Genomic DNA, 56642 nt, shown 5'->3' on the forward strand with positions numbered 1-56642 from the left:
GTGGGCACGCAGTCCGAGGCCCTCAAGGAGTCCATGTCCCAACTGGACAGGCAGACCGAGGATATCGGGGCGATCATGCAGGTCATCGACGACATCGCGGACCAGACCAATCTGCTGGCCCTGAACGCGGCCATCGAGGCGGCCCGCGCGGGCGAGGCCGGGCGCGGCTTCGCCGTGGTCGCGGACGAGGTCCGCAAGCTGGCCGAAAAGACCATGACCGCCACCAAGGAGGTGGACGCGGCCATCCAGTCCATCCGCACCGGCACCCGCGACAACGTGGCCGCCACCGAACGGGCCGTGGCCTCCATCCGGGAATCCACCGAACTGGCGGGCCGGGCCGGGCAGTCCATCGAGACCATCCAGCAGTCCGTGATCCAGACCGCCGACCAGGTCCGCTCCATCGCCACGGCCGCCGAGGAGCAGTCGGCCACCAGCGAGCAGGTCACCCGGGCCACCGAGGAGATCACCGCCATCTCCAGCGAGACCGCCCAGGCCATGGGCGAGGCCCGCACCGACCTGGACCGCCTGGCCACCCTGGCGGGCTCCCTCAAGGAACTCATCGGCCGCATGCAGTCCTGACCGGGACGTTTTTCAATGCGAGAAAGGAAGCCCCCGCCGGACATGGCGGGGGCTTTTCGCTTGCGGTGACCGCAAACGGAGAAGCGACGAAAACGAGTGGGAGATCAGCCCAGCACGGCCCGGACCAGCTCCGGGGTGCGCGTCCCGGCCTTGCCTTCCAGAAAGTAGTCGGTGGTGTTGTAGGTGTACGCGGTGTCCCGCAGGTTGATCTCGATGATCGTGCCGCCGTGGTTCTTGACCACATGGGGGATGCGCCCGGCCGGGACGACCTCGCCGCCCGTGCCGATGACCAGGCAGACGTCCGCCTGTTTGGCCAGGTCCGTGGCCGCCCGGTGCACGTCATCGGGGATGCCCTCGCCGAAGAAGACGAAGTCCGGCTTGAGCAGCCCGCCGCAGGCCGGGCAGGGAGGGGGCAGGATGTCCAGCGAGACGGCCTCGGTGGCGAAGAAGGCCCGGCAGGACAGGCACTGCATGCGCCGGGTCGAGCCGTGGTATTCGTGGACCACCCGGCTGCCCGCGTCCTGGTGCAGGGAGTCGATGTTCTGGGTGACGATCCCCGCGAGCTTCCCGGCGGCCTCCAGCTCGGCCAGGGCCAGGTGCGCCGGGTTGGGCTTGGCCCGGCCGTACATGTCGTAGAAGATTTCCTTGAGCAGGGGCCAGACCTCTTCGGGGTGGCGCTTGAAATACCCCTTCTCGAACTTGTCCGGGTCGTACCTGGCCCACACGCCGCCCGGCCCCCTAAACGGCGGGATGCCCGATTCCACGGAGATGCCCGCGCCGGTGAAGGCCATGGCGCAGCGCGCCTTTTTCAGGGCCTCGGCCGCGTTGTGCAGGGCGTGGTTCGACATGATCTAATGTCCTGCGAAAGCCAGGTGGAGTTTACCCTGCCCGTCCCGGTTCAGAGTGAAGATGGCGGCCCAGCGGTCGATGCAGCCGTCCGTCTGCCCGGTGGACGGTTCGAGCACGGCCGGGTCCACGGTGATCTCCGCAGTGACCGTCCCCTCCTTGAGAAAGACCAGGCTCCAGCCGCCCTCCTTCCGGGGGGCGAGCTTGTAGTCGCGGCCGAACAGGGTGGAGAAGTCGTGCTCCGCGCCCGGCAGGACCACGCAGACCGAATCCCAGTCGTAGTATTCCATGAAGGCGTCCAGAGAATAGGCCCGGTCGGTCCCGATCGGGGCCTCCTTCAAGGCCTTGAAGAAGCGGTCGCTGACGTAGCGGTCCGTGTAGTCGAAGGAGAACAGCACGGCAAAGAGCAGGAGCAGGCCGATGGTCACGACCAGCGCGCTTTTGGTCCTCATGTTCATGCCTCACCTTCCTCCGGGCACGGGTTCATAACAATTCCCTCAATAAACCCTACTGGTTTGGCCCGCCACGGTCAAACCCGGTTCCGGTCCGTTGGCCCCGCATGCGAATCGACAAATACCGTTATGCAGTTTAACAAAATTGATAAAAATTTACTAAATTTGCCACTTTTGTAAAGACAAAAAAATACTTTTGTGTAGATAGTGCCCAAATACCGTGTTTTTTTATTGGCCTCAGTCTTGCATACCCCGCCGCTGGAGGTTTGAACAATGAATTACACCGACAACGCTTTTATCCTGGTCTGCGCTGCCCTGGTCATGTTCATGACCCCCGGCCTGGCGCTGTTTTACGGCGGGCTGGTCCGCTCGAAAAACGTTCTCGCAACCATCATGCAGTCCTTCATCATGCTCGGGCTCATGTCCGTGCTCTGGGCCGTCATCGGCTACACCCTGTCCTTCGGTTCGGACATCGGCGGGCTCATCGGCGGGCTCGACTTCATTTTTCTCAAGGGCGTGGGCATGACCACGGCCGGGTCCCCGGCGGACAACCTGCCCCACCTGACCTTCATGATCTTCCAGTGCATGTTCGCGGTCATCACCCCGGCGCTGATCACCGGCGCCTTTGCCGAGCGCATGAAGTTCGGCGGGTTCATGGTCTTTTCCGCCCTGTGGCTGATCCTGGTCTACGCCCCCATGTGCCACTGGGTCTGGGGCGGCGGCTGGATGGGCCAGATGGGCGCGCTGGACTTCGCGGGCGGCGCGGTGGTCCACATGAGCTCGGGCGCGGCCGCCCTGTGCTGCGCCATCCTCATCGGCAAGCGCAAGGGCCACGGCAGCACGGCCTTCATCCCGCACAACCTGCCCATGACCATCCTGGGCGCGGCCATCCTGTGGTTCGGCTGGTTCGGCTTCAACGCCGGGTCCGCCCTGGCCGCGGACGGCGTGGCCGCCAACGCCTTCGTGACCACGCACATGGCCACGGCCGCCGCGGCCCTGTCCTGGATCATCGCCGAGTGGATGCACGGCGGCAAGGCCACCACCCTGGGCGCGGCCTCGGGCGCGGTGGCCGGGCTGGTCGCCATCACGCCGGCCGCCGGATTCGTCACCCCCATGTGGGCCATCGTGCTCGGCCTGGGCGCGGGCGTGCTCTGTTACGGCGGGATCATGCTCAAGAACAAATTCGGCTACGACGACGCCCTGGACGTGGTCGGCATCCACGGCCTGGGCGGCACCTACGGAGCCCTGGCCACCGGCCTGCTGGCCACGGTGGGCGCGGACGGACTCATCGCGGGCAACGCGCACCAGTTGTGGGTCCAGTTCGTCTCCGTGGTGGCCACCTGGGGCTTCTGCTTCGCCATGACCTTCATCCTCTTCAAGGTGGTGGACGCCACCATCGGCCTGCGCGCCACAGACGAGGAGCAGGACAAGGGCATGGACATTGCCGAGCATTCCGAGACCGGTTATCAGTGGTAGTCAAGGAGACAGCGACATGAAGAAAATCGAGATCATCACCCGGACGTTCAAGCTCGACGAGGTCAAGACCGCCCTTTCCGGCATCGGCGTGAAAGGCATGACCGTCAGCGAAGTCAAGGGGTTCGGCCGCCAGGGCGGCCACAAGGAAGTCTATCGCGGCGCCGAATACCAGGTGGACTTCGTGCCCAAGATCAAGATCGAGGCCGTGGTCGAGGACGACTTCGCCTCCGAGGTGGTCGAGGCGGCCCGCGCGGCCGCGCGCACCGGCGAGGTGGGCGACGGCAAGATCTTCGTCTCCACCGTGGACGAGGTCGTGCGCATCCGTACGGGCGAGACCGGCGAAGAGGCTATCTAGCCTCAACAAGACGAGAACACCTCCGGGCCGGGCCAGCAGGAAAGAGAGTCCCAGCGCTCGCCCGGGCATATCCCAGCCCGCCGGGCTGGCGGCGGCCGGGAGAGGAGAGGCTCCCGGCCGTCCCTTTTCCGCCAGGCCGGACAACATCCAGGAACGCCCATGCAGCCGGACAGCCATCTCCCCGAATCCGCCCGCAGGCTGAAACAGGCCAGGGCGGACCTGTGGACGCGGGCCGAGGCCGGGGCCGTGGGCGGCTTCGCCTGGGAGTACACCCACCTGGTTGACCGCTATTTCGAACGCCGCGTCCGGGAGGCCGGGCCGCAGCGCTTCGCCTTCACCCTCGTCGCCGTGGGCGGCTACGGCCGCGGGCGTCTGTGCCCCGGCTCGGACGTGGACGTGTTCCTGCTCTTCAAGCGGCGCATCCCGTCCGGGGCCGAACCATTCATCAAGACCCTGCTCTTTCCCCTGTGGGACCTCGGCCTGGACCTGGGCCACGGCGTGCGCACCGTGGCCGACTGCGTGTCCCTGGCCCGGAAGGACTTCCAGGTCCTGGCCTCGCTCATGGACGCTCGCCCCCTGGCCGGGGATGCCGAAGTCTTCGAGACCTTCAAGGCCGCCTTCGCCGCCAGGGTCCTGAACCGGTCCGGCGAGACCTTCGCCGCCTCCCTGCGCGAGCACAACGAGGCACGGGCCACCCAGTACGGCGACGCCTCGGCCCTGCTCGAACCCGAGATCAAGAACGGGTTGGGCGGACTGCGCGACGGCCAGCAGGTGGCCTGGCTGACGCGGGTGCTCAAGGCGCTCGGCCGCAACCCCATCTTCCTGCCCGAGGAGCTCGCCCGGCTGCGCGAGGACCAGGCCTTCCTCAACCGCGTGCGCACGGCCCTGCACCTGGCCGCGAAGCGCAAGACCGACCGCCTCTTCTTCGATCTCCAGCCGCCCACGGCGCGGCTCATGGGCTTCACCTCACGGACCGCCTCGCCCGAGGACACCGGCCTGGCCGTGGAGTTCTTCCTGTCCCGGTTGCACCAGGCCATGACCCGAATCAAGGCCATGCGCGAGGCCCTGTTCCAGGAAGCCTTCCCGGTGCGCACCGCGCCCCTGCCCGAACTGTCCATCCGCAATCTGGCCGCCGGACCCGAAGGCATCCGCTTCAGGCGACAGGTCGAGGCCACCCCGGACAACGTGCTCGGCGCATTCCTGGAGTCCGCGCGCACCGGCCTGCCCCTGACCTGGGGAGCACGGCGCATCGTCCGCAGAGACCCGGCCCGGTTCGCCGCCGGACTGGCCGGACGGAGCGAGACCCTGTCCATCCTGGTGGAGATATTCCTGGCCCCGCACTGCCGCACGGCCCTGGACGGGCTGCTCGAAACCCGGCTGCTGCCCGCCCTGTTCCCGGAATTCGCCGAGGTGGAGCACCTCATCCAGTTCAATGACTACCACGTGCACCCGGTCGGGCGGCACACCCTGGCCACTGTGGCCCTGCTCTCGGACTTCCTGCGCGGCGACGGCGGGTGGACCGGGGAGTTGGCCGCCGGGGTGGCCGACCCTGCCCGGCTCGTCCTGGCCGGATTCTTCCACGACCTGGGCAAGGGCGCGCCCGACCACTCCGGAGCCGGGGCGGCCATGGCCCGCGAGGTCCTGGCCCGCTACGGCCGCACGCCCGAGGTGATCGAGGATGTGGCCTTTCTGGTGGAGCACCACCTACTCCTGCCCAAGACCGCCACCCGACGCGACCTGTCCGACGAACGCACGGTCGCGGATGTGGCCGCCGTGGTCGGGGACACGGCCCGGCTGGACATGCTCCACCTGCTGTCCACGGCCGACTCCATGGCCACCGGCCCGCGCGCCTGGAACAGTTGGACCCGCTCCCTGCTGGGCGAGTTGTACTTCAAGGTCCGCAACCTGCTGCGCCACGGTCCCCTGGCCGAACCGGACGCGGCCCGCAGGCTGGCCGACGCCAAGCTGGCCGTGCTCGCCGCGGCCCACGACCAGGACCCGGAGTTCGTGGATGCGGCCATGCGGGCCATGCCCTCGCGCGCCTTCCTGGCCTTAACGCCCGAGGCCATCGCCGGGCACGTCCGGCTGGTCAGGAAGCTGTGGGCCGCCGTGGCCGAGGACCGCATGCGCAAGCCGTCATCCATCGGCGGCAAGGGGGTCAACCTGATCGAGGCCGCGCCGGGCCGGGCCGAGAACACCTACAAGCTGACCATCGCCGCCGTGGACCAGCCCCGCCTGTTCGCGACCATCGCCGGGGCCTTGTCCCTGCACGGATTGAACATCCTGGCCGCGGACATCTTCAGTTGGAAGGACGGCACGGCCGTGGACGTCTTCACCGTGGGCGAACCGCCCGAAAACCTCTACGCCGAAGAGGTCTGGGCCCGGGTCGTCCGGTCCGTGAGCTACGCCATGGTCGGCAAGCTGGACCTGGCCGCCCGCCTGGAGGAGCGCGGCCGCTCGCCCCTGACCCGAGGGCGCGGCCGCCCCAGGCTGGGGCCCCTGGTAACCATCGACAACCAGGCCAGCGACTTCTACACCGTGATCGAGGTGGCGGCCACGGACCGCACCGGCTTCCTGTTCGACATGGCCCGCACCCTTGCCGCTCACGAGCTGTCCATCCACGTGGCCATGATCACGACCATCAAGGGCCGCGCGGCCGACGTCTTCCACGTGCGCACCCAGGACGGGCAGCGGCTCCTGGACGAGGCCCGCCAGGACGCCCTGCGGAGGGACCTGCTGGCCGCGTCCACGGCCCGGTAAAACCGCTTTACTTTTCGAAAACGGGCCGTAGAGTGTGGGCATACGCAAGCCCCAAGAGCCTCAAGGACCATCCATGCCCCTCAACGTGACCATTTTCTCCGATTTCGTCTGCCCCTTCTGCTTCGTCGGCTCGGGCATCATCGACCGCCTCAGACGGGACTTCGACCTCCGCGATACCTGGGTGCCCCACGAACTGCACCCGGAGACACCGCCACAGGGACGCCCCCTGGACGATCTGGTGGACCGCTTCGACCTGGACCAGGTGATCATGACCTGCAACCAGCGGGGCGAGCCGTACGGCATTCACTTTGCCCGCGCCGAACGGCTGTACAACTCCCGCCTCGCCCTGGAGGCCGCCGAGTTCGCGCGCGACGCGGGGCGCTACCACGATTTCCACGGGCGCATGTTCCGGGCCGGGTTTAGTGATGGAAGGGATATCGGCGACCTCGAAGTGGTCCTGGATGTGGCCGCCCGGACCGGCCTCGACACGGGGCCGCTGAAGGCGGCCCTGGCCGACCACCGCTTCGCCGCCCGCGTGGCGGACGGCTCCAGGCAGGCCAAGGAGGCCGGAGTGACCGCCCTGCCCACGTTCATTGTCGAGGGGCAGCCGCGCATCACCGGAGCTGTGGACGAGGCCGTGCTGCGCCGGGCCTTTGAGGCGGCCCTGAAGACGGCCTGAACCACAACCGACCGCAACAAACCGCAACAAAAAGAAACAACATGACGCAACAGGCTGAAATAGTGATTTTCTTCACCGGTGGAACCATCGGTATGTCCCCGGTCGAAGGCAAGGAAGGCGTGGCTCCCGGCGGCAACTTCGACGGGCTGCTCAGCCAGCTCTCGCCCCAGGAGGCGGACGTGACCCTGCGCCCCGTGCTCTGGTCCGACAAGCCGAGCCCGCACATGACCCCGGAGGATATGTTCCGGCTGGCCCGCGACGTGGAGGCGGTGCTCAAGGAGGAGTCCGTGCTCGGGGCCGTGGTCCTGCACGGCACGGACACCCTGGTGGAGACCGCCTACATGTGCGACCTGGTCATCCACTCGGACAAGCCGGTCATCCTGACCGGGTCCATGCGCTACTACTCCGAGGCGGGCTACGACGGGATCCGCAACCTGGCCAACACCGTGCGCGCCTGCCTGCTCCCCCTGCCTCCCGGCGTGGGGGCGTGCATCCTGATGACCGACCGCATCTTCGCCGCCCGTGAGGCGGTCAAGGTCAACTCGCTGAACGTGGACGCCTTCGAATCCCGCGAGGCCGGGATCGTCGGTTACGTGGCCGGGGAGTCCGTGCTCCTGGCGAGGCCCCGGTCCACCCCCACCCCCCGGCGCAAGTTCGCGCCCTCGGGCATCGAGACCAACGTCCCGCTCATCACCGCGTATACGGGAATTGACCGGAAACCTCTCGATCATGCAATAAGCGAGGGAGCAAAGGGGGTTGTCATCGAAGGGTTCGGCGCCGGAAACGTGCCTCCGGCCATGGTCGAAGGGATCGAGGCGTGCCTGGAGAAGGGGCTGCCCGTGGTCCTGGCCACCCGCTGCATCGAGGGCGGGGTCTGGCCCGTGTACGGCTATCCCGGCGGCGGGGCCGACCTGCACGCCAGGGGCGTCATCCTGTGCGGCAGGCTGGGCGGACCCAAGGCCCGCATCCGACTCATGTGCGCCCTGGGGCTGACCGCGGACCCGGACGAAATCCGGAAAATATTCGAAGAGGCGTAGGCCCGGCGGCTAGCCGTTGGCTTCGGTAAAGCGCCGGAATTCGGACAGGGCGCGGCTCTGGACTATGGTCCGGACCGCGTCCAGGCGGTCGTGGTTCTCGATGACCAGGTTGACGATGTCCGCGTCCAGGAAGCCGTTGTCCGCCATGGAGCGGAGCACGGCCACGGTCCGCTCGCGGGTCATGCCCTTGCGGTAGGGACGGTCCTCGGTGATGGCCGTGTGCACGTCCGCCACCTGCATGATCCGGGAGCCCAGCGAAAGCTCCTTTCCCGTCAATCCCAGGGGATACCCCTTGCCGTTCAGGCGCTCGTGATGCTGGGCGGCCCAGTCGGCCACCTCGCCCAGGCCCGGTATGGAACGCAGGACCTCGGCGCTGACCGTGGCGTGGTCCTTGACCTTGACGTACTCGTCCTCGTCCAGGGCGCCCTGCTTGTCGAGCAGGGAGGTGGGCACGGCCAGCTTGCCGATGTCGTGCAGGTTGCCGGCCAACCGCATGGCCTTCTGTTCCCGCTCGTCCATGCCCGCCAGCCGGGCCAGTTGGACCGCGCTCTCGGCCACGCCCGCCGAGTGGGTGGCCGTGTGGCGGCTCCGGAAGTCGATGATCCTGGTGAAGAAGCCCGAAAAATCTATGAGCTGATCCGGGGAGATGCGCACGTCCAGGAGGTCCTTGGAGAGCATCTCCCGCACCGGCTGGTCCAACTCCTCCACCAGGGGCCAGAACACGCCGCCCTGGGCGAGTTCCCGAAAGGCCACGGGCAGCTCCTGGGCGTAGAGGTCCGAGGTGAACCCGGCCACAGCCTGTTCCACCTCCTCGCGCTGCCTCCCCTCGGTGCCCACCCGGCGCAGAATATCCACCCGGTCGGCCAGGTTGACGATGTTGGCCAACAGCAGGGTCTCGCGGTCGCCCTCCTGGCGGATGACCCGCAGGTCCTTCCAACTGGTGTGGTGGTACAGGACAATGCGCGAGGCGCGCTCCAGGAAGGGATGGTCCCGGAGCAGCCGGTAACCGACCACGGCGTGCTCCTCCAGGTCGGCGTCGAAGCTCAACCCGTCCAGGGCCAGGTCCATGGAAAAGGCCCCGATGTCGTGAAGCAGCCCGGCCAGAAGCAGGTCCACCAGGGAAGAGGGCCGAATGCCCACGTGGCTGCCCAGGACGGTGGAAGCCAGCCCCACACGCCGGTGATGCCCGGTCACCGTGGGAGAGATGTAGTCCAAGGCGGACGAGATGCCGCAGGCGATGTCGATAAGGGAAACGTCTTCCATGTGGAATCACACCATTGTAAGCGAACTGCGTTGCGATGTTGCCGCGGGGCCCGGAAAAGCATCCATCGTTGCCCGGGCATTGCCAATTATTTTCCGCGCGCGGTCAGGGAAAACATACCGGTAATATGTTGTCAACAACAGGCCCCGCGATTTCCCCGCCGGCGGGTCCAGACAGGCAACCGTGTCAAGTTGATTTTTCCTGCCGATCAAACGCTTTTCCTTGTCATTCGTTCCCGGAGGAGGGGTGCCCGGAAAACCCGTGGTACGCTGTGCCCGCCGGGATGCCCGCAACCCTAGCAAAGCGAGGAACACGCATATGGCAACGAGTGTGATCGAAATCTGCAACAACGCCCTGCTGGATCTGGGAGAGGACGCGATCATGTCCCTGGGCGACGTCTCCAAGGCCGCCGGACTGTGCAATCACCGCTGGCCCGCGGTGCGCGACGCGGTCCTGCGCGCGCACCCCTGGAACTGCGCCATGGCCCAGGCCGAACTGGCCGCCGGAGCCTCGGCCCCCCTGTGGAAATGGGCCTGCCGCTACGTGCTGCCCACGGACTTTCTGCGGATCATCGCCGTCACCGGCGCGGACGGCGGGGAGGTCGCGGACTGGGAGATCCAGTCCGGGGTCATCCTGTGCGACGAAGAGGCCCCCCTCTTCATCGCCTACGTGCGCCGCGAGACCGACCCCAAAAAGTACGACGCCCTGTTGTCCGAGGCATTGTCCGCGCGGCTGGCCGCGACCCTGGCCTACCCCTTGTCCGGGTCCACATCCCTGGCCCAGGCCTGCTGGAAGACCTACCAGGAAAAACTGGCCGAGGCGCGCGGCGTGGACGCCCGCGAGGGCGTGCCCGAGTCCGTGGACCCGGCCTCGTGGCTGGGGGCCAAGCTCGGCGGCTGACGAAATGGGAAAAAAGGCGCGCGGCCCACGATCGGGCCGCGCGCCGGGAATTACTTCACGGTGAGGGAGGCGGCGTAGAAGAACTCGTTCAGCGGCGAGTCGGACGGCGTGGTCCACTCGCGCTCCACGGACACCCGATCGTTGTCCTCGGCAAACCGGGCGACCAGCCCCTGGTTCTCCTCGGGATTCAGGGTGCAGGTGATGACCGCGATGCGTCCGCCGGGCTTCACCTGGGCCAGGGCGTTGTCCAGAATCTCCCGCTGAAGCAGGGTCAGGTCGCCCAGGTCGGCTGGTTTGCGCTTCCACTTGGTGTCGGGGCGGCGCGAGAGCACGCCCAGGCCGGAGCACGGCATGTCCAGGAGGATGGAGCCGGGTACGCGCGGCGGCTCGGCCGTGGCCGCGTTGGCCTCGAAGACCTCCACCCCGTGCAGCTCGCGCTCAAGGGCCGCCAACCGGCCACGGTGCGGGTCCGAGGCGAACACGTCGAGCCCCTTTTCCAACAGGATGCGGGTCTTGCCCCCGCGTCCGGCGCAGGCGTCCCAGACCGGGCCGTCCCATATCTCCGGGTCCAGGGCCTCAACCGCCTGGCGCGCGGCGAACGACTGCCGGGCCAGGGGCGGGTCAGGCTCGCCCTCGAAAGCGGTGCCCGCGGGCAGGGCGAAGCTCATGCCTTCGATGTCGATCAGCTCGGACCAGCCCGCGATCTCGGCGTACAGGGCGTCCGCCTCGGGGTGGCCGAAGAGGTTGAAGCCGAGCGCCGGGGGCCTGATCTGGGCCTCAAGGTAGTCCGTGGCCGTCTTCTCCCCGTACTCGCGCCACCACAGGTCCACCAGCCACTGGGGGCAGGAGTACCAGCGCGACAGGAACTCGGGCAGGGAGGCGTCCTTGCGGAAAAAATCGGGGTCGTGGGCGTCTTCGCCCAGTTCGGACACCCGGCGGAGCACGGCGTTGAACAGCCCGGCCAGGCGCGCGCCCGGCTTGGATTTGGAGAACTCCACGGCCCAGTCCACCGAGGCGTAGGCCGGGACCTTGTCCAGGAAGAGGATCTCGTAGGCGGCCACGCCCATGGCCAACCGCATCTTGGGGTTGAGCTTGCCGGGGTCCTGGAGGAACCGGGACAGGACGTATTCGATGCGTCCCTTGAGCCGGAGGTAGCCGTAACCGAGTTCCGTGGCCAACCCCACGTCGCGCGGGTCGTCCACGCCGGAGGACAGGGACGCGTCCAGGGCGGCCTGGATGTCCTGCCGGTTCATGAGACAGCGGAACAGGGCTTCGAGCGCCACCCGCCGCGCCGCGGGCAAGGGCTTGGATGAACGTGCTTGCATATATGCCTAATTACCCTCCCGGTCACGGGTTGGCAAGTGGCACGAAACGACATCGGCGTGACAAACTCCGCACTGCCCGCTTCCGGGAGCGGCCGGGCCGCTACTCGAAGACCTTCTTGGCGGCGTTGCCCGCGTCCTCGGCGGCCTTGTCCATCTGCTGGCCCGCTTCCTGGGCGGCCTTGTCGATCTTCTTGCCCGCCTTTTCCATGGGTCCTTCCTCGCTGCACCCGAAGGCCACGGTCAAAACGGCGAGCAGGCAGGCGACGGTCAGTATTTTCTTCAACATTTTCATTTGGGTATCCTTTCCTGTTAGCGGTTTTCCAGGCGACACGTCTGGCTGTAGTAGGCCGTGCCGAAGGCCATGTCCGTATTCATCGGACGGATGATGGCGTTGGCCCCGTGGCCGTACTTCATCCATCCGCCCCGGCGCATGATCACGGCCCGGGGGTGCAGGCCGTCCACGGTCTCCACCCGGACCTGCAAGGCCCCGAGGTCGGTGGCCAGATATACGTCCATGGCCGGATCAAGGACACCATACGCCGGATTGGCCTTGGAAATCCAGACCGTGGGCACGCCGCGCTGCTCTTTTTCGGGAATCTGCGTGTGCTCGTATTCGCCGCGCACCAGGGTCAGCAGTTGCAGGGGGTAGTCCGGGTCCCGTTGGGGCTCGGCATGCAGCGCCTCCGGGAAGCGGTACAGCCCGTCCGGGTGGCCGAAGACCAAATCCTCGAAGGCCACGAAGGGATGGTTGACCTTGGCGAAACCGTTCTCGCGCAGTTCGTCCAGGGACACGGCCGAGCGCCTCAGCCCCTCGCGCAGGCAGGCCTCCTCGTCCGGGAGGCGGACGGGCTCGCGCAGCCGGGAGCCCAGGTCGGCCAGGATGTCGAAGTCCGGCCGCGCCAGGCCGCGCGGGGCCAGCGCCGGGGCGCAGAGGTTGACGTAGTTGTGCACGAAGGAGCCGAGCACGTCGAGGCGCTCGAACATGAACGCGGGCGGCAGGACGACGTCGGCCCGCATGGCCGTGTCGTTCATGACCCCGTCCACCACCACGGTGAACGGCGCGGCCAGCGCGTCGGCCACGGCCAGGCTGTCCGGCACCTGATTAACCACGTTGTGGCCGTCGATCCAGACGAATTCCACCGGCGGATCGGCCCGGCGCAGCTCCGCGCCCAGGTCCTGGAGGAGCAGTTCGCGCCGCTTGCCGGGCTTGGCACCGCCCTCGATCAGGTGGGCCCAGGAGCCGAAGTTGCGGGCCGAGGAGATGTTGAAATAGGAGCCGCCGCCGCTGACCCCGACGTTGCCGGAGACCATGGCCACGGCGTTGATGAAGCGGACGTTCTCCCCGCCGAACAGGTGGCGCTGCAACCCCCAGCCGATGACCGTGGCCACGTTGCCCCGGTCCGCGTACCACTCATAGACCATCTCCGCGTCCGGGGGCGGGACCTCGCAGGCCGCGCACAGCTCCCGGAACCGCAGGCCGTCCACCAGCCCGCGCAGGGCGGGCCAGTTGGCGGTCCGGGTCAGGACCCACGGGTTGAGGTCGCCCGCCTCGAGAAAGAGCTTGAGCACGGCGGCGGCCAGGAAGCGGTCCGTACCCGGCCGGATCACGACGTTGACGTCCGAAAAATCGGGCGTGCCGTCCCCGCCGGGGGAGATGGTCAGGACCTCGGTGCCGTTCCTGCGGGCCCGCTTCAGGAGGGCCAACTGGTGCACGGAGCAGCGGGTCATGTCGCGGCCCCAGTTGACCACCCGGTCGCTGTTCAGGATGTCCTCGGGGTCGTTGTGATCGAGCACGCCGAAGTCGCGCAGGCAGGCCTCGATGCCGGTGTCGTCGCACACGCAGCCGTAGGTCGTGGACGCACCCAGCCGCTCGAAGAAATTGGTGCTGGCCGCGCCGAGGATGCCCCGGTAGCCGTGGCCGTGGACGTGCAGGATGGACTCGGGCACCCCCCTGGCCGCGTCGAGCTTTTCGGCGATCAGGCCGAGGGCCTCGTCCCAGGTCGCGGGCGCAAAGCCGCCCCCGCGCCGGACGAGCGGCTCGGTGATGCGCTCGTCCGAATCCAACCGCTCGAAGTAGCGGCTGCCCTTCTTGCAGCAGAACCCCTTGGTGAACGGGTGCTTCGGGTTGCCCCGGACGGTTCTCTTGGCGGCGTCGACCAGCAGCGAACAGGCGTCGCCGCAATCCATGGTGCAGGCCGTGACGGTCTTCATGCGTATTCCCCCTGGCCCGGAGAGTGGAGAATTCGACGGGCGAGGTCAAATCAAAAGAACCGAAGGGGGGCCAGCGCCGCTCTCCTGCCCGGCCGCGCCGCGCCCACACTCTTTTTGACAATCATACGCGTTTGGTCTAACCAGATTCGGTTCCAGCGACCCTACATCTATTTAAGGATATTGAACGCGACATGGCGAAAGTACAAAAAATAAAGGGATTCGCGGACCTCTTCTCCGATGAGGCCGCCAAGTACACCTTCATGGAAAGCTGCGCCCGCGAGGTCTTTTCGCGTTACGGTTTCGGCGAATTGCGCACGCCCATCCTGGAAAAGACCGAGCTGTTCCAGAAGTCCATCGGCGAGGACACCGACGTGGTCGGCAAGGAGATGTTCACCTTCCCGGACCGCAAGGACCGGTCCCTGACCATGCGCCCCGAGGCCACGGCGGGCGTTGTCCGTGCGTTCATCGAGTCCAAGCTTCACCAGCCGGGCAACATCTCGAAATTCTTCACCTTCGGTCCCATGTTCCGGTATGAGCGCCCGCAGAAGGGCCGCCAGCGCCAGTTCCACCAGATCGACGCCGAGATTTTCGGGGCGGACGAGCCCCAGGCCGACGCCGAGCTGATCCTCATGCTCAAGGCGTTCCTCAACGCCATCGGGCTGACCAAGCTGACCATCGAGATCAACTCCTTGGGCTGCCACGACTGCCGCCCGGCCTACAAGCAGGCTCTGGTGGACTACTACCACTCCAAGGACAAGTCGAATTTCTGCGAGGACTGCCGGCGGCGCATGGAGACCAACCCGTTGCGCGTGCTCGACTGCAAGGTGCCCACCTGCAAGGCGCTGGTCGAGGACGCCCCGGTCATCACCGACCACCTCTGCCCGGACTGCCAGGCCCACTTCGCCGACGTGCGGGCGGTCCTGGACGGCGCGAACGTGGACTACGTGCTCAATCCCCGCATGGTGCGCGGCCTGGACTACTACGTGCGCACCTGCTTCGAGGTGACCAGCAATGACATCGGCTCCCAGACCGCGGTGGCGGGCGGCGGCCGGTACGACGGCCTGGTCAGGAACCTCGGCGGCCCGGATTGCCCCGGCACCGGCTTCGCCTGCGGCATGGAGCGGCTCGCCCTGCTCCTGGGCGACGTGCCGGTCGATGCTCCGGACTTCTACCTGGCCGTGGTCGACCAGGAGGCCGCGGTCGATGCCATGCTCTTTGCCCAGGCCCTGCGCGACAAGGGGCTGACCGGCGAGGTCAGCTTCTCGGGCGGGTCCATGAAGTCCCGCATGCGCGCGGCCAACAAGTCCGGCGCCAAGACCTGCCTGATCCTGGGCGGGAGCGAATTGGCCAACCAGACCGTCACGGTCAAGGACATGGTCGGCGACCGGGAACAGGAAACCCTGGACCGCAAGCTGTACCTGGCGAGTTTGTAGAGAAAGAGATTTGAATGCCGCTGCGCGGCGGGGTCGGGTGACTTCGCCTCCGGCGGCCAAAGGCCGAGGGCCTTTGGAATCCCGTGCGCGGCTCCGCCGCAGGGTTGTGCCCGAGCCTTCAGACGGCGAACACCGCCCGCCGAAGGCGCGACAAAAAGTTTTGGAAGATTCTTAAGAAACCTTTTTCAAAAGGTTTCTTAAGCCGCCGGAGGCAAGCCCCCCGCAAGGGGTGCCGGAGGCACTAAATACGAGATACCGGAGAGAGAATGTCCGAACAAGAGAGAGATTACGACGAGTTCCGCGTCATAGAGGACCTCGCTGGCTGGCGGCGCACGCACCATAACAACGAGCTGACCGCGGCCAACATGGACGAGGACGTCTGCCTCATGGGCTGGGTCCAGTTCCGCCGGGACCACGGCGGGCTGATCTTCCTGGATCTGCGCGACCGCGAGGGGCTGACCCAGGTGGTCTTCAACCCCGAGGACAACGCCGAGGTACACGAGCGCGCCCACGCCATCCGCCCCGAATACGTGGTCGCGGTCAAGGGCAAGGTCCGTCCGCGCCCCGAGGGCATGGCCAACCCGAACATGGTCACCGGCGAGGTGGAGATCGAGGTCACGGATTACAAGCTCCTGAACACCTCCGAGACCCCGCCGTTCCCCATCGAGGACCGCGTGGAGGTGGGCGAGAACCTGCGCCTCAAGTACCGCTTTCTGGACCTCCGGCGTCCTTCCCTGGCCCGCAATTTCGTCATCCGCAACAAGGCCGCGCAGTCGGTTCGCCGCTACCTGGACGGCCTGGGCTTCCTTGAGGTGGAGACCCCGGTGCTGACCAAGTCCACCCCCGAGGGCGCGCGCGACTTTCTGGTGCCCAGCCGCGTCAACCAGGGCGAGTTCTACGCCCTGCCCCAGTCCCCGCAGCTATTCAAGCAGATGCTCATGGTCTCGGGCATGGACCGCTATTTCCAGATCGTCAAATGCTTCCGCGACGAGGATCTGCGCGCCGACCGCCAGCCCGAGTTCACCCAGATCGACATCGAGATGTCCTTTGTGGACGAGGCGCTGATCCAGGACATGGCTGAGGGCATGGTCAAGCGGCTCTTCAAGGAGACCATCGGTGTGGACCTGCCCGCCGAGTTCCCGCGCATGACCTTTGCCGACGCCATGCGCGACTACGGCGTTGACAAGCCGGACCTGCGCTTCGAGCTTAAGCACATCGACATCACCGACGTGTTCAAGAATTCCGGGTTCAAGGTCTTCGCCTCCAGCGAGCTGGTCAAAGTCATGGTTGTGCCCGGCGGAGCCGAGCTGTCCCGCAAGGAGATCGACGAGTACACCAAGTTCGTCGAGATCTACGGCTCCAAGGGTCTGGCCTGGATCAAGGTCAAGGAAGACGGCGAGTGGCAGTCCCCCATCGTCAAGTTCTTCTCTGAAGAGGAAATCGCCACCCTGCGCGAGCGCTCCGGCTGCCAGCCCGGGGACATCCTGTTCTTCCAGGCCGGTCCGGCGGACATCGCCAACGCGGCGCTCGGCAACCTGCGCTGCGAACTGGGCAAACGGTTCGGCCTGATCAGGGAGGGCGAGTTCAAGCCCGTCTGGATCACCGACTTCCCGCTGCTCGAATGGGACCCGGACGAGAAGCGCTTCGTGGCCCGGCACCATCCGTTCACCTCGGCTCGGCCCGAGCAGATGCAGGTCCTCAAGGACGACCCGGGCCAGGCCATCGCCCGCGCCTACGACCTGGTCATGAACGGCTACGAGGTCGGCGGCGGCTCCATCCGCATCCACACCGAGGACCAGCAGAAGGCCATGTTCGCCGCCCTGGGCATCCAGGAGGACGAGGCGCGCGAGAAGTTCGGCTTCCTCATGGACGCGCTCAAGTTCGGCGCGCCGCCCCACGGCGGCATCGCGTTCGGCCTGGACCGGCTGATCATGATCCTGACCGGCTCCAAGTCCATCCGCGACGTCATCGCCTTCCCCAAGACCCAGAAGGCCACCTGCCTGATGACCGAGGCCCCGTCCGAAGTCCCCAGCAAGCAGCTGCGCGAACTGGGCATCCGGCTGCGCGAGAAGAAGAAAGAAGAGTAAAAGCGAAGATGCGAGAGGGAAACTTTTGAAAAAGTTTCCCTCTCGCGCTCTCCCTTCAAAACTTTTTAGCGCCGCTTCGCGGGAAATGTCGGCCGCGAAAAGCCTACCGATTACGGCTGGTTTCACACTGAAACTGGCCTTTTGAATTTCAGTAGTTATTGAGTTAATAGACAAGACCGATTCCGCCGCAAACGGGACCAAACGCTCCCCTCCATACTCCCTGCGGCGCGATAAAAAGTTCAGGAAAAGAGGGATGGGGTTCGAGGAAGGGAGGAAACCCTTTTCTCAAAGGGGTTTCCTCCCCTTCCCCGACCGCCGGAGGCAACCACAATGCGATTAGAGATATGTACCTGGCCTGACGAGGTGCTCGAGGCCAAGGCCGAACCCATTACCGAGATCACCCCCGAGCTCGAGGAACTCATCGAGAACATGGTCGAGACCATGTACGAGTCCGACGGCGTGGGGCTGGCCGCGCCGCAGGTGAACCAGTCCATCCGGCTGATCTGCGTGGACCAGACCGGACCTAAGGAGCGCGGCGACCTGCGCGTGCTGATCAACCCGGAGATCGTCGAGTGCGACGGCGAGGTGGAATCCGAGGAAGGCTGCCTGAGCTGCCCGGAGTTGAACCTCAAGGTCAAGCGCAAGGAGCGGGTCAAGGTCAATGCCCTGAACCGCGTGGGCGAAAAGATCTGCGTGGAGACGGACGGGTTCCTGGCCATCATCCTGCAACATGAGATCGACCACCTGGACGGCGTGACCCTGGCCGACCGCGCGGGCCGCCTGAAAAAAGCCATGTACCGAAAGAAGGCCCTGCGATGGAAGAAGTAACCAACGGCGCGAGCACGCCCGAATCCTGGGGCGCGGTGGCCCTCAAGCCGCTGCGCGTGGTCTTCATGGGCACCCCGGACTTCGCGGCCGAAGCGCTCTCGATACTGCTCAAGTTCGACGCCGCCCACGTGGTCGGCGTGTACACCCAGCCGGACCGGCCCTGCGGGCGCGGGCGGCAGTGCGCGCCGTCCGCGGTCAAACGGGTGGCGCTGGAAAACGACATCCCGGTCCATCAGCCGGTGAATTTCAAGGAACAGGCCGACATCGACCAGTTGGCCGCGCTGGAGCCGGACGTGCTGGTGGTGGCGGCCTACGGGCTGATCCTGCCCCAGGCCGTGCTCGACATCCCGGCCCTCCTGCCGCTGAATATCCACGCTTCGCTCCTGCCCCACTGGCGCGGCGCGGCCCCGATCCAGCGGTCCATCGAGAACGGCGACGTGGTCACCGGCATCTCGATCATGAAGATGGAGGCCGGGCTGGACACCGGCCCGGTCATGGTCCAGCGAGCCCTGCGCATCGGCCACAACGACCACGCGGGCACCATCCACGACGAGCTGGCCCGGCTTGGCGGCATCTGCATCTGCGAGGCCCTGGCCCGCCTGCAGACCGGGGCCTACGACCTCAAGCCCCAGGACGATTCGCTGGCCACCTACGCCAAGAAGCTGGAAAAGAAGGAAGGCGAGATCGACTGGCACCAGCCCGCCGAGTTGATCCACAACCGCATCCGGGCCATGTACCCCTGGCCCGGCGCGTTCTTCGACTGGACCAACCCCGAGGGCAAGGTCCTGCGGCTGCACGTGACTCCGGGCGAGGTCTCCGAGGAGTCGACGCCCCAAATCGCCCCCGGCACGGTGCTGGGCGAGATGGACGGCAGACTGGCCATCACCACGGCGGACAAGATATACCTGACCCCGGAGATCAAGCCCGAGGGCAAAAAAAGCATGGACGCCACGGCCTTCACCTGCGGGTACATGAAGGAATGCAAGTAGGAACCCCCCTGGACCAGCCCCGGTCCGTCCACCGGGCGCGCAAGCGCCTGTTCGTCGGCCTGATCAGCATCGCCTGCCTGGTCATGTGCGTGCTGCTCGGCCTGCTCTGGCTGGTGCCGTACGTGGGGTTGGACAACATCCACCCGGCGACCAAGTGGGTGCTCGGCGCACTGGTCCTGGGCCTGGTCGGCCTGGTCTGCGTGGCCTACTGGGGGCTGTTCCTGAACATCATCACCAAGAAGCCCCTGCTCGGCGCGCGCCGGTTCCGGGGGCTGACCATCAAGCTGTTCCTGCCGCTCATGGTCCTGCTCGGCCGGGCCTTCGGCATCCCCAAGGAACACATTATGCTGTCGTTCATCTCGGTCAACAACGACATGGTCCTGGCCGAGGCCGGGCGGTACGCGCCGGGGGACATCCTCCTGCTCATGCCGCACTGCCTGCAGAACTCCAAATGCGACCGGCGGCTGACCTACGACATCAACAACTGCGTGCGCTGCGGCAAGTGCCCCATGGCCGGTCTGCTCGAACTGCACGACAAATACGGCGTGAACCTGGCCATTGCCACGGGCGGGACCGTCGCCCGGCGCATCGTGGTCCAGTTGCGGCCCCGGCTGATCATCGCCGTGGCCTGCTACCGCGACCTCTCCTCCGGCATCCAGGACACCTACCCTCTGCCCGTCTACGGCGTGCTCAACGAGCGGCCCCACGGCCCCTGCCTCGACACTACGGTCTCCCTGCCCATCGTCGAGAAAATGCTCGACCGCTTCATCGACCCGGACAAGGCCAAGGACGGCCGGACCATTTCCACGGGCCAGGCCGCCCGGGCGTGACCCCGTTTCCGCTCCGGCCGTCGGTGCGCGGCCGGGGAACGGCCTTCCTTTGCCTTTCCCTCCTTCAAGTGATACGAGGACTCACGCCCGCCGCCCCCCGGCGGGGATAAAGGGACCAAGACCCCCCTGGAGAACCACCATGCAACAAGACGAGACCAAGGAATTTCTGGACTCCCTTCCGGAACTGGAAGCGGGCAAGACATACTGTTTCAAGTGCTATCCCGGCATCGAGTGCTTCAACGCCTGCTGCTCGGACCTGGACATGGTCCTGACCCCGTACGACATCCTGCGCATGCGGGCCGCACTCGACATGCCGTCCGTGGACTTCCTGCGTGTGCACACCACGGCCTTCCACGCGCCGGACACCAACTTCCCGGTGTTCAAGTTCAAGATGCTCGACAACGCCCGGCGGTCATGCGCCTTCGTCACCCCCGAAGGGTGCCGCATCTACGCCGACCGGCCCGGCGCCTGCCGCATGTACCCGCTCGGCCGGGCCACCCGGCCCGACGGCAAGGGCGGCGTGCTCGAACAGTTCTTCATAGTCAGGGAGGACCACTGCAAGGGCTTCCTCGAAAAGGACGAATGGACCGGGGAATCCTGGAAGCAGGACCAGGGCTTCAAGGACTACACCGCGTTCAACGACCGGTACATGAACATCCTCTCGCGCACCCGCCAGCTCGGCCACCCCATCTCCGACAAGCTCAACCAGATGGCCATCCTCGCTCTGTACCGCATCGACGACTTCCAGGGCTTCATCCAGAAGATGCAGCTCTTCGAACGCGTGGACGTGGACGAGAAACGCCAGAAGGCCATCCTGTCCAACGAAAACGTGGCCCTGTCCTTTGCCATGGATTGGTTCGAGCTCGTGCTCTTCCAGGATACCTCCAAGCTCAAGCCCAAAAACGTCCCCATGCGACGCAAGGGCGTCCGGCCCGAAGGAAAATAACATGCCCCTGCCCGACAATCCCAAACTGATGTCCATCCGCACCTTCCTCAAACGGAAGAGCGCCTTCGCCCCCGGACACCGGCTCGTCTTCACCAACGGCTGCTTCGACATCCTCCATCCCGGCCACGTGGACCTGCTCCAGCGCTGCCGCGCCCTGGGCGACTCCCTCGTGCTCGGCCTCAACTCCGACGAGTCCGTCAAGATGCTCGGCAAAGGCGACGACCGGCCCCTCAACACCGCCGAGGAACGCGCCTTCGTCCTGGCCGGGCTCGCCTGCGTGGATCACATCATCATCTTCCACGAATCCACCCCGCTTGAGCTCATCAAGGCCTGCCGCCCCCAGATCCTGGTCAAGGGCGGCGACTGGCCCGTCGAACAGATCGTCGGCGCCGACGTCGTCACCAAGGCAGGCGGCGAAGTGCACAGCCTGCCGCTCTTGGAGGGGTACTCCACGACGGCGTTTCTGGAGAAGGTGCGGGGCTAGGGAAAGCCTCCGGCGGGCCCTCGCCGGGCGGGCGTCTCCGACGGGCTGGGCGCTGCCCTGCACCCGCTTAAGGCCGAGTGCCTTAAGAATAGTCACGTTCTTTGTGTGTGACTATTCGGTCTTTCCTTTGGTTTTCAACGGCTTGCAGGTGAGTACCCACAAGCCGTCTTGTCGTTGTGTGTAAACCGCATGTGTGAAATTGTCAGGCGACTTTGTCATCATCCTTGCGGCTTTCCCGTTCGTAGACGTCCATAGCGTCGCGTTCCACGTCGCGGAGCTTTTCCAGATAGATTTCCGTGCTCCGCCGGTCGGCATGGCCAAGGATGTGCTGGATGCCCGGGAGCAGGGCCCCGTTGTTGTCCATCACGGATGCGCCCGATGCCCGGAAGCGGTGGAAGGAGTAGTAATCCACCCCGGCGTCCCGGCAGAGTTTCTGGAGCATGGAATATCGGCCACGCTTGTAGGGACCTTCTTCCATCCTGCCGGTCTCGGCGTTGTAGCTCCGAGTCCAGAACACCCATTCCTTGCCGGGATCACGGTCGGCGTACAGGTTTGAGAGGACTTCGTACAGCTTGTCCGTCATCGGCACCCGGCGCAGCACCGGTTCCCGGTTCTTGTTCTTGCGCGTTTCCAGCTCGACGTACCGTTCCTCGAAGTTGACCCGATTCCAGGTGAGCCGGTGGACCTCGATGCTCCGCGCCAAGGTTTCCCGCAGCACCCACAGGTAGGGACGGTGCTTGGGCTGGGCCGCTTCGATCATCCGGTCCAATTCGTCGCTCTTGGGCGTCTTCTTCCTTTCCTTGGGCTTGTCGCTGGGGAACGTCTCCAGGCCCGCAAAGGGGTTGTCCTGAATGAACCGCTGACCCCGCTTCATGCCCCAGGAGAACGCCGCCCGGAGCACCTTGAGGTCGTTGTTCCCGGCGACCGGGGTCCGTTCCTTTACCACGGCCATCAGGAATTCGTCGGCCTTCAGGCGAGTAATGACGGAACACGGCACCTTGCCGAAGTAGTCCAGCAACCGCTGGGCCGCGAGCTTGGTCTTCTTGTAGTGCGACTCCGAGTACGCACGGTCCAGCAAATAATCCAGCCGCAGGTTCAGGAGATCAAGCAAGGCCATGTCGCCCGTCGCTTCCAGTTCCTGTTTCTTTTCGACTTCCTCCCTTCTTTTGACCTCGGCCGTTTTTGCGGCCTGTTTCCCCTTGAACCACGCCTTGGTGTAGCGTTTGCCCTTTACCATGAAATCGTACCGGTACCCTTTCCCGGCCTTGAAATAGACGGTCATAGATGTCTTCCTCGTTCGGAAAGAACCATGACCCACCACGTTTGATGCCGCCGACGTCTTCGGCATGGTCGTAGACCCAGTCCACGCTTTTGCCCAAGAACGCGGCAACGTCCTTGGCGCATAATACGCGGGTCTTCGGATTGGTGTCAAAAGTCATGTGCCTTCCGGATTGTCTTCGTTCCCCATGAGGCGGCCTCCGAACCGCCCGCCAACTCGGCCAACCCTCAAGTCTGATCACACCGGCACCTTTGACCTCAAGGAATCGGGATAGGGTATTTTCACTTTTTTCGATGAGCCGCTCATTAGGGGGCGAAAGTCCTCCCTGCCCATCGGCCACAAGCCGACGGGCGGGGAGGACGGTTGCCTGGAGATGAATCGCTCAGGCGATACATCTCCAGGCAACCTCGCGCCCAAAAAACCCCGCCGGAAATGGCGGGGCTTCTTCTAACGGGAACTGCCAAGATAGGCATTAGACACGTCCCGGCGGCCAGGGGAATGGCCTGCAGTGACTTCGATGTCGTCACGGGCTTCGGCGTCGAGTCGGGGCCATTCGTCCCCAGCCGTATCCCGCGCGGCCTTTTGGAAGGCTTCCACGGAATCGTGCTGGTTGGGCGGCTGAAAGCCCGTGTGCTCGACATACATGTGGTGAAACCGCTCATGACGATTGCTGTGCAGCGTCCACCCGCTTTCCTTCTTGGTGAAGCCGCAAAGCCTGGCCGCATAGGACAGCTTTTCCTGCCATTTGTCGCCCATCCCGCTCGGCATGAGATTATGAATCCCCGGCCTGTCGGATTGACTGACGTATGGCAGAGCTCGCTTAAGAGCGTCCTGCTGCCGATCGGACAGATTGTGCAACGTCCGGGGGCGACCACCCTTCGGGCCATACTGGATGTTAAGGGTGCGGCCTTCCTTGTCCCAATCGTTGATCAGATCGACTTTCGCCGATTCTTCGCGCCGGAGCCCCAGTTCGTACTGAAGCCGGATCTGAGCGGCACACCGGGGACCGTGCTCATATGAGGATTCAGCTTCCAGTTTGGCGATTGCCCCCAAGACGAATTCAGGGGCAACCGCCTTGCTGTTGGCGTTGGCAATGGTCCCGCGCTTCACGCCGAACACGTCGTTGGTCGGGCTGATGCGGGTGTTGCCGTATGTTTCGCACAGGTGACGGGCTGCCGAAAAGATTTCAGCGATACGCCCGTCACCCACGCCGTGGTCTTTCATTTGCCGCGCAACCGCCGCAAAATGCTTGTTGGAAATGTTGGTCCATTTGCGGACCCCAAATCCGGCTTCGCGCAAACGACCTGCGAAGGCTTTGGCGTTCTGCCGGATTCTGTGTTGTTTCGAGCGCGGGCCGGACAAGGTTGCCCTGTTCGCGCCTAGTACCAGACTGATGGATTTTGTCATGGGATTCTCCTTCCTGAAGTTCGGGGCAGCGCCCCGGGACAAAGCGACCCCACGGGTCCGCCTATGGCGCGAACGCGCCACACAACAACCGACACAGGACAAATCAATGTCTGTTTCCCACAGAAGGAAAAATCCTGAGAATCCATTCAATAAGGGGTGCCACCACGCAGGCTCGTTCGTCCTGCGCATAAAGCGGTGGCCGTGGGGGAATTTCGACAACGGCAGATTTCTAGATACCTGTCGTTTGTCCGGCGGGGGTGCTGTGTTCCAGCCTGGTGTTTGGATGTGAAAGCGTGCCGTTTGGAAATGAACGGCAGCGAAGTGTTAGGTGTTACGGCACGTTGGTGCCGATTTAAGCGTTCATCAGTTTAGACTGTCGTCAAAACTTATGAACGCGCCTGATCGCGTTTTACCTCCTTCTGATAACTAATTTATCCGGTGGATATGCCCTACCATATGACGCCACGAAACCTTCGCGCAAGCTCCGGCGGCACGAATTCTTCACCTCCCGCCGATTTCCCCGCGAGCGTGACGCAAGCAGCCGCCACGGCAAGGCCAAGCCCTTCGGGCGGCCGCTTCGCGGTCCGGCCCTGCCCCGACGGCTTTACTTGCGTCGTGATTACCGCAGGCGACGGCGAAAGAGATGGCGGATTCGACTCCGGCTCAAGGGATATCCATTCCCTGAACAGGCCGCCAGTCGCGCCCATTCGAATCCGGGCACCTTTCCGTGGCGGAACGCGCTGCTTGTATTACGAATTTAAATTTAGTAGCAAAACGTAACACAAGATGTTGACTCGTGTTACATCTGCATATATCGTGACGCCTCCACAACTTCGGTTGTGAACGCATCCTGCGGGAAGGGGGTTCTGACCTTAGGGCGAGCGTGTCTCGACGTGTCGCCTTCCCCGTGCATGCGTCGCCGCTCCCCCCCTTCCTCGGGACACCGAGGAGGCACAATGACACATTCTCCGGCTGTTCAAAGAGCCGTTTTCGATGCCGAGGCAATGGCGCGGACGCAGACGGAAGTTTCCTGTCCGGCCAACGCCTTCGTCGCCCGCGTCCGACTGGCGGACGGCGTTGTGGATGAGGCTTGGAGCACGGGCCGCATGGTCCGGAACATGGACGTGCTGCTCAAGGGCGAACTGGACGCCAAGGGACGCCCCGGCTTCGTCCACCAGGCCCACTGCCTGTGCAACGATGGCCATGCCCTGGCCGCCATCCGGGCCGTGGAGGATCTGGCGGGCGTAACCGTGCCGCACGGTGCGGGCCTGGTGCGCAGGCTGGTCCAGTCCCTGCGATGTATGCAGGAGCATCTGCTCCATTTTTATCAATTTCATCTGCCCGACTGGGCGAGCCTGGACAGGGCCTTGCGCGCCGACCCGGCCCGAACCGCGGCCTTGGCCGCCCTGCCCGGCGAGGACGCGACCTATTTCCGTGCGCTCAAGGAGCGGCTGCGCGGGCTGGCCGAAGCGCGGGGGGACGGGGAATCCGACGCGCGGCATGACGATGCGTATCGGGGAACCGACGAACTGCATCTGCTGCTCTACGGACACGCCCTGGACGCCGTGCGGGTCGGCAGATCGCTCCAGGCGGCCCTGGCGCTGCTGGACTGCGGCCCCAAGGGGTTCAAGGCCTACCGCATCGGCGGGTTGCCCGAGGACCTGGATTTGGGCGCGGAAAGCCTGGACCGGTTGCGCGCCATCCTTGACGAATGCCGTGGATTCCTCCGCACCGTCTTTCCCGCCGACCTGACTCGGCTGGCCCGCGTCTACGGTTCTTGGAGCGGCCTGGGCGCGGGCGAGACCCTGCTGACCTGGGACGACGTGACCGGCGCGGTCCTTGTCGATCCCATGGACGGCGAGGCCGCCTGGGCGCACGCCCAACCGGACGCCGCCGCCATCCGCGAGGAGCGCGAGCCGGACTGGCAGGGCGCGGACCGGCATCGCTACCGGCTGTTCGCGGATCGAGGCGAGCCGTTGTTCCGTTGGGGCGGGGGCGTCTACTTCTGGCTGCCCGCGCCGAGGCACGGGGAGACCGCCTGCGAAGTGGGCCCGCTGGCCCGGGTCATGGGCGGCATGCTCGTCGGCGACCGCGACCTGGACCGGACGCTCTCGGACCTGCTCGGCGGCTGCGGCCTGACCATGGCGGCCATGAACTCCACCCTGGGCCGGATCCTGGCGCGGGGCGCGGAGTCCGCCGCCCTGATGCGCTCCCTGCCGGGGGTGCTGGACGAGCTGGAACGGACCCTGCTCGGGGGGGCTCCCCGCTCCGTGGATTTCGCCCTGCCCCGATCCGGCGTCGGCGTGGGCCGGGTGGAGGTGCCGCGCGGCGCCCTGACGCACACCGTCCGCTGGGGCAATGGCCGGATACTCAATCACGACTACCTGATCCCGTCCCTGTGGAACTTCTCCCCGCGCGACACCATGGGCGAGCGCGGCCCGCTTGAGCGCGCCCTCCTGGGCACGCCGGTGGCCGACCCGGACCGCCCCGTGGAAATCCTGCGCACCCTGCACCAGTTGGACCCCTGCAACGCCTGCCACGTGGTCGTCGAGGACCGCGATACCGGCCGGATCAGTCTGACCACGGCCTGATACCCCATGCACAAAGGAAACGGAAAATGAATCGAGAGACGATACTGGACGCCCTTCGGGACGATCTCTGCCAGGAGGCCCTGTTCCGACAGGCCGACCAGGTGCGCCGGGAACAGGTGGGCAGCGAGGTGCAGTTGCGCGGCGTGGTCCATTTTTCCAATTATTGCCGCTGCAACGACCTCTATTGCGGTCTGTTCCGGGACAACGGCCAGTGCAAGCGGTTCCGCATGACCGAGGACGAGATCGTGGACACGGCCCTGGCCGTGGCCGAGGCGGGCCTGCACACCGTAGTCCTGCAATCGGGCGAGGACCCGTTCTTCACCAGGCCCATGCTCTGCTCCGTCATTGAGCGCATTCTGGACAAGGCGGACGTGGCCGTGACCCTGAGCCTCGGGCTACGTTCCCGCGAGGACCTGATCGCCTTCCGGGACGCCGGGGCCGAGCGCTATCTCATGAAGCACGAGACCATGAACCCGGCCCTCTATGCGCGCATGCGCCCCGGGCTGAAGCTCGACGACCGGCTGCGGCTCATCGACCTGCTGCGCGAACTAGGCTTCCAGGTGGGCGTGGGCAACATCGTGGGCCTGCCGGGCCAGACCCTGGAGGACCTGAGCGAGGACATCCTCTTCTTCCAGGCCTTCCAGCCGGACATGATCAACATCGGCCCGTTCATCCCCCACGCCCAGACCCCGCTCAAGGACGATCCCGCGGGCGACATCGAACTGATGCTGCGCGTCTTCGCCCTGACCCGGATCGTCACCGGCAACACGCACATGGCCGCGGCCAACACCGTGGCCACCCTGGACCCGGACAACGGGCAGTACCGGGCCCTGACCCAGGGCGGAGCCAACGTCATCATGCCCAACTGCAACCCCTTCCTGAAGAGCCGGGAGGACAAGGTCGAGTACGAGTTTCAGATCACCACACGCAAGCGCTACGTCTCGGTGGACGAGGCCCGGAGCGTGGTCGGCCGGGCCGGGCGAACCATCGGCGGGAGCAAGGGACATTCATTCAAACTGCAAGGAGGAACAAATTGATCAAGGTAGCGATCTACGGCAAGGGCGGCATCGGCAAGTCCACGGTGACTTCCGGGATTTCCGCAGCCCTGGGCCTTGAAGGATACAATGTCATGCAGGTGGGCTGCGACCCCAAGACGGACTCCACCATCAACCTGCTCGGCGGCACCCCTCCGCCTCCCATCCTGCAATACCTTCAGGAACAGGGCAGGCCCGAGACCCTGGAAGCCATCGTGCGACGCGGCTTCGGCGGCGTGGCCTGCATGGAGGTGGGCGGTCCCACGCCGGGCGTGGGCTGTTTCGGCCGGGGCATGCTCACGGCCTTCGAACTGCTCGACGAGATGGGGGCCTACGAGCGCTTCCAGCCGGACGTGGTCCTGTACGACATCCTGGCCGACATCGTCTGCGGCGGCATTGCCGTGCCCATGCGCGAGGGGTTCGCGGACAAGGTCTGCATCGTCACCTCGGGCGAGAAGATGGCCCTGCTGGCCGCCCAGAACATCATTTTGGCCCTGCGCAACTTCGCAGACCGCAACTACGCCGAGCTGGGCGGCCTGATCCTCAACTGCCGCGACATGGCCGACGAGGTCGAGCGGGTGGAGGAGTTCGCCCGCAAGATGGACACCGAGGTCATCGGCGTGATTCCGCGCGACACGGTCATCCACAAGTTCGAGGAAGAGGGCAGGACCATCGTGGAGGGCGACCGGACCCTGCCGACCTCCGCACGGTTCTTCGACCTGGCCCGAACCATCGTCAATTTCGCCGAAAAACGGAATGCAGCCTAACCGGGAGGAAAACATGGATCTGGATCACGCCCGCGTCCGCATCGAGGACCTGCGGGAAAAAGCGGATTTCCCCTTCGCCCCCCTGGAAGGCGTGGGGCCCAACCTGGCTGGCTGGGGGGTCATCGAGACCTGCCTGCTCCTGCCCGAGTCCGTGGCCATCATGGCCGGGCCTTCGGCCTGCCTGCGCCACTCGGCCTTCATGGCCCACGCGCGCGGCTTCACCGAGCGGTTCCACATGCTCTGCATCGAGGAACTGGACATGACCATGGGCAACCACCTGCCCCTGGTGGAGCAAGGCATGGCCGACATCCTGGCCCGGCGCGACGAAAAGGTCGCCTTCCTCATCGTGGGCTGTCCGGACTACATCCTGGGCACGGACTTCACCGGGGTCATCAACCGGCTGGAGGCGTCCACCGGCAGGCGGATCATCCTCGGGGCCATGGCCCCCATCACCATCGGCCTCAAGGAGTCGCCCTTCACCTCGGCCTACACCTCGTTCTTCGAGTTCCTCAAGCACGAGAAGCGCGAACCCAAGGACGACCGGATCAACCTGCTGGGCACCTTCATGCCCCTGTCCGCTTCCGGCGAATTCTACCGGGTCCTGGCCGACGCCGAGCTGGACGACGTGCTCCAGATCCCCCTCTGCCCGGACCTTGAGACCTTCGCGGGCATGGCCCACGCCCGGGCCTCGGTGGTCATGCATCCCCTGGCCAATGGATTGAGCGGCAAGCTGCAGGGCGAGATGGACATTCCGACCTGCTTTGCGCCCACCGCCTACGGCTTTTCGACCATCCGGGAGCAGTACGGGCTCATCGGCGAGGCCGTGGGCCGCACCCTTGCCGTCGACAAGATCGAGGCAGACGCCCGCGAGGCGGCCCGGCCCATGCTCGACGCCCTGCGCGGAAAGAACGTGGCCGTGGGGTGCAGCATCAACGGCAGCCCCTTCGAGCTGGCCCTGTTCCTGGTGGACCAGGGCGTGAACGTGGAGACCCTGTTCGCGCGCGGGACCATCAAACCCTATGAGTGGAAGCTCATCGAACAACTGCGCGCGGCCAAGCCGGACATCCAGGTGTACAACGTCTCCCATCCGGCCCTGTACGGCCGGACCGAGCCCTTCGACCACGTGGAGGTGGCCTACGGGGTGGACGCGGGCATGTTTTGCGCCCACGCGGCCAACGTGCCCCTGTCCCGTTACCAGGAACAAAAGTACGGCTTCGAAGCCACCCTGTGGATGCTGGACCAGACCCGAGAGGCCATGGAGCACCCTGTGGCCAACTACGACTGGATCTACGCCCACGACTTTCTCATCTAAGGAATTGTCATGAAAGAATATCATCACCTTCTCCCCCTGGCCACGGGCTACTTCGGTGTCAGCTCGGCCCTGTACGATTTCGAGGGGCTCGTTGTGGTCTACGGCCCGGCGGGCGGGGCCTGGCACATCAACATCGAGGACGAGCCGCGCTGGTACCGGGGCCCGGCCACGGTGGTCGGCGCGGGCCTGCTGGAAATGGACGTCATCCTGGGCAACGACGACAAGTTCATCGACAACATCGTCAAGACCGCCGAGGGGTTGAACCGCCGCTTCGTGGCCCTGGCCGGCACGCCCATCTCCGAAATCATCGGCACGGACCTCAAGGGGTTCGCCCGAACCATCGAATCGCGCACCGGCCTGCCGGTCTTCATGGTCCCCACGGCCGGGTCCGAGCCCTATCCCGAGGGGGCGTCCAAGGCCTTCCTAGCCCTGGCCGACAAGTTCATGGACCCGGACGCACCCGGCATCGGCAACGGCGTCAACGTGCTCGGGGCCATCCACCTGTCCACCGGCAAGGAAGCGCACCTCGGCCCGCTATTCGACATCCTCCGCGAGGAGGGCTTCTGGCTGATGAGTACCTTCGCCGGGCCCGTGCTCGGATTGAGCGATCCCCTGGAAGGCGTGCGCAACGCGGCGGGCGCGGGGGTCAACGCCGTCATCTCCACCAGCGGCCTGGCCCTGGCCAAGCGCATGTATACGGACCACGGCATCCCGTTCGTGGTCGGCATGCCAGTCGGGCTGGCGGGCTGCAACGCCTTCCTGGCCATGCTGCGCGGCGAGGAGCCGCCCGCGCCGGACAGGCCGGACCAGGCCGCCCCGCAACGACACGCCCTGGTCATCGGCGAGCCGGTCATGAGCTACGGCCTGAAGCACTGCCTGGTCCACGACTTCGGCATCCCGCGCGTGGACGTGGTCTGCGTGGCCCCGAGCCAGGCGCTCTTTTGCGAGTCGTCGGGCCGAGGCGGCCTGCTGGCCGAACGCGGGCCCCACGACCGGGACACGGACGGCGAGGCCGAGATCGCCGCCCTGATGAACGACCCCTCAGTGGATCTGATCGTGGCCGACCCCTGCTACCGAGCCTTGACCAATGGTCCGGCCGTGTTTGTGGACCTGCCGCACGTGGCCATGAGCGCCCGCATCCACTGGGACCTGGACTACGAATACATCGGCGAGCCGGGGTACGACTACCTTGCCTCACATCTACTGGACGACTGAACCCAAGGAGGAAACCATGTGTCTCGCCGTTCCCGCCGAAGTGCTCTCCATTGACGCCGACGTGGCCGTCTGCCGCGTGGACCGGGGGCAGACCACGGTCAAGGCGTCCCTGATGCTTCTGCCCGCCGCGCCCGAGGTGGGCGAATTCCTGATCATCCACGCCGGGTTCGCCTTGCGCGTCCTGGACCGGGAGGAGGCCGAGGAAAGCCTGCGCGCGCTCAATGAAGCCGTGGGCTGTCCCCTGGGTACGGGTACCGAGGAATAAACTATGAGCTTTGAATTACTGGAAAAGTTCCGTGATCCGGCCCTGTGCCGGAAAATCCTCGACAAGATGGAATCCGAACTGGACCGGGAGCTGCGCTTCATGGAGGTCTGCGGCACCCATACCGTGGCCATCTTCCAGAGCGGGCTGCGCTCCCTCCTGCCGGAAAAGATCGTCCATCTCTCCGGGCCTGGCTGTCCGGTCTGCGTGACCCACGAGTCCGAGGTCAACGCCTTTCTGGACCTGGCGGGGCACGAAAACGTCATCCTGGCCACCTTCGGCGATCTCATGCGCGTTCCCGGCGACAAGGGCCGCAACCTGAAGAAGGCCGTGGCCGACGGGGCGCGGGTCAAGGTGGTCTATTCGCCCTTCGACACCCTTAAGCTGGCCAAGGAGAACCCCGGCGACCTGGTGGTCTTCATCGGCGTGGGCTTCGAGACCACGGCCCCGACCATTGCCGCGACCATGAAGATGGCCCGCGAGCAGGGCATCGACAACCTGCGCATCCTCTGTTTCCACAAGACCGTGCCCACCGCGCTCGACGCGCTGCTGTCGGACGAGGCCATCAACATCGACGGCTTTATCCTGCCCGGCCACGTGTCGGCCATCATCGGCGTGGAGCCGTACGAATTCATCGCCGAGAACTACGCCAAGTCCGCCGTGGTCACCGGGTTCGAGCCCCTGGACATCCTCCAGTCCCTGAACCAGATGATCGAGTGGCGAAACAAGGGCGAGGCCCACGTGGCCAACAACTACACGCGCATCGTCGGCGAGCATGGCAACCCCAAGGCGCTCGAGATCATGTACGAGGTCTTCGAGCCCTGCGACGCCCTGTGGCGCGGCCTGGGCCTGATCCCCGGCTCCGGGCTGGAAATTCGGCCCGAGTGGGAGTCCTTCGACGCCAAGAAGCAGTTCGGCATCGAGATCAAGGAGAGCCCGGCCCTGCCCGGCTGCAAGTGCGGCGACATCCTCAAGGGTGTCAAGCAGCCGGACCAGTGCCCGCTGTTCGGCAAGGCCTGCACCCCGGCCAACCCGGTCGGCCCGTGCATGGTCTCCACCGAAGGCTCCTGTGCCGCCTACTACAAATACAAATTGGATTAGCAGGCTGTTGAAAAATGCGCGATTGCTGCGTTGCTGCGAAAAGTTCAAATCCTTGCGTCCGTTTTGTGCGCGGCGGCCTTGAACTTTTCCTGCGCCTTGCACTCGTCCCTTTTTGAACAGCCTGAAAGGGTGATATCATGTCTGATAAAGTGTTACTCGACTACGGCAGCGGCGGCCGCGCTTCCCAGCGCCTCATTTCCGACCTCTTTCTCAAATACCTCGGCAACGACGAACTCGACCGCCTCAACGACGCGGCGGTCCTGAACCTGTCCGGCAGGATCGCCATGTCCACCGACTCGTTCACCGTGGACCCGATCTTCTTTCCCGGCGGCGACATCGGCTCCCTGGCCGTGCACGGTACGGTCAACGACGTGGCCATGATGGGCGCGGTGCCGCGCTACATCACCTGCGGCTACATCATCGAGGAAGGGCTGCCCATGGCCGACCTGGAGCGCATCGTCCAGTCCATGGGCGAGGCCGCGCGGCACGCCGGGGTCAAGGTCGTCACCGGCGACACCAAGGTCGTGCCCAAGGGCGCCTGCGACAAGATTTTCATCAACACCACCGGCATCGGCGAGATCATCGCCGACCCGACGCCGAGCGGCGACGCGGCCAGGGTTGGCGACGCGGTCCTGGTCTCCGGGACCATGGGCGACCACGGCCTGACCGTGCTCGGCACCCGCGAGGGGCTGGACTTCGAGGCCAAGGTCCAGTCCGACTCGGCCGCCCTGAACCACCTTCTGGTCAAGCTCGTCCGCGAACTGCCCGAGGTCCACGTCCTGCGCGACCCCACGCGCGGCGGCCTGGCCACCACCCTGAACGAGATCACCAAGAGCTCGAACGTCTGCTGTGAACTGACCGAGACCAGCATCCCGGTCCGGCCCGAGGTCAAGGGCGGCTGCTCCATCCTCGGCCTCGACCCGCTCTACCTGGCCAACGAGGGCAAGTTCATCTGCATCCTGCCCGGCGAATACGCGGACAAGGCCCTCGAAATCATGCGCGCCGACCCGCTGGGCCAAGACGCCTGCCGCATCGGCACCATGACCGACGCCAACCCCGGCAAGGTCGTCCTCGTCACCCAGCTCGGCGGCAAACGCCTGCTGGGCATGCTTGAAGGCGAACAACTCCCGCGCATCTGCTAGCGCCACGGATACCAATAAAAAGTTTGGAAGGGGGAGTCCGGAGGCATTCAAACGAAAGGGGGGCCCTGCTTGCGCAGGCCCCCCTTTCGTTTGAATTGCCCCGGTGATGTCGTCTACCGGATGGCGGCGTAGGGATCGGCCCCGCCGTTCCCGATGGCCGTGGCCAGTGAGGCGGGTCCGTGGAATTCCCGCAGGACCTTGATGTAGGCCAGCTTTTCATTCAGGGGCATCTGCGCCAGTTTCCAGGACATCTTGACGCGGGAGATGAAGAAGAGCGGATTGGACTTGCCGCCCTTGGGGCTGCGGTCCGCAGCAGTGACGCCGGTGGCCTTTATTGCATCGCATGTTTCATACCATATTCATCCATAATATTTTATAATTCGTATCTGCTTGAAGTATACGATTTATAAATTGTAACAAGAGTGATTTGGCGGCGGGCCCTATCGAAAGAAGGGAGCGATGATCCGGTCCAGCACCCCCTGGACCTTGGAGATGGCCACCCCATAGTTGGTGATGGACACATCGCGGCGGGCGCATTCGGCCATGCGGCGGAGCATTTCGGTGCGGTTCAGCATGCACGCGCCGCAGTGGACCACAAGGCTGAATTTTTCCAGGTCTTCGGGAAAATCGTGGCCGGAATAGACCTCGAAGTGCAGGTCGCGGCCGGTGTACTGGGACATCCAGCGGGGAATCTTGACCCGGCCGATGTCGTCGGCCACGTCGTGGTGCGAACACGCCTCGCCGATGAGCACGCGGTCGCCGTCCTTGAGCCGGTCGATGGCCGCAGCGCCCTGCACCAGCCGGTTCAGGTCGCCCTTGTAGCGGGCGAACAGGGTGGAGAAGGTGGTCAGGGGGATGTCGTCCGGCACGTCCCCGGCCACGCTCATGATCACCTGGGAGTCGCTGACGACCAGGGCGGGTTTGCGGTTGAAACCATCCAGGGCCGCCTGGATCTCCCGCTCCTTGACGATGGTGCCCATGGCGTCGCAGTCCAGGATTTCGCGCAGTACCTGGACCTGGGGCAGGATCAGCCGCCCCTTGGGTGCGGCCAGATCGATGGGCACCACGCAGAGCACGCAGTCGCCCTCGTCGATAAGGTCGCCCACGATAAGCCGTTCCTGGCGGTACTCGGGCGGGGCCGCGTCGATGATCGCCTGCTTGAGGCGGTCCACGTTGCGACCGTCCGTGGCCGAAACCTCGAGCACGGGCGCGGCCGGATCCGCCGGGATCGGGTTTGCGCCGGGTTCGCGCAGGTCCGCCTTGTTCCAGGCCACGATGTAGGGGATGTCCAGTTCGCGGATGGTCTCGATGAGGGCCTGCTCGTAGCCGGTGAGCCCGTCCTCGCCGAGCACGACCACGGCCACGTCGCTGCGGTAGAGGATCTTGCGCGTGGCCTTGACGCGCAGCTCGCCCAGTTCGCCCTGGTCGTCCAGTCCGGCGGTGTCGTAGAAGGTCACCGGGCCCAGGGGCAGGAGCTCGTAGGACTTGGCCACCGGGTCCGTGGTGGTGCCCGGCATGTCCGAGACGATGGCGATGTCTTGTCCGGTGAGGGCGTTGATCAGGGACGACTTGCCCGCATTGCGCCGCCCCACCAGGGCGATGACCAGCCGGACGCCGCGCGGAGCCTTACCCGACATGGCGGCTCTCCCGGGCGAGTCCCTCGGCCTGTGGCGGGATAGGCATGGCGGGCTGGATCGCGTCGCAGCCCCGTTCCAGGGCGAGCCGACCGCTGCCCGGACGCAGTTCGTCCAGGGACTCCATGGCCGGGATGCAGGCCTCGGGGAGCATGATGCGCAGCAGGGCGGCCATGCGCATGGCCGTATCCACGGACCCGGGGGTCATGCCGTCCATGGGCGTGCCGGATCGGGGCACGAAAGGCTCGATCTCGACCATGGCCGGCCGCAGCTCGGCCAGAAAAAGGAGATCGCGCAGGCTGTCCATGGGGGTGGTGCCGGGCAGTCCGGCCACCACGCCGGTCCCGATCTCGTAGCCGAGTTCACGCAGCCCTTCCAGCAGGCGCAGCTTGGCGGTGAAATCCGTCCCCTGGTCGAGCCGCTTGAAGGCGAACGGCTCCGAGGTCTCCAGGTTGACCTGGCAGCGGTCGGCCCCGCATTCCTTCCAGTGGACATATTCGTCGAATCCGCGTTGACCGAGGGACAGCGTGACCGCCAGGCCGTGCCGGGATTTGAGCTCCCGGACGAGTTCGCCGACAAGCGGCGCGTCGTACCTACGGTCGATGCCGGACCGGAGAATGACCGCATCGGCTCCGTCCCTCGCGGCTTGGGCGGCCATGCCCAGCACCTGGGAGGGGGGCAACCGGTAACGCCGGAGCCGTCCGTTGGCGCTGCGCAAGTCGCAGTGGCGGCACGCCCTGTCGCAGACGTTGGAGATTCGGATCACGGCGTGGACGGGGCGCGCCGCGCCAAGGGACTGCCGACGCACGGCGTCGGCTTGCGCATACAGTCCCGAGTCGTCGGAACGGTTCAAATAATAGAGCAGATCGGTCGGGTTCATGGCGTGTTCAGTTCCTCGAATTCTTCCGGGGTGAATCCCAGCTTGCAGAGTTGACGGGGGGAAAGAAGCCGCTTCAGCGTTTCCGGGTCGGCCACGCCGACGCGGACCGCCTGCTCGGAGACGGTCCTGCCCGCCTTGCGCGCCTCGGCCACCAGTTCGCCGACCGGGTCGTAGCCCAGAAACGGCACCAAAACCGTGGCCAGCGCCGAGCTCTGCTCCACGTGTTCCCGGCAGCGCTCCTCGCACGCCCGGATGCCCGGTACGCAGTGCTCGGCCAAGCCGTTGCAGGCGGCGGTCAGCAGGGTCAGGGTTTCGAGCAGGGAATGGGTGATGAGCGGCAGCAGGTGGTTGAGCTCCAACTGGCCTAGGGCGGCGGCCATGGTCACGGCCTGGTCGTTGGCCATGACCCGGATGGCGGCCTGGGTGACGGCCTCTGGCATGACCGGGTTGATCTTGCCCGCCATGATCGAGGACCCGGCCTGGAGCGGCGGCAGGCGGATTTCCCCGAACCCTGCGTCCGGCCCGCTGGACAACAGCCGCAGGTCCGAGGCGATCTTCAACAGGGTGGCGGCGCAGGCCTTGAGCATGCCCGACACCTCGACGAAGACGTCCATGTTCTGGGTCGCGTCCACAAGGTTCTCCGCCCTGGATACGGGCAGGCCCGTGATGGCCGCCAGATGCCCGGCCGCGGAGAGGATGTAGTCGCGCGGCGCGCCCAGCCCCGTGCCGATGGCCGTGCCGCCGAGATTGACCCGTTTCAGCCGCTCCCGGCACTTGAAGATGCGCCAGCGGTCCCGAGCCACGGCGTCGGCAAAGGCTCCGAAGGTCATGCCTAGGGTCATGGGCACCGCGTCGGTCAGTTCGGTCCGGGCCACTTTGACCACGTTGCGGAAGGCCGCCTCGCGCTCCTGCATGGACTCCTGGAACCGGCCGACGGCTTGCTCCAGCTCGATGAGCAGGGTCAGCGCCGCCACCTTCAGGGCCGTGGGGTACACGTCGTTGGTGGACTGGTGCATGTTGACGTCGCGCAGGGGGGCGACCAGGGCGCGGTCGCCCCGGTCGCCGCCGAGCAGTTCGGCGGCCCGTCCGGCGATGACCTCGTTGAAATTCATGTTGGTGGAGGTGCCCGCCCCGCCCTGGAAGGCGTCGACGACGATCTGGTCGGCCAGCTCACCCGCCGCCATTTCGGCGCAGGCGTCCATGATCGCCCGTCCGCGCTCCTCGGGAAGATACCCGAGGAGCGCGTTGGTCTTGGCGCAAGCCTGTTTGACTTGGGCGAACGAACGGATGAATGCCGGGTGCAACCGATATCCGGAAAAGGGGAAATTGCGCACGGCCCGCAAGGTGTGGATGCCCCAGTAGGCCTCCGCGGGCAGGGCGAGTTCGCCTATTCCGTCCTGCTCGATTCGGTTTTCTTGAGGCTTCCGGTCCCGCATGGTTCGCCTTGGCTAAGGTTACAAGTGCCTGGCTTGCGTTCTCCCGGTCTTCCGCACCGGAACGCTCCGGGGTGTTTGCGGACGGGAGAAAAAAGGCCCGCGCCGACATCCGTGCGGCGCGGGAGTTCCGTTCATCAGACCAGCAACGATTTGACCTGCACGCCGTCGAGCATGCCGAGCTTGCCGGTCAGCGCCCCGACTTCGTCGGTGCTGGCCTCGATAATCAGGTCGATGATGCTCACGCCCCGCTCCCGGAACGGCAATCCCATCCGACCCACGATCATTTCCCCGTGGTCGCTCAAGATGTTGTTGACCGCGCCGGCGGTCCTGTTGCGGTCCTTGATGATGATGCCGATGATGCCCAGCCGTTTCTGCATCCCTTGCTCCTTCAAGTCGTAATACCTCAAGAGAAGAGCCCGGTTTAGCACTCCCGGGCTCTCTGCCGGAGAGGGGACGGAGCTTCCGGCCGCTTTGCCGACTGCGATGTCGGGCGGGGCCGGGCGGCTCCCCCCTTGGGTCAGGCAAGCCCTTCCCGCAGGCGGATGGTCTCCGGTTGGAGGTGTTCTGGCGATCAGTGTTACGGAATACAATATTACTAATCAAGAAAAAATTATATGAAACGCATAACTTTTTAAAAAAAGTATTACGAAAGGCCCACACAGAGGCTGCGAAAGGGAACGGAAGCAACAGGGTATGGGAGAGGGGGTGACGCGTTCGGCCCTTGGATCAGAAGCATCCTTGCCGCAGGTCGAAGCCGTCGGAGTTTAGATGTTGAACTTGTAGCCCTTGGCCTTGAGCGCAGCCACCCGGGCGCTGCGGTCCACATAGTGGGTGTGCAGCAGGTGGTGGGACATATGGCCGCAGGGACCTTCATGCAGGAAGCCGTCCTCATGGTTGTAGAGCTTCTTGATCATGGGGTTGTCCTGGGACTTCCTGACCTTGTAGATGTGGGCGTCGGCGTCGTAGACGGACTTCTGGCGCAGGCCGACGAAGTCCATGGTGGCGGCGACCGCCTCCCTGGTCATGTTCAGGCCGAGGACCGTGTAGCCGGCCATCATGCCGCAGACCTTGATGAATCCGCGTCTGTTCAGTTTCATGGTTTCATTCCTCCTTATGCCCCGACCCTACGGGCCCGGAAGCGCTTGTTGATCTGGGCCACGGTGGACCGGAACAGGGAGGCCCTGATGTCGGGGTCCACGGGCTGGCCGCCGCCGTTCACGCACCCGCCGGGGCAGGTCATGATCTCGATGAAGTGGTACGGGGACTTGCCCGCGCGCACCTCTTCGCACAGTTTGGCCGCGTTCTTCAGGCCGCTGGCCACGGCGACCTTGACCGTGCCGAAGTTGGGCACTTTCACGTCGGCGGTATTGATGCCTTCGTGGGTGCGCACGACCTTGATGTTAGGATTGTTCAGCTTCTCCCCGGACAGCACTTCGTAGGCCAGGCGCAGGGCCGCTTCCATGACGCCGCCGGAGTTGCCGAAGATCGTCGCCGCACCGGTGGAGTCGCCGAGGATCGGGTCCGGCCCCTGGGAAGGCAGGGAATTGAAGTCGATGCCCGCGGTCTTGATCATGTAGGCCAGTTCGCGGGTGTCGATGGTCGCGTCGATGTCCCGGAAGCCGCTGTCGGCCATCTCCGAACGCATCCCTTCGTATTTCTTGGCGATGCAGGGCATGATGGAGACCGTGTAGATCTTCTGGGCCGGAGTGTGGGTCTCTTCGGCGCCGTAGGTCTTGGCCAGCGGGCCGAGCATGCCGATGGGCGACTTGCAGCTCGACATGTTCGGCAGCAGGTCGGGGTAGAAGGTTTCGGCGAACTTGACCCAGCCGGGGCAGCAGGAGGTGAACTGGGGCAGGGGACGGGCGTCCTTCTGGCCTTGTTCCTTGACCCGCTGGATGAGCTCGGTGCCCTCCTCCATGATAGTCACGTCGGCAGTGAACTCGTTGTCCCAGATGTAGTTGAAGCCGAGCTGGCGCAGGGCCGCATGCATCTGGCCGCCAACGTAGGTGCCGGTGGGTTTGCCGAAGCATTCGCCCAGGCCGTAGCGCACGGCGGGCGCGGGCATGGACACCACGATGGTGTTCGGATCTTTCAGTTTTTCAAAGATTTCATCCACGTAGGATACGCCCTCGTAGATGGCGTCGTAGGGACAGTTGACCAGGCACTGGCCGCAGTTCATGCAGGCCGCCGGGTCCACCACCTGGTGGATGCCGTCCTCGTTGATCGACTGGATCGCCCCCGTGGCGCAGTGTTCCTCGCAGGTACCGCAAGCCTGGCACTTGGTGGCGTCGACCTGGACGAAGAACAGGCTGTCCGGGTCAATCCCCTTGGGTGCGTTGGTTTGGGTCATAACGCCTTCAATCTGTTTCATGGTGCCCTCCTTGTTGGGGTGGATTGAAGACAAGTCCACCGGCGTGACTGCCGGTGCCGACTTTGGTGTGCATCCTGACATCGGATACCCTCCTCCGCTAACTTCGATGCCGGTCGGACCGGTTGATGTTAGCACGAATTAAATAATAGTAACACAATAGCGTTACTATTTCACAAAAGATATTCGTGTCAAGCGGTCTTCCATGAATCCTGTTCACATGCTCCGCGCAGCATACCAGCGCCGTCGAAGACGGCTGCTCCGCGCGTGTCAGCCGGCAGTCAACGGCGAGAGGGAGGCTGGAGATGGTACCGGCTCTGGGCGTCAAAGCGTAAACAGCCTGTGTACCTGTCCACCTGAAAACACGCTCAGAGGTCCAACAACGTCGCTCCGCTTCTCCTCAATGTCTTATCGCTCAGTAGCATCTTATAGATTTTATTATCTGTAGATATTGAGTGTTTCAGATTTTAGTGTTACCCAATGCTATCTTTTTTTAATTTCATATCCAACACCCGAGGGGAGAGACTGTAATGCGAAGATGTGCGGACTGCGCCGTGGGGATTCGGCGGACTTTGGTATTGACGGCGTTGCTCGGAGCCCTGTTGTTCACCGCTCTTCCGGGAGCGCTGGCTGCGCCGCCGGAAGGCAAGGATGTCCTGGTCTATTCCTGGAACTCCAACATGGGCGAGTTCAACCCGCACCTGTATTCACCCAACCAGATGTTCTCCCAGAACCTGATCTATGAGCCGCTGGTGCACTATCGGGCCGACGGCACTGTCACCCCATGTCTGGCCGAGTCCTGGGTCATCAGTCCGGACGGCCGCGAATATACCTTCAAGCTGCGCAAGGACGTGCGCTTCTCCGACGGCCAGCCGTTCAACGCCATGGCCGTGAAACGCAATATCGACGCCATCATGTTCAACCACGAGCGCCACCAGTGGCTGGAGCTTATCAACCAACTGTGGAAAGCCAAGGAAGCCGGGAAGGAGCCCGCCACCGTGCTGGATGAATACACGGTCAAGCTGACCCTGCACGACCCCTATTATCCCGCGTTGCAGGAGTTGGCCCTGATCCGCCCTGTCCGGTTCCTGTCTCCGGCCGCCATGCCGGAGAGCGGCAATACTTCCAAGGGCATCAAGGCCCCCATCGGCACCGGCCCATGGAAGATGGTGGAATCGGTCAAGAGCGAATACGTCCTGATGGAACGCAACGAGGATTACTGGGGAGACAAGACGAAGACCAAGTATCTCCTGATCAAGATCATTCCCGACACCAACGCCCGGGTCGTTGCCTTCGAGACCGGCCAGATCGACCTTATCTACGGCGGGGCCGGCCATGGATCGGGCCAGATCGGCCTGGACAGCTTCGAGAACTACCGCCACGTACCGGGCGTGGTCACCAAGATCTCCGGGCCCCTGGCCACCCGTGCCTTGGCGCTGAACACCAACCGGTTCCCGACCAACGACATTGCGGTGCGCAAGGCCATACTGCACGCCGTGGACCGGGACGCCATGGTCAAGCACATCTTCATGGATGTGGAACAGCGGGCCGACACGCTCTTCTCCCCGAGCTTCCCTTATTGCGACCTGAAGCTGAAACCTTACGACTTCAGCCGGGACAAGGCCGAGGCCCTGCTGGACAAGGCGGGCTGGGTCCTGGCCGACGGCGCCAAGTACCGCAGCAAGGACGGCAAGGAACTGGCCCTGGACCTGTGCTTCGCAGGCAACGACACCTTGATGAAATCCGTGGCCGAGGTGGTGCAGGGCGATCTCAAGAAGGTCGGCATCAAGGTCAATCTGGTGGGCGAGGAAAAAGACTCCAACCTGGCCCGGCAGAAGAGCGGTGAATTCGGCATGATCTTCGGCAGCACCTTTGGCGCGCCCTACGACCCGCACTCCTTCGTCAGTTCCATGCGCGTGCCCTCCCACGCCGACTACCAGGCCCAGCTCGGTCTGCCCATGAAGGCGGATATCGACAAGGCCATCGGTCAGGTTCTGGTCAGCGTGGACAAGACCAAGCGCCAGGAACTGTACAGGTACATCCTGGGTACGCTGCACGAAAACGCCGTGTACATGCCGATCACCTACCTGACCAACATCATGGTCTACCGGGACGGCCTCAAGGGCGCGCACTTCGGCCCGACCAAGGACGAAATACCCTTTGAGACCATCTACAAAGACTAGGCCGAAAAGCCCATGACTCGATATATCCTGAAACGACTTCTGTTGTTGATTCCCATTCTCCTGGCCGTGTCCCTGGTGGTGTTCACCATCCTGCGGCTCGGCCATGGGGACCCGGCCATGGCCTACCTGCGGCTTTCCAGCATCCCGCCCACGGACCAGGCCCTGGAAGTGGCCCGGCACGAGCTGGGGCTGGATAAACCGTTTGCCGTGCAATACGTGTCCTGGCTCGGCAAGGCCGTGCGCGGAGACTTCGGCATCTCCTACGTGACCAAGAAACCGGTCCTGGACGAGATCCTCTACTATCTGCCGAACACCCTGATCCTGGCCGGGTACTCCCTGGCCCTGACCCTGCTGCTGAGCCTGCCGCTGGGCATGATCTCGGCGCTGAAAAAGGATCGGCTGCCCGACCACATGACCCGGGGGCTGAGCTTCTTCGGGGTCTCCATCCCCAACTTCTTCCTGGGCTTTGTCCTGATCTGGATCTTCTCCATCAAGCTGCACTGGCTGCCGCCCCTGGGCAAGGGCGGGTTCTCACACATGATCCTGCCCATCCTGACAATGTCCTGCATGAGCCTGTGCATCAACACCCGGCTGATCCGATCGACCATGCTGGACAACATGCACTCGCGCTACGTGCTCTATGCCCGTGCGCGGGGGCTGTCCGAATCCGTGGTGGTGGGACGCCATGTGCTGACCAACTCGCTCATCCCGGTCATAACGGCCATCGGCATGCACGCCGGGGAGCTCTTCGGCGGGGCCGTCATCGCCGAATCCATCTTTGCCTGGCCCGGAGTGGGACGCTACGCCGTCTCGGCCATCTACAACCGCGACTACCCGGTCATGCAGTGCTTCATCCTCATCATGACCACCATCTTCGTGCTCATGAACCTGGCGGTGGACATCGGCTACGCCTGGCTCGATCCGCGCATCCGGATGCAGGGGGATGATCAATGAACATGCAATCCAACCGCTTGTTGCGCCACGGCATCCTGATCCTGGCCGGACTCCTGATTCTGCTGCTGGTCCTGTCCGCGGCGCTGGCCCCGGTGCTTTCGCCCTATGACCCGGACGAGGTGACCCTGGAACTCAAGTTCGCCCCGCCGAGTATGGCCCACCCGCTCGGCTGCGATCATCTGGGCCGGGACGTGGCTTCGCGCTTGATCTACGGCGCCCGGACCTCGCTCGGCTGCGTGGCCGTCATCGCAGGCCTCATCCTGGTGCTCGGCTTCACCGTCGGCGCCACCGCGGGGTATATGGGCGGTACGGTGGACTCGATCTTGATGCGCATCTGCGACGTGTTCCTGACCTTCCCCACGTTCATCCTGGCCATGTTCATGATCGGGGTGTTGGGGACAGGGATCGTCAACGTCATTCTGGCCATCTCCCTGACCCATTGGGCATGGTACGCCCGCATTATCCGCAGCTTCGTGCTGTCGCTCAAAAACCGGGAATACGTCCTGGCCGCGCGGGTGGCGGGCACGGGACGGTTCATGACCGTGTTGCGCCACGTGCTGCCCCCGGTCTTCGCCCAGCTGGCCATCCTGGCCACTTTGGACATCGGCCACATGATGATGCACGTTTCCGGCCTCTCCTTCCTCGGCCTGGGCATCACCCCGCCCACGCCCGAATGGGGGGTGATGATCGCCGACGGCCGCCAATTCGTCTGGACCCATCCCGAACTGATCCTGTACCCGGGGCTGGCCATCTTCCTGACGGTCATGGCCTTCAACATCCTGGGCGACGGGCTGCGCGATGCGCTCGACCCGCACACCCAGACATCCTCGTCGCCAGAGGACACCCTGGCCGAACCGGCCCGGATGGCCGCCATCACGGAGGGATTGTAATGTCCTGCACCGGCGAAACCAATCCCGACGCCTACTTGTCCGTACGCCGACTGTGTATCGCATCCGGGGCCAAGCTCCTGGTCCAGGGCGTGGATTTCGACGCCCACAAGGGACGGGTTACCGGTCTGGTGGGCGAAAGCGGCAGCGGCAAATCCCTGACCTGTCAGGCGGTCATGGGTCTGCTCCCCCACGAGCTGGCCTCGGACGGAGTCATCGCCCTGGACAGGGAGCACATGCCGCTCAAAGGCCCCTCCTCGCGCATCCGCAAGGCCCGTTTCGGACATGCGGCCATGATCCTGCAAAACCCCATGAGCTGCTTTGACCCGGTCTTTACCATAAAGAGCCACTTCCGCGAGACCCTGGCCGCGCACGGCGTGCCCAATCGGGAGAACACCCCGGACCGTTGGCAGGCCGAACTGGCCGAGGTGGGATTCCCGGCCCCCGAGACCATTCTCCCGCTCTATCCATTTCAGATGAGCGGCGGCATGCTGCAACGGGTGATGATCGCCCTGGCTCTGGCCCTGGACGTGAACTTTCTCATTGCGGACGAGGCCACCACGGACCTGGACGCGGTTTCCCAGTCGCGCATCCTGGACCTGGTGGAAACCCTGGTGCGGCAACGCGACATCGGCGTGCTCCTGGTGACGCACGACCTGTCGGTCATCGCCCGGCTGGCCACGGACATGCTGGTCATGCACGACGGCGTCATCGTGGAACGCGGCCCGGTCAGGGACATTTTCCAGGCCCCGGCGCACGAGTACACCACCGCCCTGCTGGCGGCCCATTACCGCCTCTACGGCATGACGCCCCCCGAGCGGCGGCCCGATCCGGCCCTGCAACCAACCGTTCCCCCAAGGAGCCTGCAATGAGCATCAAGTCCGACACGGCGCCCCGCCCCATTGTACGGGACCAGACCGCCGAATGCGTCCTGGAGGCGCGGAGCATAACCAAGACCTATTCCCGTGGCGGCTTTTTCAAAAAAGCTGAAGAGGTGGCCGTGCTCCATGGCGTGGACCTGGCCATCCGGGCCGGAGAATGTGTGGGGCTGATCGGCCGGAGCGGCTCGGGCAAAAGCACGCTCGGCCGCATTCTGCTGGCTCTGGAAACGCCCACCAGCGGCGAAGCCTGTATCCTCGGCCGCAGGACCACTGACGAAAAGGGCCGCGTGCGCCTGGACCGGGATCAACGGCGGGCCGTACAGGTGGTGTTTCAGGACGCCCTGGGTTCGGTCAACCCCAGGCTGACCGCGGGCGACATCATCGCCGAGCCCCTGCGCAATTTTGAAAACCTCAAGGGCGCTCCGCTCACCGAGCGCGTGGCCGAGTTGCTGGTCCACGTGGGCCTGTCCCCGGAGGACGCAGCCAAACACCCCGCCCGTTTCAGCGGCGGCCAGCTCCAACGTATCTCCATCGCCCGCGCCCTGGCCCCTCGCCCGCGCTGCATCATTCTGGACGAAGCGCTGTCCAGCCTGGACATGCTCGTCCAGGCCAAAATCCTGGACCTCTTGGATCGCCTGCGCCGGGAAGATAAGGTCGCCTACCTGTTCGTCACCCACGACCTTCGCTTGGTCAAACTTTTCTGCGACCGCTCCGTAACCATGGAGCAAGGCCGCTTAGTTCCCTTTGACATAGAAGACCTGGCAAACGACCAAGGAAAACAAACTCTCCCGGGGGATATTCGAGAACTCGCCTCCGCCATGCTTCCCGCCGTGCCGGCGTAAAGAGAAGAGAAGTGGGGCCACATTGTGACCGAGAGTTCAATGCCCCAACAATCGAGTCTTCCGGCATGAATAAATGACTGCTTAAACCAACAAACGAAAGAGATTAAGAGGGCTCACTCCCGACTATCCCCCTCAAGGTCACCCTCCATCCTAACGATTCCATTTGTATTATTTTACATACCCCACAAAAAAAGGCTTGGAAGGAAAACCTTCTAAGCCTTTAAATTCATATTGGTGGAGCTGGAGGGAATCGAACCCACGCCCTCTTGAATGCCCTTAAGGGATTGTGAAGATTAAATTGGCTCAACTTGTCTGCCCTCAGTAAGAATTTACGTGTCGCCCAAGTGTCATTTGCAACGGCAACTATGATTTTTGTGGTGAATATGAAGTTTTTAACCCCTTAAAACAACGTAGATAAGCGACCTTTCGGTTGATTGTTTCCGGCCTTTCACGCCGTTAACGACTGCCCAAGATCGAGATGATCTGCGCCACATAAACAGGACAAGGCCGTACGGAGTTGACATGGGTTGAAATGACCACTATAATTATTTGAAATTAAAGTGTATTTTTTATTCTGCGTGTGTGAAGAAATGTGTTAAATCATTTCCGAAATCATCGAAGAACATCTGGTATCACCATAAATCGCCCAAAAGTAACCCTCTGCCATGATTGAAAAACACGGCAGGGGGCGGCTTTTCAGAAACGTGGTGGGTACTTTTAAGAATCCCGTATTCGCTTCGCTCAGGGGCGTCGGACGCTGAAGGGCGAGACCGAACGCCTTCCGCCGTGCCGGTTGGCGATTTCGGGTAGAAAAACGGATTTTACGGCGTGCTTCTTTGCAGAAAGGGGCACGCCGTTTTTTCTACCCGAACTAGCTGGTTTTTTGGGGGAAAGGCGTAACGCCTTAAGAGTTTTTATTTCATCCACAGGAACAAAACGTCGCCAGGGCGTCATGATGGGGTATGTCCACGCTTGCCAGCGGCGTTAGTTACCGTCCAACCAAGCTCCTCCCTCCCCACGCGCAACACTCCGCCACCCCGCGCCCACACCTTCGCCGCAGGCGACACAAAAAGTTTTGGAGATTCCAACGAACCTTTTTCAAAAGGTTCGTTGGCGGGGTCTGGGGCAGCGTCCCAGCCGCCGAAGGCATCTTCTAAGCGGCCACGTGGTCGCCGAATATCTCCCAGGTCTTCAAAAAGGTGGCGTCGAAGGTCCGGTTCTCCACGTGGGAGCGGGCCTTGCGGCGCATGTACTGGATGCGTTCCGGGGTATCGACCATGTGGAGGATGGCGCGGAGCAGGGAGTCGGGGTCGCCCGCGGGCACGATAAGGCCGGTTTCGTTGGGCAGGACGTTTTCGGCCGGGCCGCCCTTGTCAGTGACGATGACGGGCAGTCCCGAGGCCTGGGCTTCGAGGACCACGTTGCCGAAGGTGTCGGTGGCCGAGGGAAAGACGAACAGGTCGGCGCTGGCGTAGGCCTGGGCCAGGGCTTCGCCTTTGAGCACGCCGGTGAAGGTGGCCGGGGTGGAGCGCAGGGCGCGCTGCATCTCGGCCAGGTAGGGACCGTCGCCGACCACGATGAGCTGGATGGCGTCGCGCATGCGTGCGGCCTTGCGGAAGGCCTCGGTCAGGGTGTCCAGCCCCTTTTCCTTGGACACGCGGCCCACGTAGAGGAGCTTGGTGCCCCCGCCGATGTCGAACTTGTTGAAGAAGCCGTTGCGCTTGGCTGGGTGGAACCGTTCGGTGTCCACGCCGCGCGGGTAGGTGACGATCTTGCCGGGGTCGATGCCGCGGTCGATGAGTTCGAACTTGGTCGCCTCGCTGGGCGCGTAGATAACCTGCATCTGGTTGTAGAACCAGGACATGTAGCGCCAGCAGCCGTCTTCCAGGCCCGCGTCTTCGGTGAAGGCCCCGACGTATTCGGGGAAGGCGGTATGGTAGGTGCCGTGGAAGGGAAGTTTCAGAATCTTGGAGATGGCCAGGGCGGCCAGGCCGACCGGGCCGGGGGTGGCGGCCAGGATGCAGTCGTATTCCTGTTCGAAGCAGTGGGTGAGCATGTCGAGAAACGGCGGGTAGGCCAGCGAGATTTCTGGATATTCCGGGATGTCGAAGCGGCCCACGGGCTCGAAGGAGACCGCCCCGGGCACGTCGGCCCTGGCGCCGCAGGTGATCACGGTCATGTCCTTGCCGTGGCGGGCGACCATCTTGAGCTGCTGGCGAATGGTCCGGGCCACGCCGTTGATCTCGTCGAAGGTGTCGGTGAAGTGGGCGATCTTGAGGTCGTCGCTGGTGCGGGCGCCCCGTTTGCGGAAACGGTCGAGGCACTGGTTGGAGAAGGCCCGTTCGGTGGAGAAGAGGTCGTAGCCCACGAAGTAGGGGGCGAGCAGTGTGTACAGGGAGCCGGCCGAGCCGATGGAGTGGAAGACGTCGAAGAGGTTAGCGCCGAGCACCGAGTTGAGGGTCCGGTCCGCGAACTGGGCGAGTACGCGGTTGGCGGCCAGGGAGACGAAGCGGGCCCATTCGCGTTCCAGGGTGATGACGTCGTCGACCTTGCCCCGGGCGATGCGCAGGAGCGTCGGGTCGTGGGCGATGATGTCGGCGGCCTCCTTGAGGAGCAGCCCCTGGACCGAGTCGGTGGGGCCGTATTCGCGGTGCAGGGTGGCCTTGCCGCGGCCGATGATGCGCTGGAGCAGGGTGGACAGGGTCTGTTTGGGTTCCTCGCCGGGGTGCAGCGCGGCCTTGATGAAGCGGAAGCAGAGGTGTTCGGAGACCTCGGGCGAAAGAGAGCCGGTGCGCGAGCGGTAGAACTGGTAGGCGATGCCGTAGAGGTTGTGGGCCATGGTCCGGGGGGTGGCCGGGCTTCCGGCGGGTCGGGAGGTGCGCTCGGCCAGGCCGGTCAGGACGTTGTTCAGGGTAGGCTGGCCCGGGAACACGGTGTGCATGCGCGCGATGTTCAGGGAGGAGTGGTCGTCGGAGCCGCCGGTGATGCCCTTTTCCCACGGCTCGTCGCCGTAGGGTTCGATGTTGTGGATGTTGGCCAGCCGGTCGATGTCCAACGGGGTGAGCCGGGCGACGATGTCGCGCAGGGTCCTGTTCTGGCGGGCGTCGCGGGTGCCGTTCTCTTCCAGGGTGTTGAACAGCAGCAGGGCCTGTTCGAAGTGCGCCGGGGTGAGCCGGTCGTTGACCGCGAAGAGCGGGTGGGCCAGGACGTGGACGATGCGCTGCTCTCGGAGATAGGGGACGAGGTCGAAGACGTTTTCGCGGCAGCGCTGGATGTCCTCATGCTGGGCCTCGGTGATGTCGTAGGCGAGCACGTGGAGCTTGCAGCGGTCTTCGGGAAAGTAGGTGGTGATCTCCTCGCTGACGAAGGTGTTCGGCAGGTGGGCTATCTCGAGCGCCCCGGCGATGGTATTGTGGTCGGTGATGGTGACCATGTCCATGCCCTTTTTCAGCGCGATGTCGTAGAGGCGTCGCGGCTCGGTAAAGCTCTCGGGGCAGCCGATCTTCTGCAGAATCCACTGCGACGGGCGCGTGGAAAACCGTGAGTGAACATGCATGTCCACCTTGAACAGGGGGTCAGCCATGGGTGTCTCCGTTGCGGCGGGCGGGCCGCCGCGGGTAAGTCGTTCGGCGGCCTAGGCGCAGCGCCGGTTGAGTCCGTCGTCCTCGGCGGACTGGCAGTGCACGCAGAGGCGGGCCGAGGGGTTGGCCATGAGCCGGGCCATCCCGATCTCCTCGCCGCATTCCTCGCAGATGCCGTAGTCGGAATGGGAGAGGCGCTTGAGGGCCGCCTCCATCTCGCGGATGCGGGCCACCCGGCGGCGCTGCATGGCCACGGAAAGGCCGTGCTGGGCGAGCTGGGAAGCGAAATCGGTGTCGTCGGGGCAGTTCTCGAGGGCGGTGATCCCGCCGTTCAATTGGCCGTTGATGCTGTGCAGGCCCTGCATGAGGTGGGACCTGATTTCCCTGATCTGGTTCCTGGTCATGATACCTCCTCCGATTGAGTATGAGTTGATCCTTCCTATTCCCTCCGGGCCGGGCATGGGTGGCGCTTTGGTGACAGGCTTTCGACATTTCCGTGCAATCCAACCGTTCGAAATCGTGGACTCCCCGGGCAAAGGCCGGTACCATTCAGGCTGGATGTGAAAGCTGTTTTGAATAACTCTTGAAAAAGTCCAGACATATGAAAGGAGCCTTCCGATGAAATGGATGTATGTGCTGTTCGCCCTGGCGGCCGGGGCAATGATGCCGGTGCAGGCAGGCATCAACCTGCGGTTGCGCGGGTCCCTGGGCGACCCGGTCTGGGCGGCGGCGGTCTCCTTCGGCGTGGGCACCCTGGCCCTGCTGGGCTACCTGCTGGTCTCGCGCACGCCCATGCCCACGCTCGGCATGGCCGCCTCGGCCCCGTCCTGGGCCTGGACGGGCGGGGCGCTGGGGGCGTTTTTCGTCTTCGCGACCATCATTCTGGCCGGGAAGATCGGGGCCACGAGCATGATGGCCTGGCTGCTGGCCGGCCAACTCATCGCCGCCCTGGCGCTGGACCACTTCGGCGTGGTCGGGTATCAGGTGCATACGGTATCCTGGCCCCGCGTCTTCGGGATATGCCTGTTGGTGGCCGGGGCTGTTCTGGTCAATAAATACTAACCGAGAGAGAATGATGAGTTTCGCCAAGGACTTGGTCACCGTCTGCCGGATGGTCAAGATCGAGCATTCGGTCTTCGCCCTGCCCTTCGCCTATATGGGCGCGTTCCTGGCCGCCCGCGGGTGGCCGGGGCTGTACAACATGATCGTGCTGACCGTGGCCATGGTGGCCGTGCGCTCGTTCGCCATGGCCTTCAACCGCTACGCCGACCTGGACATCGACCGCGAGAACCCGCGCACGCAGAATCGCGAACTTGTCACGGGCGAACTGTCCACCCGGTTCACCCTGGCCTTCATCGCGGCCACGGCCGTGGTCTTCGTGATCGCCTGCGCGCTGATGAATCCGCTGTGCCTGCTGCTCTCGCCCGTGGCCCTGGCCATGGCCGCGTCCTACAGCTTCTGCAAGCGGTTCACCTACTGGTGCCACTTCGTGCTCGGCTCGGTCCTGGGCCTGGCCCCGGTGGCTGGCTGGATCTGCGTGACCCCGTCCATTTCCCTGCCCTCGGTCCTGCTCTTCTGCGGCGTGACCCTGTGGGTGGCCGGGTTCGATCTGCTGTACGCCAGCCAGGACGCCGACTTCGACCGCGAGCGCGGGCTGTGGTCCATCCCGGCCCGGCTGGGCATCCCGGCGGCCCTGGGCATCTCGACCCTGAGCCACGCCGTGGCCGCCGCCTTCTTCCTGCTGGCGGGCTGGGCCGCGAACCTGGGGCCGGTCTACTTCACGGTGGCGGCGCTCCTGGGCGTGACCCTGATGGCCGAACACCTGCTGGTCAAGGCGGACGACATGAGCCGGGTGAACGTGGCCTTCTTCACCATGAACGGGATTATCTCCGTGGTCCTGTTCGTGGCCACGGTCATTGATCTGGCCGTTACGGGCTGATAGTCTGTTCATCGAGGTTTCCCATATGGAAGAGCAGCTCACGCCGATCATGGCCAAAATTTCGGAGATTCTCCTGTTTCTGGAGGACTGGCTCCGGACCAACGTGCTGACCTGGCGCACAGCGGCCCAGTGGCTCTGCGCGTTGGCGGCCCTGCTGATCTCCCTGGCCGTGTGGCGCGTGGTCCGGCCCCGCCTGGAGCGCTGGCGCTACGCCCACGTGCAGAACCCGCTGGGCCGGGGCGCGCTCTATGTCCTCATCCAGACCGGCGGGCTGTTCCTGTTCATCCTGCTGGCCCAGATCGGGGCCGGGGTCTTCGAGTTCCTGAACTACCGGCCGTGGGTCCTGGACGCGCTCAGCCAACTGACCGTGGCGGGCATCGCCATCCGCCTGCTGGCCCTGACCATGTCCAACAAGGGGCTGGCCCGGAGCACGGCCACCGTGGTCTGGGTCTTCGTCGGCCTGCACATGCTCGGCCTGCTCACCCCGTTCACCAATTTCCTGCAGAACCTGTCGTTCTCCATGGGGAGCACCACCTTTACGGCCCTGGGCGCGCTCAAGGGACTGATCCTGGCCGTCATCCTGCTCCAGGCCGCGGTCATGCTTTCCAAGTTCGCGGTCACCCGCATCGGGCACATGCGCGACGTCTCGCCCTCGGTCCAGGTCCTGCTCGGCAAAACGGTCAAGGTGATCCTGTTCACCGTGGCCATCCTCATGGCCATGTCCAGCGTGGGCATCGACCTGACCAGCCTGGCCATCTTCTCCAGCGCGCTCGGCGTGGGCATCGGTTTCGGCCTGCAGACGATCATCTCCAACTATGTGGCCGGGATCATCCTGCTCATGGACCGGTCCATCAAGCCGGGCGACACCATCGAGGTGGGCGGCGTGTTCGGCGTGGTCAGCGGGGTGTTCGGCCGCTTCTCCTCGGTCAAGACCCGCGACGGCAAGGAATATCTCATCCCCAACGAGCAGTTCGTGACCAACGAGGTCATCAACTGGACGTACTCGGACACGGACGTGCGGCTGCGCATCCCGGTGGGCATCTCGTACGGGTCCGACGTGGACAAGGCCTTGAAGCTCATGGAGGAGTCCACCAGGGATTTGAAACGCATCCTGACCTCGCCCGAGCCGCGTGCCCTGCTCATGGAGTTCGGGGACAGCTCGGTCAACCTGGAGTTGCGCGCCTGGATCGCGGACGCCAGCGACGGGGTCTCCAACATCAAGAGCGACGTGCTTCGGCGGATCTGGAATTCCTTCCACGAAAACGGCATCGAGTTCCCGTTCCCGCAGCGTGACGTGCTCCTCAAACCCGGCTCGTCCCTGGCCGTGACCGTGGACCGGGGCGGCGCGCCCGAAGTTTCGTCCGAAGCCCCGTCCGAAGTCCCGCCCGCCCCCTCGGACGAGCCCCCGACAAACCCCGAGGAATAGCCCATGCGCACCCTGACCGCCATCCTCATCGTCGTCGCCCTGTTCGCCCTGTGGGACGTGTGCTGGTGGCTGGCGGGCGTGCGCCCCATGTCCCCGTGGTCCCTGCGGGCGGCCCTGAAAAAGAGCGACCCCCCGATCCTCATCGACGTGCGCACACCCGGCGAATACGAGCTGTTCCACATCCCCGGCGCGGTCAACGTGCCGTACCCGGCCGGCCTGAACGAGCTGGCCCAGGCCGCGCCCGACCCGGACAGCCCCGTGGTCGTCATCTGCATGACCGGGCACCGCTCCCCGCCCACGGTCCGCCAGATGCAGAAAGGCGGCTACACCCACGTGCGCAATCTGACCGGCGGCATGGCCGCCTGGAAGCTCTTCGGTGGTGGGACCATCTCCGGCGGGTGACCGCTATCCTGCTGAAATAGAGCCCCCTTTCATGGCCCGTAAAAGTAGCTTGACAATCAAACTACATCCCGTTTAGAAAGTTTGAAAGTCAAATAATACTCCTTTCAAACCAATTGGACGGATCATGCACTTCGATTCCATATTCTGGGTGGCCCTGCAGTCGAGCGTGTTGCTCGGGCTGGTGCACGGGGTCAATCCGTGCGGACATTCCTGGCTGGTTCTGGCCCCGTTCGTGTACGGCGAGAAGCGCGGCGGGCGGGTCCTGGCCCTGACCCTGTCGTTCATTGCCGGGACCACCCTGGCCTGCCTGCTCATCGGGCTGACGCTGGGGTCGGTCTCCCTGGCCATCCCCAAGTCCTTCACCCTGTACGTGGACGTGGCCACCTTTGCGGTCCTGCTCGTCCTGGGGCTGATCCTGATCGTCCGGCCGCATCTGCTGCACAGCCACGATCACGGACACGACCATGCCCATGAACACTCGCACGATCATGGCCATGGACACGAGGCCGCCCACGCCTGCCCCGGCCACGGATGCAAGCCGACCGCCCGGTCCATGACGGTCTGGGGGCTGTTCACCATCGGGTTCGTGAACATGATCGTGCCCTGCCCGACCGTGGCGCTGATGTACACCTACGCGCTGGACTCGGGCAGCGTGCTCAAAGGCACCGCGGTCTTCGGGGTCTACGCCGTGACCACCGGGATCACGCTCGGCGCGATCATCTTCGCCATCTACAAGGCCGCCGGGCTGATGCGCACCCTGACCCAGTCGTGGATCGAGCCCCTGGTCATGCGCGCCGCCGGGGTCATGACCATCGCCTTCGGGGCCTACAGCCTGTACACGTCCATCTAGAGGGAGGGGACATGGTCGACAGAATCAACCACGCCATCGTGGAGTTTTTCGAAAAGCTCTCGTCCTGGGAACACGACGTGGTCCGCGAAAAGGGCATGACCCTGCCGCAGATGCACACCCTGGAGGTGCTCGGCATCCACGGGGCCATGCGCATGAAGGAGCTGGCCGAGGCCATGGGCATTACCACGGGCACCCTGACCGTGCTGGTGGATCGCCTGGAGGACAAGGAGTGCGTGCGCCGCGTGCCCCACGACACGGACCGCCGGTCCATCAACGTGGAGCTGACCGGCCAGGGCAGGGCGCTCTTCGAGGAGCACGACCGGTTGCACCTGCGCCTGACCGAGGAGCTGACGGCCGCCTGCCCGCCCGAGGACCGCGAGGCGCTCCTGCGCTGCCTGACGAGCATGAACGCGCAGTTCTAGCCTGGGCCGCTCCGGCCATGCCGCCCATCACGCATTGCGATGCGGGCGGCATTGACCGCACGGGCCGCCTGCCTTACTTTCTCCCGCATGAGCGAATATATCGACCAGATCGAGACCGGCGAGTCCGTGGGACTGGTGGAGAAGCAATTCTTCACCTTCGGCGCGGACGCCCCCCTGGTCCTCGAATCCGGGCGCACCCTCGGGCCGGTCACCCTGGCCTACGAGACCTGCGGCACTCTGAACAAGGACAGGACCAACGCCATCCTGGTCTGCCACGCCCTGACGGGTGATTCCCACGTGGCCGGGTTCTACGACCCGGAAGACCCCAAGCCGGGCTGGTGGGACCTGATGGTCGGGCCGGGCAAGCCCATCGACACGGATAAATATTTCGTCATCTGCTCCAACGTCGTCGGCGGGTGCATGGGTTCCACCGGGCCCATGTCCGAGAACCCCGGGACCGGCCGCCCGTACGGCGCGTCCTTCCCGGTGGTGACCATCGGCGACATGGTCCGCGCCCAGCGCCGCCTGGTCGACTCCTTCGGCATCGACACCCTGCTGGCCGTGGTCGGCGGGTCCGTGGGCGGCATGCAGGTCCTGGAGTGGTCCGTGCGCTACCCGCACCGGGTCCACGCGGCCATCCCCCTGGCGACCACCACCAAGCACTCGGCCCAGGCCATCGCCTTCAACGAGGTCGCCCGCCAGGCGATCATGGCCGACCCCAAGTGGAACCGCGGCGACTACTACGAATCCGGCCGCCCGGAGCACGGCCTGGCCGTGGCCCGCATGGTCGGGCACATCACCTACCTGTCCGACGAGTCCATGCGCCACAAGTTCGACCGCAGGCTCCAGGACCGCGTGGAGCTGTCCTTCGACTTCGAGGCCGACTTCCAGGTGGAGTCCTACCTGCGCTACCAGGGCAACAAGTTCGTGGACCGGTTCGACGCCAACTCGTTCCTCTACCTGACCAAGGCCGCCGACTATTTCAACCTGGAGAACCAGTACGGCGAGGGCTCCCTGGTGGCCGCCTTTTCGCGCGCCTCCTGCCGCTACCTGGTGGTCTCGTTCACCTCGGACTGGCTCTACCCGACCTACCAGTCCAAGACCATGGTCAAGGCCATGAAGAAGAACAGCCTGGACGTCTCGTTCTGCGAGATCGAGGCCCCGTGGGGGCACGACGCCTTTCTGCTGCCCAACACGCGCCTGAGCGACCTGCTCTCCGGTTTCCTGAACAAGGTCTGCCTGCACTGCCGCATCGGAGGGCCCGCATGAGATTCGACCTCCAAGTCATCGCCACCTGGATAGAACCAGGCAGCCGCGTGCTGGACCTCGGCTGCCGCACCGGCTCGCTGCTGGCCCACCTGACCGAGCAGAAGTCCATCCTCGGCACCGGCATCGAGATCGACGAAGAGGCCGCGGGCCAGGCCATCGCCAAGGGCCTCTCGGTCATCCACGGCGACATCTACGAGGAGATCGAGGACTACCCGGACAACGCCTTCGACTACGTCATCCTGTCCCAGGCCCTGATGCAGGTCCTGGACCCCGAAACCCTGATCCGCGAAATGCTCCGGGTCGGCAGACTCGGCGTGGTCTCGTTCCCGAACTTCACCCACTACAAAAACCGCCTCCAGATGCTCTTCACCGGACGCGCGCCCATGTCCAAGGAGCTGCCCTACGAGTGGTACAACACGCCCAACATCCGGGTCATCCCGATCATCGACTTCCGCCGCTTCTGCCGGCACCTGGGCGTGCCCATCGTCAAGGAGGTGGCCATCTCCACCCACCACCACGACGAACTGGGCAAAGTCATCACCTTCCTGCCCAACCTCTTCGCCACCTTCGGCATCTTCATGCTCGGCCAAGGCAAATAGCACCGGACCGGGCGGGAGAAGTGCCTCCTGGCCTCCAGCCGTTGGCGAGTCTTGAAGCCCTACGGACGAGGACAGCAGCGATCGGCTGGGGCGCTGCCCCTGGACCCTCCCAAACTTTTTGTGTCGCCTGCGGCGAAGGGAGAGACACGGGGTGGCGGATCGTTGCGCGTGTGGCGGGGAGTAGCCGGGCGTTGGCAGGTGCGGGCGTAACCCGCAAAATAGCCCTGGCGGCGTTTTGTCACTGTGGATGAAAGGAAAAGACATAAGATGTAACGCCTTACCCGAAATCGCCAACCGACACGGCGGAAGGCGTATCTAACTTAGCCTTCCGCGTCCGCACACCCCTGAGCGAAGCGAATACGAGATTCTTAAGGCACTCGGCCTTAAGCGGGTGCAGGGCAGCGCCCTGCCCGCCGGAGGCGCCGCCCGGCGAGGACTTTCCCCGACGGGGCCGCCGGAGGCATCCCCCGCACCCTACTCCCCGCAGGGTACGCCGTGGGA

General features: G+C 64.7%; 52 protein-coding genes (2 of these 52 cut by a window edge). 35 read left to right on the forward strand and 17 right to left on the reverse strand.

Features of this window, described 5'->3' with window-relative positions; all coding sequences use genetic code 11:
* Positions 1 to 579: the 3' portion of a methyl-accepting chemotaxis protein gene (locus tag V8V93_RS01345; RefSeq protein WP_338668570.1), read on the forward strand. 1056 nt of this gene lie to the left of the window's left edge; the window shows 579 of its 1635 coding nt (coding positions 1057–1635); its start codon lies off the left edge, out of view; it ends in the stop codon at positions 577 to 579.
* Positions 580 to 683: 104 nt separating this feature from the next.
* On the opposite strand, the gene V8V93_RS01350 is transcribed toward V8V93_RS01345, so the two are convergent.
* On the reverse strand, positions 684 to 1427 hold the full coding sequence (locus tag V8V93_RS01350; RefSeq protein ID WP_338668571.1) for an SIR2 family NAD-dependent protein deacylase: 744 nt from the start codon (positions 1425 to 1427) through the stop codon (positions 684 to 686).
* 3 nt (positions 1428 to 1430) lie between these two features.
* Positions 1431 to 1883 carry a hypothetical protein gene (locus V8V93_RS01355; protein WP_338668572.1) on the reverse strand — a complete coding sequence of 151 codons (453 nt, stop codon included), beginning with the start codon at positions 1881 to 1883 and terminating at the stop codon, positions 1431 to 1433.
* 267 nt (positions 1884 to 2150) lie between these two features.
* Here V8V93_RS01355 and V8V93_RS01360 point away from each other — a divergent pair, with 267 nt between their 5' ends.
* The 5 genes from V8V93_RS01360 to V8V93_RS01380 all read left to right on the forward strand — a co-directional run bounded on the left by V8V93_RS01360 (position 2151) and on the right by V8V93_RS01380 (position 8184).
* A complete protein-coding gene (locus V8V93_RS01360; RefSeq protein WP_338668573.1) occupies positions 2151 to 3353 on the forward strand; it encodes an ammonium transporter in 1203 nt (400 codons plus the stop codon).
* A 16-nt stretch (positions 3354 to 3369) separates the two neighbouring features.
* The gene (locus V8V93_RS01365) at positions 3370 to 3708 is read left to right on the forward strand and encodes a P-II family nitrogen regulator (RefSeq protein ID WP_338668574.1); all 339 of its coding nucleotides are present in this window, start codon (positions 3370 to 3372) and stop codon (positions 3706 to 3708) included.
* Between the two features lie 159 nt (positions 3709 to 3867).
* Positions 3868 to 6468: a [protein-PII] uridylyltransferase gene (gene glnD, locus V8V93_RS01370; RefSeq protein WP_338668575.1), complete on the forward strand. Its 2601-nt coding sequence runs from the start codon at positions 3868 to 3870 to the stop codon at positions 6466 to 6468.
* A gap of 73 nt (positions 6469 to 6541) precedes the next feature.
* Positions 6542 to 7147, forward strand: a complete 606-nt coding sequence (locus V8V93_RS01375; protein ID WP_338668576.1) for a DsbA family oxidoreductase — start codon at positions 6542 to 6544, stop codon at positions 7145 to 7147.
* A gap of 41 nt (positions 7148 to 7188) precedes the next feature.
* Positions 7189 to 8184 carry an asparaginase gene (locus V8V93_RS01380; RefSeq protein ID WP_338668577.1) on the forward strand — a complete coding sequence of 332 codons (996 nt, stop codon included), beginning with the start codon at positions 7189 to 7191 and terminating at the stop codon, positions 8182 to 8184.
* Between the two features lie 9 nt (positions 8185 to 8193).
* Here V8V93_RS01380 and V8V93_RS01385 read toward each other — a convergent pair whose 3' ends face one another.
* Positions 8194 to 9447, reverse strand: a complete 1254-nt coding sequence (locus tag V8V93_RS01385) for an HD-GYP domain-containing protein (RefSeq protein ID WP_338668578.1) — start codon at positions 9445 to 9447, stop codon at positions 8194 to 8196.
* Between the two features lie 316 nt (positions 9448 to 9763).
* Between V8V93_RS01385 and V8V93_RS01390 the strand changes: the two genes are divergently transcribed.
* The gene (locus V8V93_RS01390) at positions 9764 to 10345 is read left to right on the forward strand and encodes a hypothetical protein (protein WP_338668579.1); all 582 of its coding nucleotides are present in this window, start codon (positions 9764 to 9766) and stop codon (positions 10343 to 10345) included.
* Positions 10346 to 10395: 50 nt separating this feature from the next.
* On the opposite strand, the gene V8V93_RS01395 is transcribed toward V8V93_RS01390, so the two are convergent.
* The 3 genes from V8V93_RS01395 to V8V93_RS01405 all read right to left on the reverse strand — a co-directional run bounded on the left by V8V93_RS01395 (position 10396) and on the right by V8V93_RS01405 (position 13881).
* On the reverse strand, positions 10396 to 11670 hold the full coding sequence (locus V8V93_RS01395; protein WP_338668580.1) for a transcription antitermination factor NusB: 1275 nt from the start codon (positions 11668 to 11670) through the stop codon (positions 10396 to 10398).
* Between the two features lie 100 nt (positions 11671 to 11770).
* Complete coding sequence (locus V8V93_RS01400; protein ID WP_338668581.1) at positions 11771 to 11962, reverse strand: hypothetical protein; 192 nt, start codon at positions 11960 to 11962, stop codon at positions 11771 to 11773.
* Between the two features lie 17 nt (positions 11963 to 11979).
* Entirely contained in the window at positions 11980 to 13881 is a 1902-nt protein-coding gene (locus V8V93_RS01405; protein WP_338668582.1) for a molybdopterin-dependent oxidoreductase, read from the reverse strand.
* Between the two features lie 191 nt (positions 13882 to 14072).
* Here V8V93_RS01405 and hisS point away from each other — a divergent pair, with 191 nt between their 5' ends.
* From hisS to rfaE2, 7 genes are all read left to right on the forward strand, one after another.
* Positions 14073 to 15314 carry a histidine--tRNA ligase gene (gene hisS / locus V8V93_RS01410; protein ID WP_338668583.1) on the forward strand — a complete coding sequence of 414 codons (1242 nt, stop codon included), beginning with the start codon at positions 14073 to 14075 and terminating at the stop codon, positions 15312 to 15314.
* A 266-nt stretch (positions 15315 to 15580) separates the two neighbouring features.
* Positions 15581 to 17401 (forward strand): aspartate--tRNA ligase, encoded by a 1821-nt coding sequence (gene aspS, locus V8V93_RS01415; RefSeq protein ID WP_338668584.1) that lies wholly within the window; start codon positions 15581 to 15583, stop codon positions 17399 to 17401.
* Positions 17402 to 17731: 330 nt separating this feature from the next.
* Entirely contained in the window at positions 17732 to 18229 is a 498-nt protein-coding gene (gene def / locus V8V93_RS01420; protein WP_338668585.1) for a peptide deformylase, read from the forward strand.
* Positions 18217 to 19218, forward strand: coding sequence for a methionyl-tRNA formyltransferase (gene fmt / locus V8V93_RS01425; protein WP_338668586.1), 1002 nt, complete (start codon positions 18217 to 18219; stop codon positions 19216 to 19218). The genes def and fmt overlap by 13 nt, the downstream gene beginning before the upstream one ends.
* The gene (locus V8V93_RS01430; RefSeq protein WP_338668587.1) at positions 19209 to 20048 is read left to right on the forward strand and encodes a DUF116 domain-containing protein; all 840 of its coding nucleotides are present in this window, start codon (positions 19209 to 19211) and stop codon (positions 20046 to 20048) included. Before fmt ends, V8V93_RS01430 begins: the two co-directional genes overlap by 10 nt.
* A gap of 139 nt (positions 20049 to 20187) precedes the next feature.
* The gene (locus tag V8V93_RS01435) at positions 20188 to 20994 is read left to right on the forward strand and encodes a YkgJ family cysteine cluster protein (RefSeq protein WP_338668588.1); all 807 of its coding nucleotides are present in this window, start codon (positions 20188 to 20190) and stop codon (positions 20992 to 20994) included.
* A 1-nt stretch (position 20995) separates the two neighbouring features.
* Positions 20996 to 21478 carry a D-glycero-beta-D-manno-heptose 1-phosphate adenylyltransferase gene (gene rfaE2, locus V8V93_RS01440; RefSeq protein ID WP_338668589.1) on the forward strand — a complete coding sequence of 161 codons (483 nt, stop codon included), beginning with the start codon at positions 20996 to 20998 and terminating at the stop codon, positions 21476 to 21478.
* A gap of 202 nt (positions 21479 to 21680) precedes the next feature.
* Here rfaE2 and V8V93_RS01445 read toward each other — a convergent pair whose 3' ends face one another.
* Both V8V93_RS01445 and V8V93_RS01450 read right to left on the reverse strand, forming a co-directional pair.
* Complete coding sequence (locus V8V93_RS01445) at positions 21681 to 22760, reverse strand: tyrosine-type recombinase/integrase (protein WP_338668590.1); 1080 nt, start codon at positions 22758 to 22760, stop codon at positions 21681 to 21683.
* Between the two features lie 444 nt (positions 22761 to 23204).
* Positions 23205 to 24164, reverse strand: a complete 960-nt coding sequence (locus V8V93_RS01450) for an integrase domain-containing protein (RefSeq protein WP_338668591.1) — start codon at positions 24162 to 24164, stop codon at positions 23205 to 23207.
* A 1004-nt stretch (positions 24165 to 25168) separates the two neighbouring features.
* On the opposite strand from V8V93_RS01450, the gene V8V93_RS01455 reads away from it, so the two are divergent.
* The 8 genes from V8V93_RS01455 (at position 25169) to hypE (ending at position 33588) form a co-directional block, all read left to right on the forward strand.
* Positions 25169 to 26755: a nickel-dependent hydrogenase large subunit gene (locus tag V8V93_RS01455; RefSeq protein ID WP_338668592.1), complete on the forward strand. Its 1587-nt coding sequence runs from the start codon at positions 25169 to 25171 to the stop codon at positions 26753 to 26755.
* A 26-nt stretch (positions 26756 to 26781) separates the two neighbouring features.
* Complete coding sequence (hydE, locus tag V8V93_RS01460; RefSeq protein ID WP_338668593.1) at positions 26782 to 27792, forward strand: [FeFe] hydrogenase H-cluster radical SAM maturase HydE; 1011 nt, start codon at positions 26782 to 26784, stop codon at positions 27790 to 27792.
* On the forward strand, positions 27789 to 28556 hold the full coding sequence (locus V8V93_RS01465; RefSeq protein ID WP_338668594.1) for a nitrogen fixation protein NifH: 768 nt from the start codon (positions 27789 to 27791) through the stop codon (positions 28554 to 28556). Before hydE ends, V8V93_RS01465 begins: the two co-directional genes overlap by 4 nt.
* A gap of 13 nt (positions 28557 to 28569) precedes the next feature.
* Positions 28570 to 29868 carry a nitrogenase component 1 gene (locus V8V93_RS01470; RefSeq protein WP_338668595.1) on the forward strand — a complete coding sequence of 433 codons (1299 nt, stop codon included), beginning with the start codon at positions 28570 to 28572 and terminating at the stop codon, positions 29866 to 29868.
* Between the two features lie 9 nt (positions 29869 to 29877).
* Positions 29878 to 31083, forward strand: a complete 1206-nt coding sequence (locus V8V93_RS01475; RefSeq protein WP_338668596.1) for a nitrogenase component 1 — start codon at positions 29878 to 29880, stop codon at positions 31081 to 31083.
* A gap of 16 nt (positions 31084 to 31099) precedes the next feature.
* The gene (locus V8V93_RS01480) at positions 31100 to 31348 is read left to right on the forward strand and encodes a HypC/HybG/HupF family hydrogenase formation chaperone (protein WP_338668597.1); all 249 of its coding nucleotides are present in this window, start codon (positions 31100 to 31102) and stop codon (positions 31346 to 31348) included.
* A 3-nt stretch (positions 31349 to 31351) separates the two neighbouring features.
* Positions 31352 to 32446 carry a hydrogenase formation protein HypD gene (hypD, locus tag V8V93_RS01485; protein WP_338668598.1) on the forward strand — a complete coding sequence of 365 codons (1095 nt, stop codon included), beginning with the start codon at positions 31352 to 31354 and terminating at the stop codon, positions 32444 to 32446.
* A 137-nt stretch (positions 32447 to 32583) separates the two neighbouring features.
* Positions 32584 to 33588 (forward strand): hydrogenase expression/formation protein HypE, encoded by a 1005-nt coding sequence (hypE, locus tag V8V93_RS01490; RefSeq protein ID WP_338668599.1) that lies wholly within the window; start codon positions 32584 to 32586, stop codon positions 33586 to 33588.
* 440 nt (positions 33589 to 34028) lie between these two features.
* Here hypE and hydF read toward each other — a convergent pair whose 3' ends face one another.
* The 6 genes from hydF to V8V93_RS01520 form a co-directional block, all read right to left on the reverse strand.
* A complete protein-coding gene (gene hydF / locus V8V93_RS01495; RefSeq protein ID WP_338668600.1) occupies positions 34029 to 35225 on the reverse strand; it encodes a [FeFe] hydrogenase H-cluster maturation GTPase HydF in 1197 nt (398 codons plus the stop codon).
* Positions 35215 to 36102 carry a radical SAM protein gene (locus V8V93_RS01500; RefSeq protein WP_338668601.1) on the reverse strand — a complete coding sequence of 296 codons (888 nt, stop codon included), beginning with the start codon at positions 36100 to 36102 and terminating at the stop codon, positions 35215 to 35217. The genes hydF and V8V93_RS01500 overlap by 11 nt, the downstream gene beginning before the upstream one ends.
* On the reverse strand, positions 36099 to 37538 hold the full coding sequence (locus V8V93_RS01505; protein ID WP_338668602.1) for an aspartate ammonia-lyase: 1440 nt from the start codon (positions 37536 to 37538) through the stop codon (positions 36099 to 36101). The genes V8V93_RS01500 and V8V93_RS01505 overlap by 4 nt, the downstream gene beginning before the upstream one ends.
* A 134-nt stretch (positions 37539 to 37672) precedes the next feature.
* A complete protein-coding gene (locus V8V93_RS01510) occupies positions 37673 to 37915 on the reverse strand; it encodes a TM1266 family iron-only hydrogenase system putative regulator (protein ID WP_338668603.1) in 243 nt (80 codons plus the stop codon).
* Between the two features lie 387 nt (positions 37916 to 38302).
* Positions 38303 to 38635, reverse strand: a complete 333-nt coding sequence (locus V8V93_RS01515; protein ID WP_338668604.1) for an iron hydrogenase small subunit — start codon at positions 38633 to 38635, stop codon at positions 38303 to 38305.
* Between the two features lie 14 nt (positions 38636 to 38649).
* Positions 38650 to 39909: a [FeFe] hydrogenase, group A gene (locus tag V8V93_RS01520; protein ID WP_338668605.1), complete on the reverse strand. Its 1260-nt coding sequence runs from the start codon at positions 39907 to 39909 to the stop codon at positions 38650 to 38652.
* Positions 39910 to 40508: 599 nt separating this feature from the next.
* Between V8V93_RS01520 and nikA the strand changes: the two genes are divergently transcribed.
* From nikA to V8V93_RS01545, 5 genes are read left to right on the forward strand one after another with little or no spacing between them, the layout of a single operon-like run.
* Positions 40509 to 42089, forward strand: coding sequence for a nickel ABC transporter substrate-binding protein (nikA, locus tag V8V93_RS01525; RefSeq protein ID WP_338668606.1), 1581 nt, complete (start codon positions 40509 to 40511; stop codon positions 42087 to 42089).
* Positions 42090 to 42101: 12 nt separating this feature from the next.
* Entirely contained in the window at positions 42102 to 43043 is a 942-nt protein-coding gene (gene nikB, locus V8V93_RS01530) for a nickel ABC transporter permease subunit NikB (RefSeq protein ID WP_338668607.1), read from the forward strand.
* Entirely contained in the window at positions 43040 to 43933 is an 894-nt protein-coding gene (nikC, locus tag V8V93_RS01535) for a nickel ABC transporter permease subunit NikC (protein ID WP_338668608.1), read from the forward strand. The genes nikB and nikC overlap by 4 nt, the downstream gene beginning before the upstream one ends.
* Positions 43933 to 44802 (forward strand): ABC transporter ATP-binding protein, encoded by an 870-nt coding sequence (locus tag V8V93_RS01540; protein ID WP_338668609.1) that lies wholly within the window; start codon positions 43933 to 43935, stop codon positions 44800 to 44802. Before nikC ends, V8V93_RS01540 begins: the two co-directional genes overlap by 1 nt.
* Complete coding sequence (locus tag V8V93_RS01545) at positions 44799 to 45653, forward strand: ABC transporter ATP-binding protein (RefSeq protein WP_338668610.1); 855 nt, start codon at positions 44799 to 44801, stop codon at positions 45651 to 45653. Before V8V93_RS01540 ends, V8V93_RS01545 begins: the two co-directional genes overlap by 4 nt.
* A 1153-nt stretch (positions 45654 to 46806) precedes the next feature.
* On the opposite strand, the gene V8V93_RS01550 is transcribed toward V8V93_RS01545, so the two are convergent.
* Together V8V93_RS01550 and V8V93_RS01555 are read right to left on the reverse strand one after the other, a co-directional pair.
* The gene (locus V8V93_RS01550; RefSeq protein WP_338668611.1) at positions 46807 to 49236 is read right to left on the reverse strand and encodes a glycosyltransferase; all 2430 of its coding nucleotides are present in this window, start codon (positions 49234 to 49236) and stop codon (positions 46807 to 46809) included.
* A gap of 51 nt (positions 49237 to 49287) precedes the next feature.
* Positions 49288 to 49638 carry a TraR/DksA family transcriptional regulator gene (locus tag V8V93_RS01555; RefSeq protein ID WP_338668612.1) on the reverse strand — a complete coding sequence of 117 codons (351 nt, stop codon included), beginning with the start codon at positions 49636 to 49638 and terminating at the stop codon, positions 49288 to 49290.
* Between the two features lie 214 nt (positions 49639 to 49852).
* On the opposite strand from V8V93_RS01555, the gene V8V93_RS01560 reads away from it, so the two are divergent.
* The 8 genes from V8V93_RS01560 (at position 49853) to metW (ending at position 56141) form a co-directional block, all read left to right on the forward strand.
* Positions 49853 to 50296, forward strand: coding sequence for a DMT family transporter (locus V8V93_RS01560; RefSeq protein WP_338668613.1), 444 nt, complete (start codon positions 49853 to 49855; stop codon positions 50294 to 50296).
* A 13-nt stretch (positions 50297 to 50309) separates the two neighbouring features.
* Positions 50310 to 51173: a UbiA-like polyprenyltransferase gene (locus V8V93_RS01565; protein ID WP_338670221.1), complete on the forward strand. Its 864-nt coding sequence runs from the start codon at positions 50310 to 50312 to the stop codon at positions 51171 to 51173.
* Positions 51174 to 51198: 25 nt separating this feature from the next.
* Positions 51199 to 52599 (forward strand): mechanosensitive ion channel family protein, encoded by a 1401-nt coding sequence (locus V8V93_RS01570; protein WP_338668614.1) that lies wholly within the window; start codon positions 51199 to 51201, stop codon positions 52597 to 52599.
* 3 nt (positions 52600 to 52602) lie between these two features.
* Positions 52603 to 53001, forward strand: a complete 399-nt coding sequence (locus tag V8V93_RS01575) for a rhodanese-like domain-containing protein (RefSeq protein ID WP_338668615.1) — start codon at positions 52603 to 52605, stop codon at positions 52999 to 53001.
* A gap of 124 nt (positions 53002 to 53125) precedes the next feature.
* On the forward strand, positions 53126 to 53851 hold the full coding sequence (locus V8V93_RS01580; protein WP_338668616.1) for a sulfite exporter TauE/SafE family protein: 726 nt from the start codon (positions 53126 to 53128) through the stop codon (positions 53849 to 53851).
* An 11-nt stretch (positions 53852 to 53862) separates the two neighbouring features.
* The gene (locus V8V93_RS01585; protein ID WP_338668617.1) at positions 53863 to 54273 is read left to right on the forward strand and encodes a MarR family winged helix-turn-helix transcriptional regulator; all 411 of its coding nucleotides are present in this window, start codon (positions 53863 to 53865) and stop codon (positions 54271 to 54273) included.
* Between the two features lie 87 nt (positions 54274 to 54360).
* A complete protein-coding gene (metX, locus tag V8V93_RS01590) occupies positions 54361 to 55542 on the forward strand; it encodes a homoserine O-acetyltransferase MetX (protein WP_338668618.1) in 1182 nt (393 codons plus the stop codon).
* Positions 55539 to 56141, forward strand: a complete 603-nt coding sequence (gene metW, locus V8V93_RS01595; protein WP_338668619.1) for a methionine biosynthesis protein MetW — start codon at positions 55539 to 55541, stop codon at positions 56139 to 56141. Before metX ends, metW begins: the two co-directional genes overlap by 4 nt.
* A 474-nt stretch (positions 56142 to 56615) precedes the next feature.
* On the opposite strand, the gene V8V93_RS01600 is transcribed toward metW, so the two are convergent.
* On the reverse strand, positions 56616 to 56642 hold the end of the coding sequence (locus tag V8V93_RS01600) for a glycosyltransferase (protein WP_338668620.1). Its footprint extends 1245 nt past the window's final position; only the last 27 of its 1272 coding nucleotides appear in the window; the start codon falls outside the window, past its right edge; it ends in the stop codon at positions 56616 to 56618.

It is taken from the genome of Pseudodesulfovibrio sp. 5S69, assembly GCF_037094465.1.
In the GTDB taxonomy this organism is placed as follows: domain Bacteria; phylum Desulfobacterota; class Desulfovibrionia; order Desulfovibrionales; family Desulfovibrionaceae; genus Pseudodesulfovibrio; species Pseudodesulfovibrio methanolicus.

Bases quoted from the DNA above. Each gene is read 5' to 3' on its own strand.
- V8V93_RS01470 (WP_338668595.1), top strand. From the start codon at position 28,570: ATGGATCTGGATCACGCCCGCGTCCGCATCGAGGACCTGCGGGAAAAA.
- V8V93_RS01500 (WP_338668601.1), bottom strand. From the start codon at position 36,102: ATGAACCCGACCGATCTGCTCTATTATTTGAACCGTTCCGACGACTCG.
- V8V93_RS01585 (WP_338668617.1), top strand. From the start codon at position 53,863: ATGGTCGACAGAATCAACCACGCCATCGTGGAGTTTTTCGAAAAGCTC.
- V8V93_RS01390 (WP_338668579.1), top strand. From the start codon at position 9,764: ATGGCAACGAGTGTGATCGAAATCTGCAACAACGCCCTGCTGGATCTG.
- V8V93_RS01365 (WP_338668574.1), top strand. From the start codon at position 3,370: ATGAAGAAAATCGAGATCATCACCCGGACGTTCAAGCTCGACGAGGTC.
- V8V93_RS01455 (WP_338668592.1), top strand. From the start codon at position 25,169: ATGGCGCGGACGCAGACGGAAGTTTCCTGTCCGGCCAACGCCTTCGTC.
- hypD (WP_338668598.1), top strand. From the start codon at position 31,352: ATGAGCTTTGAATTACTGGAAAAGTTCCGTGATCCGGCCCTGTGCCGG.
- V8V93_RS01350 (WP_338668571.1), bottom strand. From the start codon at position 1,427: ATGTCGAACCACGCCCTGCACAACGCGGCCGAGGCCCTGAAAAAGGCG.
- V8V93_RS01550 (WP_338668611.1), bottom strand. From the start codon at position 49,236: ATGGCTGACCCCCTGTTCAAGGTGGACATGCATGTTCACTCACGGTTT.
- V8V93_RS01510 (WP_338668603.1), bottom strand. From the start codon at position 37,915: ATGCAGAAACGGCTGGGCATCATCGGCATCATCATCAAGGACCGCAAC.
- metX (WP_338668618.1), top strand. From the start codon at position 54,361: ATGAGCGAATATATCGACCAGATCGAGACCGGCGAGTCCGTGGGACTG.
- rfaE2 (WP_338668589.1), top strand. From the start codon at position 20,996: ATGCCCCTGCCCGACAATCCCAAACTGATGTCCATCCGCACCTTCCTC.
- V8V93_RS01475 (WP_338668596.1), top strand. From the start codon at position 29,878: ATGAAAGAATATCATCACCTTCTCCCCCTGGCCACGGGCTACTTCGGT.
- V8V93_RS01380 (WP_338668577.1), top strand. From the start codon at position 7,189: ATGACGCAACAGGCTGAAATAGTGATTTTCTTCACCGGTGGAACCATC.
- V8V93_RS01565 (WP_338670221.1), top strand. From the start codon at position 50,310: ATGAGTTTCGCCAAGGACTTGGTCACCGTCTGCCGGATGGTCAAGATC.
- nikC (WP_338668608.1), top strand. From the start codon at position 43,040: ATGAACATGCAATCCAACCGCTTGTTGCGCCACGGCATCCTGATCCTG.
- V8V93_RS01555 (WP_338668612.1), bottom strand. From the start codon at position 49,638: ATGACCAGGAACCAGATCAGGGAAATCAGGTCCCACCTCATGCAGGGC.
- V8V93_RS01570 (WP_338668614.1), top strand. From the start codon at position 51,199: ATGGAAGAGCAGCTCACGCCGATCATGGCCAAAATTTCGGAGATTCTC.
- fmt (WP_338668586.1), top strand. From the start codon at position 18,217: ATGGAAGAAGTAACCAACGGCGCGAGCACGCCCGAATCCTGGGGCGCG.
- V8V93_RS01355 (WP_338668572.1), bottom strand. From the start codon at position 1,883: ATGAACATGAGGACCAAAAGCGCGCTGGTCGTGACCATCGGCCTGCTC.
- nikB (WP_338668607.1), top strand. From the start codon at position 42,102: ATGACTCGATATATCCTGAAACGACTTCTGTTGTTGATTCCCATTCTC.
- V8V93_RS01505 (WP_338668602.1), bottom strand. From the start codon at position 37,538: ATGCGGGACCGGAAGCCTCAAGAAAACCGAATCGAGCAGGACGGAATA.
- glnD (WP_338668575.1), top strand. From the start codon at position 3,868: ATGCAGCCGGACAGCCATCTCCCCGAATCCGCCCGCAGGCTGAAACAG.
- aspS (WP_338668584.1), top strand. From the start codon at position 15,581: ATGTCCGAACAAGAGAGAGATTACGACGAGTTCCGCGTCATAGAGGAC.
- metW (WP_338668619.1), top strand. From the start codon at position 55,539: ATGAGATTCGACCTCCAAGTCATCGCCACCTGGATAGAACCAGGCAGC.
- V8V93_RS01430 (WP_338668587.1), top strand. From the start codon at position 19,209: ATGCAAGTAGGAACCCCCCTGGACCAGCCCCGGTCCGTCCACCGGGCG.
- def (WP_338668585.1), top strand. From the start codon at position 17,732: ATGCGATTAGAGATATGTACCTGGCCTGACGAGGTGCTCGAGGCCAAG.
- hydE (WP_338668593.1), top strand. From the start codon at position 26,782: ATGAATCGAGAGACGATACTGGACGCCCTTCGGGACGATCTCTGCCAG.
- V8V93_RS01545 (WP_338668610.1), top strand. From the start codon at position 44,799: ATGAGCATCAAGTCCGACACGGCGCCCCGCCCCATTGTACGGGACCAG.
- V8V93_RS01435 (WP_338668588.1), top strand. From the start codon at position 20,188: ATGCAACAAGACGAGACCAAGGAATTTCTGGACTCCCTTCCGGAACTG.
- V8V93_RS01540 (WP_338668609.1), top strand. From the start codon at position 43,933: ATGTCCTGCACCGGCGAAACCAATCCCGACGCCTACTTGTCCGTACGC.
- hisS (WP_338668583.1), top strand. From the start codon at position 14,073: ATGGCGAAAGTACAAAAAATAAAGGGATTCGCGGACCTCTTCTCCGAT.
- V8V93_RS01450 (WP_338668591.1), bottom strand. From the start codon at position 24,164: ATGACAAAATCCATCAGTCTGGTACTAGGCGCGAACAGGGCAACCTTG.
- V8V93_RS01580 (WP_338668616.1), top strand. From the start codon at position 53,126: ATGCACTTCGATTCCATATTCTGGGTGGCCCTGCAGTCGAGCGTGTTG.
- V8V93_RS01395 (WP_338668580.1), bottom strand. From the start codon at position 11,670: ATGCAAGCACGTTCATCCAAGCCCTTGCCCGCGGCGCGGCGGGTGGCG.
- V8V93_RS01445 (WP_338668590.1), bottom strand. From the start codon at position 22,760: ATGACCGTCTATTTCAAGGCCGGGAAAGGGTACCGGTACGATTTCATG.
- V8V93_RS01520 (WP_338668605.1), bottom strand. From the start codon at position 39,909: ATGAAACAGATTGAAGGCGTTATGACCCAAACCAACGCACCCAAGGGG.
- V8V93_RS01360 (WP_338668573.1), top strand. From the start codon at position 2,151: ATGAATTACACCGACAACGCTTTTATCCTGGTCTGCGCTGCCCTGGTC.
- hypE (WP_338668599.1), top strand. From the start codon at position 32,584: ATGTCTGATAAAGTGTTACTCGACTACGGCAGCGGCGGCCGCGCTTCC.
- V8V93_RS01400 (WP_338668581.1), bottom strand. From the start codon at position 11,962: ATGAAAATGTTGAAGAAAATACTGACCGTCGCCTGCCTGCTCGCCGTT.
- V8V93_RS01405 (WP_338668582.1), bottom strand. From the start codon at position 13,881: ATGAAGACCGTCACGGCCTGCACCATGGATTGCGGCGACGCCTGTTCG.
- V8V93_RS01575 (WP_338668615.1), top strand. From the start codon at position 52,603: ATGCGCACCCTGACCGCCATCCTCATCGTCGTCGCCCTGTTCGCCCTG.
- V8V93_RS01385 (WP_338668578.1), bottom strand. From the start codon at position 9,447: ATGGAAGACGTTTCCCTTATCGACATCGCCTGCGGCATCTCGTCCGCC.
- V8V93_RS01560 (WP_338668613.1), top strand. From the start codon at position 49,853: ATGAAATGGATGTATGTGCTGTTCGCCCTGGCGGCCGGGGCAATGATG.
- hydF (WP_338668600.1), bottom strand. From the start codon at position 35,225: ATGTCGGGTAAGGCTCCGCGCGGCGTCCGGCTGGTCATCGCCCTGGTG.
- V8V93_RS01480 (WP_338668597.1), top strand. From the start codon at position 31,100: ATGTGTCTCGCCGTTCCCGCCGAAGTGCTCTCCATTGACGCCGACGTG.
- V8V93_RS01515 (WP_338668604.1), bottom strand. From the start codon at position 38,635: ATGAAACTGAACAGACGCGGATTCATCAAGGTCTGCGGCATGATGGCC.
- V8V93_RS01375 (WP_338668576.1), top strand. From the start codon at position 6,542: ATGCCCCTCAACGTGACCATTTTCTCCGATTTCGTCTGCCCCTTCTGC.